The organism is Catelliglobosispora koreensis DSM 44566, from assembly GCF_000379685.1.
Lineage (GTDB): Bacteria > Actinomycetota > Actinomycetes > Mycobacteriales > Micromonosporaceae > Catelliglobosispora > Catelliglobosispora koreensis.
Genome location: NZ_KB903249.1, coordinates 248024 through 303759, shown reverse-complemented (window position 1 = coordinate 303759; position 55736 = coordinate 248024). Strand labels below are relative to the sequence as shown.

Genomic DNA, 55736 nt, shown 5'->3' with positions numbered 1-55736 from the left:
GCCACCGAGACCTTTACCGGGCTTTCCGCCGTCTGCCAGCGGCCGTCGCCCGCTTCACGCAAGGTCGTGCTGATAGGGCGCAATTTCCCATCTGTGCCACGGAAGTTAACCGCGCTCTGGAAGACGCGGTTTGAGATTGATCCATCCGGGTTGCGATACCGGTTGGTGTATTCGGACGATTCATCGGGGAGCCAGACGGATTTTCCTTCTACATACCCGGTTTTGCCTGATGTCTTGGTCTCGGGCTCATCGGCTTTGACCGGCTGGCTCTGCTCTGGGAGCGCGCCCGGGGTCTTCACTTTGGGTTTGCCAGAGGCGTTGGCCTGGGCCACTGTCTCAGCGGCCTGATGCGGCAATCCTTTACCATCGCCAGCTTTGCCCGCTGGCGGGTCGAGGCTGACCGCCCAGCTTGGTCTCGCCGACAGCAGCTCAAACAGGCCAGCGAGCGGGAACTCGCCGCCCCGGAACTGCTGCCCGGAAGGAACCGCAACCGTTAACCCAAAAAGCACAGATGTTGCGATAGCGACGCGGCGCAGCCAAGACATGGCACTCCCCCGTGGTGAATCCCGCCCAATGATCCGCGCAAAGTTTCGGGGGTACCGGGTCTCCTACGCACTCATCCCTTCGGCTGACCTTTCAACCGGGCACGTCAAGGTAGCCTTGCGAGTTTACGCAAGATCAAACCGCTGTTACGCACAAAGATCGTCGCTCGGCCGATGGAAGCGCATCGTTGTCTGGGACACCTAAGATGGGCACGTTCGTTGATTGGTGAGTCCGGATAGGTCGGTCGCGGGAGGGTCGCGGTGCCACAGGTCGCTTCAGACGGCGATGGCCACGTTTTCATCAGCTACAGGCACGGCACTGACGGCGAATACGTGGTCAGACTGGCCGAATACCTTGCGGCGAAAGGTGTTCACGTCTGGTTCGACCGCGAAAATCATCTCCGGCGACCGATGGCACCAGGTCATTCTTGACCGCATCAACGCCGCGGCCGCGGTGATCGTCGTCATGACACCCGAGGCTCATCGGTTCCTCCGACAGCACAGTGTTTCTCTGGTCGGTGGAGGATCCGAACAGTCCCCGCCGGCTGGCCACGATCACGGAACACAACAAGGACATCTTCGGCCTCGCGTTTAGCCCCGATCGCAAGGCGCTCGCCTCAGCCAGCTGGGACAAGTCCGTTCGCTTGTGGGACATCAGCAATCCCGCCGCCCCGGCGAAGCTAGCGGAGTTGGCGGATCACCAGGACGCCGCTCACGATGTCACATTTAGCCGCGACGGCAAGCTCATGGTGAGCACAGACGACAGAAGCAACCTTTACTTCTGGGACGTCACCAATCCAGCGTCCCCGAAGAAGCTCCACGAGGCGCAACGGCCAGATCGCGTGGGGCAGCTGGTGTTCAACCCCGATGGGAAGACCCTGGCGACCGGTGACGGGGCTGGCCGGGTAACGCTGTTTGACATTAGCCATCCGGCCAGTCCTAAAGAAATAGCCGCGCAGCAGAAGCACACTGGCACCGTCTTCGCGATCGTCTTCAGCCCGGATGGCAAGACGATGGTGACCGCCGAAGGGTCAGGCGACAGTTCCGCTCCCACCAACGGTGACATTGTCGTTTGGCGGCTCGACGGCAGCGCTTGATGCGCCAGCCGTGATGACGACCCGGTCGGCGTAGAACCACTGGGCTGCCGCGGCTCCAATGACGACAAGCACGGTCAGCCATAGCGGTGTGAGAAGGCTGTAGGCGACGTCATCGATGCTCGACCGGTAGTTGGAGCCAACGATGCTCGCGGTGAACGCTGCCGGGGCCGCCAGCGCATCTGGACTGGACATGATCAGCGACCACAAGAAGTCTTGGGCCTGAAGGAGCCAGAAGCCAAAGCCGGCGATAACCACCGCTGGGATCACGGGCAGGTATTTACTTAGCACACTTCCGCTCTGCTCGGCTTGGCCACGGAACAGCAAAGTGAACAGGAACAGCGCGGGCGCGAATATCCAAAGTGGAGGAACGAGGCTCCAGAACGAGCCGACCGCGCCGTCGTCGACCGCGCCGGTGAAGCTCTGCACCGTGTGGATGCCGGTCCCGGTGAAAAGCCATGGGGCGAAGGGCAGCAGGAGTAGCTCACTGAACTTTCCTAGTGGGCGCAACGCTCCGATCGCGAACCCGCCCAGCAAAGCCATGCAGATGCCGAAGACGGTGGTGAGCAACGGCGCGATCCAGGTGCCCATCAGGTCGGCTTCCAGCCGGTCATTGGCCTCGTTGCCGAGCCCGCCGAACCACGGCAGCAGAAACCTGACCGCGATGGCAACGAGAACCGCCGCTGCGAGCACGGCACCCACACTGGCAGCCGGCTGTGCCGGGCGGGTCTCAGCCGACCGTGGCAACACACCGATTCGCAGGCGGGTGGCTATCACGATCACGGCGGCCAGCAGTCCGAGAACGGCCAGGAAGACGAATTCGACGGTGCTGATGGCCGCGCCCGCGCCAAACCGCATGGTCTGGAACGCCTGCCTGAAGGCAAGTGAGTCAAGCGTTTGGGCCTCTTTGCGGCTGAAGATGAGGTGGCCTATGCCGAACTGCTGCAAGCCGATGGCTATGCCAGCGAGGAGGGCGATCCCGCTGATGGCGAGCGCGGCGAGCCAGCGCGGCCGTCCGGTGGGGCGGAACACGGCACTGTAGACAGTGACGGAAACTGCGGTGACCAGGCCGAATGTTCCAGCTGCCACCGCCAGCACCTGATAGGTGCCGAGTTCGTCAAGGTCGGGCATGTCGGTGGGCCAGCCACGCATCGCCCAGGCGAACGCCGCCGCGGCGGGCACGAAGGCGGCCAGCGGCAAGACCAGCAGCACACGAGCGATTTTGCGGGTCAGCGTGGAGGCGTGACTGAACGCCCAGCCGAGCAAAGGGCCGGTGAGGAAGAAGACGATCAGCGGCAGGATCGCGAGCGATATGCCGAACAGGATCGCGTCGAATAACGTGTCGCCAACGGCACTGTAGTTCTCAAAGCCCACATATTCTGGCGTCTCGTCCCGGCGAAACGGGCGGCTGTCCTGAAAACTCGTCCGCACGAGCCGGATGGCTGGCAGCACGAGCGCCACCAGCCACACGATGAACACCGGAATGAGCAGCACCGCACCCACAACACGCTTATTCACACGAGCACACTAACCGCCGCGCACCACCCCCGCTATAGCCTCCAATGTGGAGGGTGCGGTGAAGTAGCCGTCGTGACCGGTCACCTCGCCGACGGGAAGCGCTGTGAACGATGGGGCGTCCCCGTGGCCCAGACCCACGATCCTGATCTTCGGCACCCGGTTCACCCAGTCCGACGTCGCCGTCGCCGACCAGGTGCGCACCCCGGCTGGCGGGTCAACGGGAAGTCCGGGGCTGGCCAGGAACACGGCATCGGTGACACGGGCCGCGAGAGAAGGCAACGCCAAGCTCACCACGACCGTGCCATAGCTGTGGCCGATCAGCACCACCTCGGCCGTGGACGGCAGCGTGGACACAAACCGCTCGAGTTCAGCGGCTCCGGCAGCGGCACGGTCCTCGCGTACCGCGGCCAGCCCGAGGCCGTCAGGTGTGTCATAGCCCAGCCAGGCCACTACAGCGACTCGTGCTGACGGGTCTTCGGCCAGGAGTTCTCCATATAGCTGACGGGCTTTGACGGCCAGTCCACGGTCGTAGGTGGACAGGTTGGTGTCCGATCCGGGAACGATCACCGCCACCCGCCGCGCCGACGCGAGTGAGCCGAACACTTCGATGAGCCGCCCGTCGCCGGCGGGGTCGAACGCGATGAACTGGCGGTCCGTGGCGAGCCAGTCATAGCCCGCTGAACGCATCGCCGCACTGGTCGCCGTGGCACCCGCGTCGAGGCGCATCGGTGGCGGGGCCGGCTCCGGAATCGAAATCCACATCGCCGCGAACGCTAGAACAGCTGACACATAACGAATCACGTGCCGAAGAGTTGCCGTCAACCCGTGCTGGAGCGTCAGCCCACGGAGCCAGCTTTCGCGTCATACGAGAGGGTCACGAACGCGGTTTGACTAAACCACTCTCGTATGCGGCGATGACCGCCTGCGCCCGGTCACGCAACTCCAGCTTGGCCAGAATGCGGCTCACGTGTGTCTTCACGGTTTGCTCGGCGACCACTAGGGCGGCGGCAATCTCCTGATTGGACAGTCCCTGCGCGATTAGTGCCAGCACTTCGGTTTCCCGTGACGTGAGCGCGCCTAAGGACGGGACCGCTTGCACGGCAGGGCGTTTGGTGAAGTCTTCGATCAGGCGCCGCGTGACTGATGGTGCGAGCAGAGCCTCACCTGAGGCCACAACCCGAACCGCGTGCACGAGTTCAGCGGCTGGTGCGTCCTTCAGCAAGAACCCGCTAGCTCCCGCCCGCAGTGCGGCATAGACGTATTCGTCGAGGTCGAAGGTCGTCAGCATCAAGACTTTCGTGCCACCGTCAGCCACGATCATGCGGGTCGCTTCAAGGCCATCCATGCGCGGCATGCGCACATCCATGAGTACCACATCGGGTTTTTGCTGGCGGGTGACCTCGACGGCCCGCAGCCCATCGGACGCTTGCCCGACGACCTCTAAATCTGGTTGTGCCGCAAGCAAAGCGGCGAAGCCTTCGCGAACCATATCCTGGTCGTCAGCGATAACGAGCCGGATCACTTGTCCCCCAGCGGAATCCTGGCCGTCACGGCGAATCCTCCTTCGGGCAGCGGCCCAGCCTCAAACGTTCCGCCGAGCAACTCCGCACGCTCGCGCATGCCTGTGATGCCGTGACCGGGACGCGACGATCCAAGAACGAGCCCGGGTGTGTTGCGCACATCGATAACCAACTGGCCATCTTGTTCCTTCAAAACAATTTCCGTTGGTACGCCGTGAGCATGCCGGGCCGAGTTGGAAAGGGCTTCCTGGACGATCCGGTAAGCGGTCAGTCCCAGGGCGTCATCGGCCGACGACACGGAGATGTCTGACCGCACTGTCATGCCAGCGCTGCGCGCCGATGCGATGAGTTCGTCCAGATCGGACAGTCCCGGCTGCGGCGTCAGAGCCGGTTCGTCGCTGTCGGTTCGCAGCACCCCGAGCAGCCGCCTCATCTCGGTTAGCGACTCGCGTGCTGTCTCAGCCAGGGCAAGGAATTCAGCGCGTGCCGCCTCGGGAACATCCGTCAGCCGGTAGGGCGCCGTCTCCGCACGGACCGCCACGAGCGACATCGAGTGCGCGACAACGTCATGCAACTCCCGCGCGATCCTTGTCCTCGCGGCGGCGAGTTCACTGCGCTCACTCTGGACTTCGAGGTCCTGTTCGACCCGGCGCCTGCGCTGAATCTGGTTGCCCAGCACCAGCAAGACGACGATGAGCACCGCCGACCCGGGAAGGTGTTCGGGCTGCATCTCAAAACCCATCGGCACCAGGGTCAGCAGGGCCACCCAGAGCGTGACGATCGCTGATTCCCTGAGCGCGACGACAAACAGCACGATGAGCACCGCGATGATCTGCACCGGGTTCCACGGGATCTCGTTGACCTCGTGGTTCATCGAGCCGAAGAGCAGGCCTATGAACGCCAGGCGCCACGCCCACAGCGGTGACCGGAACATGATGTAGAGCGGCAGCACACTGAGCACCCCGACCAGGGACGCCCATGACGTCCCGATCCCACGGGTGTCGTTCATGTACTGAATCGCCACTGCCCCAAAGCTGGCCAAGGCGATGACCCCGAGCGCGGACAGCCACGGGCGCGGGAACCGCGCTGGCGCGGCGGGCTCCCTGCCGATCAAAGTGGTCTGCAGTCCCTGGAACACGCTGGAGATCATCCGGCCCAGCCTATCGGCCGGCGAGCCCCAGAGCGTCACTCCCCAGTAGCGTCCCCCACGTCATACCGGGGTAGTGCATGATCGTTCGTCATGACCTCGTATACCGCTGAGCCGATCGGGCAGCGCCCCCGGCCCGGCGATCAGATGGAAGCGCTGTTTTCTGACGGGTGGCCAAAGTTCATCTCCGCGGACGAAGAGGTCAAGCTCTACTTCGCCCGGATCAGAGAGCTGTTTGGCGACCTTGAGCTGGTGCTGCTCGACGACAGCGACGTGCTCGTGGCCGCGGGCTGGGCAGTGCCGATCCAGTGGGACGAGACGATCGAGGACTTGCCGACCGGGTACACGAATAGCCTCGCCCGGGCGCTGAAGTGTTATGACGCGGGAGCTGAGCCGGACACCCTGGTCATGTGCGCGGCCCAGATCCACCCCGGCCGGCGCGGCAAGGGCATCGCCAGTGAACTGCTCACCGCGCTGAAGACCGTCGCCGGAGGCAAGAAGGTCATCGCGCCGGTCCGCCCGACACTGAAGTCCAGCTATCCGCTGACGCCGATCGAGCGGTTCGCGAGGTGGACGCGTCCCGATGGCACAGCGATGGACCCGTGGATCCGCACGCACGAGCGCATGGGCGCTCGAATCCTCGCGCCCGCCCCGCGCTCGCAGGTCATGACCGCGACCGTGGCGCAATGGCAGGAGTGGACCGGTCTGGCGTTTCCTGAATCAGGCACCTATGTGATCCCGGACGGACTGTCCACCCTTGCCATCGACATCGACGCCGACCTAGGGACGTATGTGGAGCCCAACGTGTGGATGCGTCACCAGTAGTCTTAAGCGGTGCCGCTGCCGATCATCGACCTCGCCCAGCCGTTACCGGAAGTCGCCCGTGACCTTGAGAAAGCGTGCCGGGACAACGGTTTCTTCTACCTGACGGGGCACGGCGTGCCGCCCACGCTGCTGGCCGAGCTCGACCGCGCGGCCCGTCAATTCTTCGAGCTGCCCGAGCCGGAGAAGATGAAGATCGCGATGGCCAACGGCGGCAAGGCGTGGCGCGGCTTCTTTCCCGTCGGCGATGAGCTGACTTCCGGCAAGCCAGATCGCAAAGAGGGCCTGTATTTCGGCACTGAACTGCCCGCCGGACACCCGCTTCCGCTTCACGGACCTAACCAGTTCCCTTCGCTCGTGCCCGCTCTCAAACCGGCTGTCCTGGCCTACATCGAGGCCCTGACAGGCGTCGCACAGCAGGTCATGCGGGCCGTGGCGGTCAGCCTTGGCCTGGATCAGGAATACTTCGCGTCGGGTTACACGGTCCATCCGACGGTGCTGTTCCGGATCTTCCACTACCCACCGTCGCCTGTGGACGCTGACGACTGGGGCGTGGGCGAGCACACCGACTACGGCTTGCTGACGTTGCTGGCCCAAGACGCCAACGGTGGGCTTCAGGTCCGGTCCCCCGGCGGCTGGATCGACGCCCCGCCCGTGCCCGGAACGTTCGTCTGCAACATCGGCGACATGCTCGACCGCATGACCGGCGGTTATTACCGCTCCACCCCACACCGTGTGCGTAACGTGAGCGGAAACGAACGCCTGTCGTTCCCCTTCTTCTTCGACCCCGACTTCACGGCCGAGGTGCCGCCGCTGCCCGGCGCGGCACGCCGTGGCGACGACGGCCACCCCCGCTGGGACGGCGCCGACCTGCAGGCCTTCACGGGCACCTACGGCGACTACCTCGTGGCGAAGGTGGCGAAAGTGTTTCCCCAACTGATCCAGTTACCCTAAGCACATGCAGGTCGTGCACTGTTTCTGGCGTGACGGCCGGCTGGCACTCTGGGCCGAGGACTCAGAGCTGCCCACGCGACCGTCCGGCAGACAGCACCCGTTCGCGGTGGCCGTGCCCGGCGGCGCGCCTGACACCGTGACGCTGCACCTGCCCACGCGAAACGGCCGTCCCGTGGACTCACCCGAGCTGATCCGTCTCGCCGAACCCGAGTCCGGCAAGCTGACCCTCGAGCCGTGGGAAGTCCCCATCACCTGGCACGCCACGTTCCCCAGCACCCTCCTCGCCCGCGCTCCCGGCTCGCCCGACGACGCCCCTGCCCGAGCCCGCCGCACCTCGGCCTCCGCTACCGGCGACGCCTTTTCCGCCGACTCCACCGCTTTGACGAGCCGCGCCTTCGTGCTCAGCGCCAGCGTGCGTCACCACCTGGCTCTACGCGCCTTCGCCGAAGATCTTGTCTCCCGCGGTCGCGTTCTCCCCACGGTTGTTTCCACTTCGGACATTCCCGAAATGTCAAGCGAAGAGACGGCGCGGACAGAAGCGGGGACGGGCACGGCGCGGAAACGCGCGGCACTCGAAGACGGGAAGCATGAGCCGGCGCAAGAGGTAGTCGCCGTGTGGCGGGGAGTGCTCACGGGAGCTGATGCGGCTTGGGCACAGGCGCTGGCCCGTGCCGAGCCGCCGATCGCGCGCGCTGTCGATGGCGAGCCGACGGTCGAGGAGCAACTGAACGCGCTCGTGGACTTCACCGTCACCGAGAGACTGAAGAAGGCCAAAGTCGACGGCCAAGCGTGGCTGCTCAGGCTGCCGCAGGACGTGAAGCTGCTCCAAGACGAGCTAGCGCACTGGCAGCGCGACGCCCAAGGTTCGCCAGCGCGCGCGTGTTTCCGCCTGGTCGAGCCCGCGGAAGAGACCGAGCAGTGGCACGTGAAGTTCGCGCTGCAAACGCCGACAGAGATGATCCCGGCTTCCCGGGTGTGGAAGGCCGCCAAACTGCCCGCTCACGTGCGCAGTCCGAAGCAGACGCTCCTAGCTGAGCTTGGCCGCGCTTACCGGCTTTGGCCGACGCTGGAAGACTCACTGAGTACCCGCAAACCTATTGAGATGGAGTTGGACGCGGCTGGAGCGCACCACTTCCTCAAGGAAGCGGCTCCTCTGCTGCATAGCGCTGGCTTTGGCGTCTTGCTGCCGAAGTGGTGGGGCAAGCCGCAGTCACGGCTGGGCGTGAAGCTCAAAGCCAAGACCGCCAAGACGGCTCCCGGAACGGTCGCGACCAAGAGCGGCCTCGGCTCGCTCGTGGACTTCAGCTGGGAGGTCAGCCTCGGTGACAAACAGCTCACGCCCGATGAGCTAGAAGCGCTGGCAGACTTGAAGTCTCCGCTCGTCAAGCTGCACGGGCACTGGGTCGAGCTCGACGCCAAGCGCCTGGAGAACGGGCTGCGGCTGCTGCGCGAAGGCGGCCAGATGTCGCTGGCCGAGCTGCTCTACGCGGAACTGTCCACTGAGGACGGACCGCTCGGCCTGCCCGTCACGGAAGTGACCGCTCAGGGTGCGCTTGGCGATCTGTTGAGCGGCAAGGCGGCGCTCAGTCTCAAAGATCCACCGGACGAGTTCGTCGGGCAGCTGCGGCCGTATCAGCAACGCGGTTTGTCGTGGATGACGTTCCTGCAATCCCTTGGGCTGGGCGGGATCCTCGCCGACGACATGGGGCTGGGTAAGACGGTTCAGCTGCTGGCACTCATGGCGAACCCGGAGAACGGCCCGACGTTGCTCGTGTGCCCGACGTCGCTCGTTGGCAACTGGGAGCGCGAGGCGGCGCGGTTCGCGCCGAAACTGAGCGTTCACGTGCACCACGGTGCCAAGCGGAGCTTGAAGAAAGCCGATCTCGTCATCACCACCTATGCCCTGGCGGCCCGTGACCTGGCTTTGCTCAAGAAGACGTCCTGGCAACGGATCGTCCTCGACGAGGCGCAAGCCATCAAGAACGCGGCCACCCGGCAAGCCGTTGCCGTGCGGTCGATCCCGGCCGCGCATCGGCTTGCCGTCACCGGAACACCGGTGGAAAACCGCTTAGCTGATCTGTGGTCACTGATGGAATTCGCCAATCCTGGCTTGCTGGGCCCGGCCGCGAGTTTCAAGAAATCCTATGGCGTACCCATTGAGCGTCACGGCGACGAGCCCACCGCCGAGCGCTTGAAGAAGATCACGGGCCCGTTCATCCTGCGGCGTCTCAAGACAGACAAGACGATCATCTCCGATCTGCCGGACAAGCTGGAGATGGAGATCCTGTGCAATCTCACCGCTGAGCAAGCCTCGCTCTACCAGGCTGTCGTGGATGACATGCTCGAAAAAATCGAGACCAGTGACGGCATGGAAAGGCGCGGTCTTGTCCTCGCGACGATGACCAAGCTGAAGCAGATCTGCAATCATCCGGCGCACTTCTTACGCGACGGTTCTCCGCTCGGGGAACGGTCGGGCAAACTGGCACGGCTATCGTCCATTGTGGAGGAAGTGCTCGCGGCGGGCGAAAAGGCGCTGCTGTTCACGCAATACGCGGAGTTTGGCGGGATGCTGCGCTCACATCTGTCGGCCGAGTTCGGCCGCGAGGTGCTCTACCTGCACGGCGCAGTGTCCCGCGACGAGCGGAGTTCCCTGGTCAGACAGTTCCAGGAGGGCACCGCGCCGCTTTTCGTGCTGTCGCTCAAGGCTGGTGGGACGGGTCTGACACTGACCGAGGCGAATCACGTCATCCATGTCGACCGGTGGTGGAACCCGGCGGTGGAGGATCAGGCGACGGACCGTGCGTTCCGGATTGGGCAAAAGCGCAACGTTCAGGTGCGCAAGTTCGTGTGCGCCGGGACGGTCGAAGAAAAGATCGCCGCCATGATCGCCGACAAACGCGGGCTGGCCGCCCGGATCGTGGGCACGGGCGAGCCCGCGTTTAGCGAACTGTCCAATGACGACCTTCGCTCACTGTTCTCACTAGACCCGGGAGCGGTGGCATGACGAGTCCGGGATCGGGGTTCGAGCGGTTCGGCAAGACGCGCAAAGCCGAAGGCGGACTGAGAGCACGAAGCGAGCGCGGGGCGATTGGTGAATCGTGGTGGTCCCAACGGTTCCTGGCCACACTAGAGTCTTTCGCACTGGGCGGCCGGCTGACGCGAGGCAAGGCCTACGCCCGCAAGGGACAGGTGCTGTCGCTCGACATCGCACCAGGTGTTGTCTCCGCCGTGGTGCAAGGCTCTCGCGAACAGCCTTACCAGCTAACGATCTCGTTAGCGGTCGTCTCCGACTGGACGTTTGTCACCGAAGCGATCTCGTCGCAGGCTCTCCTGAGCGCACAGTTGCTCGCAGGCGAAATGCCGCCTTCGCTAGAGGGTGTGTTCACCAAAGCTGGTGTGCCGCTTTTCCCACGGTCTGTCGGTGACCTGATCATGCAGTGCTCTTGCCCGGATTTTGCCGTGCCGTGCAAGCACATCGCGGCGACTTTCTACTTGCTTGCGGAAGCGTTTGATAACGATCCGTTCCAGTTGCTGCTGTGGCGGGGCCGTTCGCGTTCCGATTTGCTATCGCATTTGGAGACTCCGGAAGCCCTCGTCGACGAGCCTGTGCCAAACGTGTTCGAAGACGTGAAAGTCCCACAGCTTAAAGACATGCTGGATCGTTACTGGGTCATGCCCGTCCCCCTCCCGGACCGCCCTCCAACCGTGGACACGGAGCCTGACCTGCTCCTGCGCCAGCTTCCGACGCCGAGTCCCGCCTTGGGCGGACCGTCTTTAGTGGCTAAACTCCGTCCTCTGTACACCACTTTCGCTAGCGATACAGACAGTTAGAAATCAGCCGAACGGCTTGGATGGTCTTGAAGGACATGGGGTAACCAGGGCGCTTGGGCAAATATCGCGTTCTTCTGGGAAGGTAGATGCTGTGATTTCTCCGGAGCGGACCCAGATCGTCGCTAGCGCAGCGAAGCGCTGGCAAGACGCTCTTGTCGATGATTCTGGGCGAAATCAGCTCGCCTACTACCGCGAGCTCAAAGCTGGCACCCTCAACCTTTCCGACGCCAAAATCGCCGCGTTGCAGCAATTGGCCGCCGGGAACCAGGTGACGCTCAAGCAACTGTTTCCAGACAATGACCAACGTGTTGACGCCGTTCGGCGCACGCGGGCGGTCCGCAAACAGATGCGGTTGTGGGCTGAGGAACGAGGCGTCGATGTTGGCTATCTCACCACGGGCATGGCCACGTGGCATGAGCTAGTGCGTCCGCCGCGGTCGCCGGTTTTGTTGCAGCGCTTGGAGATTCGCCCGACTTCTGCCTCCGAGGCCGACTTCTACCTTAAGGCCGACCCGGAACCGTCGATCAATCCCGTTCTATTGCACAAATTGGAAAAGGATCACGGCGTCCGCGTACCAACTGAAGAACTTCTAGATCTTGAACCGGAGCAACTGTTCGAGCGGCTGGCCAAGCTCGCTCAAGACGTGCCTGACTTTTTGATCGAGCCCGGCCACTTGGTCGGCACTTTTACGTACGCCAAGCTTCCGATGGTCGACGATCTCGGCAATATCGACGTGCTGGCCGCTCACGATGTGATCTCGGCATTGGCCGGTGACCGCCATGCCCTTAGCGCGCTGACGTCTTTGGAAACGGTCGACACCGACGCTCCGGACAAAGTCGCGCCACCCGACGAATACCTCGTGCTCGATGCCGATTCGTCACAAAGCTATGCCGTCAACGCCGTCGTCAGTGGACAGCACCTGGTCATCAAAGGCCCTCCGGGCACGGGCAAGAGCCAGACCATCGCCAACATCATCGCGGCTCTGGCGGCGCGAGGTAAGACGGCGTTGTTCGTCGCCGAAAAGCGGGCCGCTATCGACGCCGTGCTCGACCGGCTGGAGCAAGCCGGCCTGGACGATCTCGTCTACAACCTGCACGGCGAGCAGCAAAGCCGGCGTGAGCTGGCAAGGTCACTGGACTCCCGGCTGCACCGGGCACGCACCGAAGTGCCGCCACGCCTTGAGGAAGCCGACCGCAAACTCCTCGCCACCCGCGGTCCGCTGATCGCGCATCACCACGCGCTGCACGAGCCGCGCAAGCCTTGGGGCATCTCGGTTTTCAACATCCAGTCCCAGTTGCTCGGGCTGCCCGAAGAGGCGCACACTCCCGTGCGCTGGAGCGGTGCCGAGCTGCGCTCACTGCACACGGCGTTCGCCGATCAGATTAGCGCGGCGTTTGTCGAATTGGCTAACCTTCCGCCCGCGGGCGCGTGGAAGCACAGCACCGTGTCCAATCGCGAGACAGCGCAAGAGGCCTACGAGCTTGCCTCACAGGCCGCCTACGCTTGGGCACAAGCCAAACTGGCCGTCAACAAGCTCACCGCTGAGGTCGCGCTGAAGCCGGTCATCACCCCGATTCAGGCCCGCACCACGCTTGAGTTAGCGATGGACGTGCAGTTCACGCTCGAACGCCTTAAGCCAGAATGCTTCACGACCGACCTTGGTGTCTGGGAAGGGTTCTGGAACAAGCGGCGTGCCGTCAAGACCATGAAGTCGCTCTGGATCGGACGCAAGCCTCAGAAAGCCATGCTGCAGAAGGCCGCGGCGGCGGTCACCGCGCAGAAGGAGCGCTGGGCGCAACTGTCAGTCAACGGTTCCCTGCCGAAGACGTCAAGTTTGCTGCCGTCGGTGCAACAGCACGTCTACACCGCTTTGGACGCGCTGGATCAGCTTTACGCTCACATCCCGCTCAACGATTTGGAACTGCACCTCGAAGCGCTCGCGTCGGATCAGGCCGGCCTGCTGATTTCCGTGCGCCGCAACGAACTCAACGACTTCCTCGAACCGTTCGCGGTGCAGCGACTCCTGGACGGGCCACCAGAGCTCGCCGAGCAGCGGTTCCAATTCGCCTGGCTCAGCTCGCTTTTGGACCATCTGCGTTTCGTTGACGACCACCTTGGCCGGTTCCAGGGACTTCAGCTCCACGCCACGGCAGCGCAATTCCGCATGGCTGACAAAGAACACGTGACGAGCAATGCCCAGCGGGTACGCCATCAGGCCGCTCTGCGCATGATTGACGTGCTCGACGCGTACCCGGATCAGCAAAGGCTTGTGCGAAGCGAATCGGCGAAGAAGACACGGCATATGCCCGTGCGCAAGCTGTTCGAAGAGGCGCCTGAAGCCCTTATGGCGCTTAAGCCTTGCTGGGCGATGAGCCCGTTGCTGGCCAGTCAGATCCTGCCCGCGCGCACCCTGTTTGATGTCGTCATCTTTGACGAGGCCAGCCAGGTCGAGCCCGTGGACGCTATCACCGCCATCATGCGCGGCAAGCAGATCGTGGTCGCCGGTGACGAACACCAGCTGCCGCCGACTGCGTTCTTCCAGCGCATCGAGGGCGAAGCCGAATTCGACGAGGACATCGACGGCCTGCTGACCGACGACATCGAGTCGCTGCTGCAGTCGTTCGCCCACACGCTGCCGCTGGCTCAGGTCAAGCACCTGGCCTGGCACTACCGCAGCCGCGACGAGCGCCTGATCGCGTTCTCCAACACGCACATCTACAGCCCCAATGGCAATCCGCTCACGACATTCCCCGGTGCGGACACGGCTGACTGCATTCGCCACGTGCTCGTGGAGTCCGAAGTGGAGCAGGTCGTCAAGCTCATCCTGGAACACGCCACTGAACGGCCCGATGAGTCGCTCGGTGTCATCACGATGGGCATCAAGCACGCGGAGAACATCGACCTCGCCTTGCGGCAAGCGCTCGCGAAACGCTCCGATCTGGCCGACTTCTTCGCCGAGTCCGGCGTGGAGCCGTTCTTCGTCAAGAGCATCGAGCGTGTGCAGGGTGACGAACGCGACGCGATCATCTTGTCCATTGGCTACAGCCGCACCCATGACGGGCGCATGGCGTACCGGTTTGGGCCGCTCAACAACAAGGGCGGCGAGCGAAGGCTCAACGTCGCGATCACGCGCGCCAAGCACCGCATGACGGTCGTGTCCTCGTTCCGCCATTCCGACCTCGACCCGCACCGTCTGCGTTCCCAGGGAGCCAAACTCCTCGGTGGGTACTTGGAATACGCGGCCAGCGGCGGCAAGTCCGTCAGTGCCCGGACCCACAGCACCTTGTCCCTCAACGCCTTTGAGACTGACGTGCGCGACGAGCTAGCCAAGGCCGGCCTGCCCGTGACCGCACAATACGGCGTGGGCGGGCACCGCATCGACCTCGCGGTAGCCCACCCCGACGACCCGGCGCGCATGGTGCTCGCGATCGAAGCCGACGGCGCCTCGTACCACGCGGCGCCGACGGCACGCGACCGCGATCGCTTGCGCCAGCAACACTTGGAGCGCCTCGGCTGGCGATTCCACCGGATCTGGTCCACCGACTGGTTCCAGCACCGCGAACGTGAAGTCGAGCGCGCCCGCTCTGCTTACCAAGAGGCACTCACGACTCCCGTTCCCGTCGCCGTTGCGTCCGTCGCCCCTGCCGAGCCGGTCATCGCCGCTCGGGGACCACGACCTGAGCTGCCCGAATTCGAAGCCATCAGCGATCTGCCGGAGCACGTGCTAGCCGAGTTCGTCGCGTGGATCGAAAGCGACGGCCTCAACCGCACCGAAGCCGAAGTCGTCGAGGAAACCATTGAGGCACTTGGTTTCCAGCGACGTGGCACGCGGATCGTCGAGGCCGTCACCAGAGCCCGCCGGACGATCCGTTCCGGCCAGCAACTCCCGCCCGCGTCACCGTGACCCGGGCCGCGTTAACTATGCGTGGCTAAGGCACTGTTGGACTCGGCTGGGATCAAGAAACTCCGGGCGGCTATGGAAGCGGCGGAGTACACGACGGAAGGGATCGCTCGCCGGTTCGGTTCGGTGGTCGCGGCGGCACTGTCGCAGAACGACACCGCTGCGATGATGCGCGCCACGGTGGATCTGGGCAGGCTGAGCACGCTCATCCGGGTGCTCTGGTTCGGGCGCACGGAACAGGCCGCGCACGTGAGCAAGGCTCTTGCGCCACTCACGCTTGGCGAAGCGATCACGGCTGGATTCTTACGCGAAGACTCCGATGGCGTACGCGCCGAAGTGCAGGTCAGGCCCTATGAGTCCTGGTGGCTGGCCGCTGACTTTCCGCGCGGTCCACAGACGACAGACCGGGTGAGCGGCGTCAACCCGGCCGCCCTGAGCATGGCTAGCGCCGTCACGCGGGCGAGTGTCGGCGACGCCCTCGATCTCGGCTGCGGGTCGGGCGTGCAATCGCTGCACCTGTCCACGCACACGGGACAGGTGACCGCCACCGACCTGTCACACCGGGCGCTGAGGTTCGCCGCGACCACGAGTGCGCTCAACGGGTTCGACTGGGAACTCAAGCACGGCGACCTTGGGACACCCGTCGCGGGGCGCAGGTTTGGGCTCATCGTGTCAGCCAACCTGTACCGCGATTGGGGCCGCCCAGGCGACGGCATGTGCGCGGAACTGGCTCGCGTCGCGGCGGAGTCGCTTGACGATGGCGGCATCATGCAATTCGCCGGCACCTGGGCGCACGTGGCCGGACAGCCCTGGGAGGAGCGCATCGCCAGCTGGGTCCACACGACGGGCTGTGACGTGTGGGCGCTGCAAACGTCGGTGACCGAGCCACTGTCCTATGTAGAGGGCTGGACCGATCAGACCCGTAAAGGAGCCTGGCTCGACTGGTTTGAACTGCATCAGATCAGTGCCGTGGGCACCGGTTTGATCAGCCTGCGCCGGTCCCGGCGCGATGATCCGGTCGTCCACTGCGACACCATGTTCCAGCGCGTCGAAGGTTCGCTCGGGGCACATATCCGGCCCTGGTTCGCCAGGCAAGACTGGTTGCGTGAGCACCGGCACGCGCTGCTGACGCAGCGCTACGCCGCCACCGGTGGGCTACGCCTGCGCCAGGACGCCACGCTAACCGCGCCCGGTGAATGGCACATCTCGCGCCAAGTCTTAGCCCTGCCCGAGGGTTTGCGCTGGGCACAGGAAGTCAGCCCGGTCGTCGCCGCGGCGGTCAGCGCGTGCGACGGCACCGTCCCGTTGCGCGATCAGATCGCCAAGGCCGCCATCGCCCACGAGGCCGACCCTGTCGCGCTGTCTGCCAGCACCGCTTCCCTGGTGCCCCAGCTCGTCTCCCGCGGCTTCCTCGTCCCCGTCGACGCTTAAGCCCGTGCCCGCCCTAGCCGTGTCGCTTTATTGCTTGCCGCTTCGCCGTGTCGCTTCCCCGGGCATCGTTTCCCGCATGGCGTCGCCGCTTCGCCGCGCCGCCTAAGGCAGGGGCATGCCGTCTTCGAGGTAGAGCGTCTCCCCGGTCTTCAGCGCTTCCAGGCATGCTTTGACTCTGCGGGCGAGGATGGGCGCTAGAAGCCTTTCCGCCTCAGCGATCTCTACGAAGCGATAGCTGGCGATCTCGTCTTCCTGGAGCCTGATCCGCCTAAGCTGGTCGTCGCTCAGACGCCCGCCGTCGAACACGATGATCTGGACTTCCTGCTTGCGGCCGTCGCGGGGCGGCGAATAGTCCAGAGCCAGCAGCCGTCCAGGGGTGATGTCTAAACCGAGTTCTTCAAGGACTTCCCGTCGCGCACCCGCGCTCGGAGACTCAAGAGCCTCGACGACACCGCCCGGAATCTCCCACAGCGGTTTGTAGGTCGGCTCGACCAGAAGCGCCCGGCCCCGCTCATCGTGGAACAGCATGCCCGCCGCCACGACTTTCTTCGGCAGTTCAGTGCTCATCGCAGCGATCCTGCCATAGAGATAGTCTCGGAGTATGTTGCGTGCGTTCGGGGCTCGCCCTGGGAGCAAGGTCTACGTGAACACGACTCCCGCGTCGGTGATCCCGCGTGGATCAGGCCCAAAGATCTTCCGCGAGCTCCTGTTCGGCAAGGAGAAGCGCAAGCCCACGGGAGCCGTGCCGATCGTGACGCCCACATGGGGTGACGCTCAGGGGCTCAACGTCGTTTGGCTCGGCCACGCGACCGCGCTCGTGGAGATCGAAGGCAAGCGTGTGCTCATCGATCCGGTGTGGAGCCTGCGGTGTTCGCCATTCTCGTGGGCAGGGCCACGGCGGCTGCACCCGATGCCCACCGCTATAGAACAGCTCCCGGAACTCGACGCGATCCTCATCTCGCACGACCACTACGACCATCTGGACATGCCGACGGTGGTTCGCCTAACGAGTACCAGCAAAGCGGTCTTCTTGGTCCCGCGCGGCGTGGGTGCGCATCTGAGGGTGTGGGGAGTCCCGGCTGACCGCGTTGTTGAATTCGATTGGAACCAAAGCTATTCGCTAGGCGGCGTGGAGCTGATTCTCACCGAGGCACGCCACTTCTCTGGACGCGGCTTCAAACGCGACCGCACGCTTTGGGGCTCATGGGTTATCGCGGGACAGCGGCACAAGGTGTTCTACACGGGCGACACCGGCTACTTCCCCGGGTTCGCCGAAATCGGTTCGCAGCACGGGCCTTTCGACATCACGCTGATTCAGATCGGCGCCTACAGTCCCTACTGGCCCGACATTCACATGATGCCCGATGAGGCGATCGCGACACACCTCGATGTCCAAGGTGGACTGCTGATTCCCGTGCACTGGGCCACTTTCAACCTCGCGCTGCACTCATGGAGCGAACCAGTGGACAAAATCTGGTCCGCCGCAAAGGAACGTGAGATCACGCTCGCGGTGCCACGACCCGGCGAACGCGTGATCGCCAACGATCCGGTGGAAGTCGACGGCTGGTGGCAGGCGCTCGCCTAGCCTTCCATCAACACTTTGATTCCAGCGAAGAACGTTTCTTTATCGGGGTACCCGGTGAGCAGTCGCTGGACACCAAACGCCGGGATGAGTCCAAAGAGGACAGTCCCGGCGGCTTCGGGATTGCTTACGCCAGCCCGTTTCGCGGCGAGGATGAAATGACCGCGCATCTTGGAGAACTTGCCGTTGACGAACTCTCCGAGCACGGGATCGCGCAGCGCCTCAGCCCAGACCGGCAGCGCCATGCGGAAAGCGCCCTGCGGGCCTGACTGCGCGTCGATGAACGAGATCGCGTGCTCGGCGAATTCCAGCACCGACATCGCGGGCTCACGCTGGGACGCGGCACCCATTCTCTTATCGATTTCGATGAACGCTTCCTCGGCGATGGCTTTGACGATCTCGTTCTTGCTTTTGAAGTACCGGTAGACGGCGCCCACGGACAGACCGGCTTCAGCTATCACGTGGTGCATCGTCGTGGCGTGGAAGCCCTCGCGCAGAAAGCACGTTCGAGCCGCGTCCAGGATTTGGCGGCGACGGGCGGCTAGGTGCTCTTCGGATACGCGTGGCATGGGTCTCAGTGTAAAACGAATGCTCGTTCTTGACGAATGAGCGCGGTTCATGCTTTGCTCTTGGTTATTAGAGAACGAACATTCGTTTTAGGGAGTCCTGATGGCTCGCAAGACCCTGCTCATGGCACTCGGAGTCGCCGCTGGCCTCGTGGCCTTGCAGGCGCTGCTCGTTCCCCTGTTCGCGGGACCCGCGGCTAACACCGCACCCCGTGACCTGCCCGTGGCCGTGGTTGGCCAGGTCAAACTGCCGTCCACCGGTCAGTTCTCGGTGGTTTCCGTTGCCTCCGCCGAGGAGGCCGATGAAGCGATCCGCTCACGTGAGGTTTATGCCGCCTTCATTGGCGGTCCTAATGGCCTCCAGCTGCACGTGGCGTCTGCTGCCAGCCCGGCCGTGTCGTCACTGCTCGTCCAGTCGGCAGCCCAGCTCGGCGGTGGCAAGCCAGTTCCCGTGACCGACATCGTCCCGTTGACGTCCGGCGACCCGCGCGGAAGCGGATTCGCTGGCGGCTTCTTCCCCCTTGCGCTGACCAGCATGGCGATCGGGGTACTGCTGATCTTCCTCATCCGGACACGGGCTGCCCGGCTGGCAGGAGTGCTGACCTTCTCCGTCCTAACCGGACTCGTGTCCGCTGCCGTCATGCAAGGCTGGCTGTCGGTACTGCCGTCGGCCTACCTCTCCAGCGCGGCCGCTATCTCCTTGCTGGCGTTGGCAATCAGCTCGGCCATCGCCGGACTTGGAGCCGTGGCCGGCCCACGCGGCATCGGCATCGGAGCCTTGACCGTCTTCCTGATCGGCAACGCGTTAGGTGCCGTGGCCACAGCTCCCGAGCTACTCCCCCAGCCGTGGGGTTCCTTTGGCCAGTGGCTGCCCATTGGCGCAGGCTCAACCTTGCTCCGCTCGGCCGCCTACTTCGGCTGGGCCGGATCGGCAGGACCGCTTCTGGCGCTTGGCCTCTGGAGCGTGCTTGGCCTGGCATTGGTCGCGGTTGGACGCTGGACCCCCAGCCCCGCCACCGCCGCACCTTCCGCTTCCGCCACTTCCCCTTCTCCCGCTTCCCCTTCGGCGGCTTCTTCCACACCGGCCACCTTGGCCAGCTCGACCGCCGCATAACCCGTCGACCGGCTCGGTCGTTTCCGACCGAGTCACGGTCTCGGCCCCCGAATCACCGCCTCAACCAGGAAGCCCGGCACGTGCCCGCCTGCACGCGCCGGGCCTCCGCCTTTCCGAATGCCGCCCTCTTCCACGCTTGCCCACCGTCTACTTTCCGCGCCCACCCTGCCCACCGTGCTTGCCCTCGCTTTCCGCACCGGCCCTGCCAACCGGGCTTGCCCCGGCTTTCGCCTCCCGTCCGGCTCTGGCAATGCACATTCGACCCAGCCTTGCACCCGATTGCGTGGACCGCGGCGGCGGCGACCCGGCGACGCAGTGACCCAACTGGCCTAGCCCCGCCGAACCTTGCCTTGCGCCTCCTGTCTTTAGACCCTTCTCTGTTGACTCAGTCTTGATCGGCATCCCGAAACGTGATCCACAGCCTTTGGGACGTGATCCAAAGCCGCGTTGATCACGTCACAAAGGCTGTGGATCTGTCTTTGGGCTGTGGATCTCGATGAAGCGAGCACCCACCGAGCCACCAAGCCGCAGAGTCGATCACTCACGTTGATCCACAGCCCAATAGGAGTGATCAAATGACCTGTTGATCACCCTTATCCGGCTGTGGATCACGCCTCAAGATCGGCAGTCCCAAAAGGCAGCAAAGGGGTGGGGTGCCGCAGGCGTTTGCGAAGCAGGCCATCGAACAAAGCGGGAGACGCAGGGAAGCGAGGCCGGGAGCAGGCATTGAAGCGTGGTCAGCGTTACCGGCGCGGAAGCGGGAGGCCGAGGGAACGGGGAGGCCCGGGGGGGAAGTGGCGAGAGCGTGAGGGCGCGGGAGGGGGAATAGTAGGGTGCGGGGATGCGGACGTATGCCAGCACGAACCCGGCCCGGTTGAGTGAAGTTGTTACTGAGGTTGGGTTGGGGGACGTCGACGCGATCGTGGCGGTGTGCCAGACGGCCAGTGAGAAGCAGCGCGCGTGGGCGGATGTTCCGGCGCCGGTGCGGGGGCAGATCATCGCCAACATCGGCACGCTGGTGGAGGCGAACTTCGAGACGCTCGCCGCTCTGGTCACTACGGAGATTGGCAAGCCGCTCACGGAAGCCCGCGGCGAAGTGCAGGAGATCGTTGACACGTGCCGGTTCTTCCTCGGCGAGGGCAGAAGGCTTTACGGCCAAACCGTGCCGTCGGAGATGCCGTCGAAGCAACTGTTCACGTTCCGGGAACCTGTTGGCACAGCGTTCATTATCACCGCCGGCAACTTCCCCGTCGCGGTGCCAAGCTGGTACCTCATCCCCGCGCTCCTGTGTGGAAACACCGTCGTCTGGAAACCGGCGCTCTACGCCGCAGCGTGCGCCGAAGCGCTCACCAAACTTTTCGTCAAAGCTGGTCTGCCAGAAGGCGTCTTGAATCTCGTGCACGCCGACGGGCCGGAAACGTTCGCGGGACTGTCGCAGGCGCTCGACAAAGGGCTCGTGCAAAAGGTGGGCTTCACCGGCTCTACCGAAGTCGGCCGGAAGATCGGTGAGTTGTGCGGACGGCATCTGCAAACGCCGTGTCTGGAACTGGGCGGCAAGAACCCCATGGTGGTAACGGAATCGGCCGACCTGGACTTGGCGGTCGAGGGCGCGTTGTTCGCCGGCTTCGGCACGGCTGGCCAGCGCTGCACGTCGCTGGGCACCGTCATCGTGCACGAGAGTGTCAAAGACGTGTTCACGCAACGGTTTGAAGCCGCGGTGGCCAATGCTGTGATCGGTGACCCGACACAGGCTGTCCTTTATGGACCGTTGCTCGACCAGAAGTTCGCTGACTCCCACGAGTCGCACCTGGGCTGGATAAAGGACCACCACCGGCCCAGCCACAAGATAGGGAGGATCGTCAGCGACCGCAACGGTTTCGTGGGCGACCCGCAACAGGGGCTCTACTACCACCCGGTGATCGTTGACGGGGTCAGGCCGGGCGACGCGCTTTTCGACAACGAGACTTTCGGGCCTTTGGTCGGGCTCACGGCGTACACCCGGTTGCAAGAGGCTCTTGAATTGGCGAACGCGCCAGGTTATGGGCTATCGAGCGCCATCTACACCCGTGATCCGCAGGAGGTTTTCGCGTTCCGTAAAGGGATTGGCGCTGGGATGGTCAGTGTGAACAATTCCACCTCGGGCGCGGAGGCGCATCTTCCCTTTGGTGGCAACGGAAAATCGGGCAACGGCAGCAGGCAGTCGGGCATGTGGGTGCTGGACCAGTTCACGCGGTGGCAAGCGGTGAACTGGGACTACTCCGGACGGCTGCAGAAAGCACAGATGGAGGTCGCCGTGGTCGACGCCGACCTGGGCTTCCGGATCTAGAGCTTCTCCAAAGCGGTGCGGGTAAAGGTTAAGTGCTCGAAGGTGACGTCGCAGCCGTCGCCCGCCGGCGATTGCACTTCGATGCCGGCGAGAACGGGGCCTTCGCCTTCGAGCGTGAACTGGCGCACCAATTGCCATGAGAGCCCATCGGAACACACGTGGAAAACGAAGGCACCGCTGACAAAACTGATGCGCAGCCACAGCCATTCGCTCGCGATCGCCCACCCGACAGCGTCATCGGACGTGCCGCGCGTGACGACGGAGAAAACCGTGGGCACACCGTCGGTGGACCGCTCGAAATTCAGCTTCGCCCAATGACTTTCATTGATCCAGATGAACAGCGCGCCCGCGTCCCACGAGTCTTTGAAGCCGACCTTAACGCGGGCCTTGAGCTGCCAATCGCCCGCCGGAACGGGCGCTAGCGCACGGGCGGCGTCGGTTTTGGACACGACGCCCATGGGGCTGATGAAGATGTCGGATCCGCCGGCCGCCGTCACCCGGACACCGTTTGGTACGGCAACACATGCCGTGGGCTCGATGGCCCAGGCCAGCTCCAACTCCCCCGCGGTGATCGTTTCCACGTCGCGGATCCTAACGGAGGGTGCGCCTGCCCGCACCCCCCATCACCTAGTGCGCCTTGAAGAATTCCCACATCAGGTCGGTCGCGTCGATGCCCGCGTTGGGATCGCTCAGTCCGCCGCTCTTGGCCCCGGGCCAGCTATGACCCATTTTGGGTACGCGGTAAACGACCACTTCGCTGCCATCGCCACATTTATGCACGGTTCTGGTCACATCGCCCGTGATTGTCGTCTGACCTGCTGGCATGCACTTGAGCCGGGTCTGCCAGGTTTCCAAGCCGGCGTTAATCCTGGCGTAGAAACGGTCCAGCCCACCGGCGAACTGAATCACCGAGACGGGCCGTTTGGGCATGTAGGCCGCGTCGGTAGTGAGCTGTCCACTGTAGGCACCGCTCACGGGAGCGATCGCGGCGAAGAGGTCGGTTTCGACGGCAAGCCGGTAGGACATGTCCGCACCGTTGGAGATGCCCGTGGCGTAGACCTTCTTAGGGTCGGCCTTCCAGTCCTTCACCATTTTGCCCACTATGGACTTGATGAAGCCGACGTCATCTTCACTGCCGCAGCACACGAGGGCGTTCATTCCGGCGGCGAAACCGTCTGGGTACACGACGAGGAAGTTTTCCTTGTCCGCCTTGGCACTCATGGCACTGGTAACGGCGACTTCTGGTCCCGTGCCGGGATAGAAGTGCATCACCACCACGACGGGCAAACTTTTGCTGCCGTCGTAGTTCGCCGGAGCATGCACGTGATAGGTCCGCTCTTTGCCGTTCCAGGTCATGCTGAACTTCGTGTCACCCGGTTTCGGCGTGGGCTCGGGAGCCGAAGAAACGGCGGGGGCAGGAGGGCTGGATTGACAGCCGGCGACGATTAGCAGGGCCGCCGCCAAGATACGCATTCGCATACTGTGTTCGACGCTGACGCCCCGCCGTGACGTTGTCCCTAATCGGTGACGAGCCCGTGGCGGACCGCGTAGAGAGCGGCTTGGGTGCGGTCCTCGACGGATAGTTTCATCAAGATGCTCGAGACATGAGTCTTCACGGTCTTCTCTGCTAACACGAGAATCCGGGCGATCTCGCGATTGGAGCGGCCGCGGGCGATCTCGGCCAGCACATCGCGCTCGCGGGCGGTGAGGCTGCCGAGGCGGTTGGTGAACGGTTCGGTCATCGCGGCGGCGAGTGACGGTGGCAGCAGCACGTGGCCACTGTGGACGGTGCGGATCGCGTTAGCCAGCGCGGACGGGTCGATGTTCTTGAACACGACTCCGGCGACACCTTCGCGCACGACGGGCAGCAGCTGGGACACCTCGGTGAAGCTCGTGACGATGAGCACCTTGGTGCCGTTCAGCTCGCGGACAGTGTGCACGGGATCTTCGCCCGGCATCTTGAGGTCGAGCAGGACGACGTCGGGCTTCTGCTCAGACGCCAGCGAGATGGCCGCGGCGCCCGTGGAGACTTCACCGATGACTTCCATATCCGCGTGCAGGGAAAGGAAAGTGCTCAGTCCCCGGCGGACCATCTCGTGGTCGTCGGCGATGAGAACCCGGATTTTAGTCAAGGGGCACCGCCAGTTTCAGGATCGTGCCGGGGTTGGCTTGCGTGACGGTCAGCGTGCCGTGCACACGTTCCGCCCGCTCGCGCATCGACGCCAGGCCAAGGCCTTTGACGTCTTCGGGGTCGATGCCCACTCCGTCATCGCGGATCTCGCAGCCGAGCACACCGTCGGCAATGGACAGCTCGAGGGTGATGTTTTTCGCCCCGGAGTGCCGCAAAGCGTTGTGCAGAGCCTCTTCCGCCACGCGCAGCATTGCCTCCTCGATTTTCGCCGGGAACCGTTGCTTCACCGTGGACACGAAACGCAGCTCGGGGAGGTGAATCCGGTCGAGCAACGCCACTCTGCGCCTTAGCGTTTCTGCCAGTCCCGCGTCGGCCAGCTCCCGTGGGCGCATCTCGGCCACGACCTCGGTCAGCTCTGAGGCGGCCAAGGCGGCCAGCTGCTTGATTTCGGCGAGTTCGCGCTCGGCCCGGTCAGGATCGCGGCGCACCATGCAGGCGGCCGATTCCGTGATGAGCCGCAGGCTGAACAGCTTTTGCGCCACCGCGTCGTGCAGTTCCCGCGCGACGCGCTGCCGCTCTTCCAGCAGCGCGAGCTCGCGCGACTGCTCAAACAAGCGGGCGTTGGTCAGCGCGATCGCGGCATGGGCGGCGAGCACCGCGAGCAGCCGCTCATCGTCGTCGGTGAACTTGCCACGTTTGCTGTTGGCCAGATATAGAGCACCTAAAATCTCACGACCATCATTGATGGGTACTCCGATGAAGTCCTTCAAAACCGGATGCGCCTGCGGCCACCAGCCAAACCGCGGATCCCTGCGCACATCATCGAGGCGCTGTGGCTTGGGGTCGGTCAGCATCGCCGCCAGCAGCCCGTGCTGGCGCGGCATCGGCCCGATCGCGGCACGCTGCTCGTCAGGCACCCCGTCCACGACGAATTCGGCGAAGCCGCCCTGGTCATCGGGCACGCCCAGCGCCGCGTACTGACAGTCGAGCAACCCGCGCGCCGCGGTGACGATCGTTTGCAGCACCTCCCGCACCGAAAGCTGGCGGCTCACGGCGAGGACCGCGGCACTAACCTCTTCCAGCGGCGTGGGCATGTCTCGACGGTATCCTGCCGCGCTGGAGCACGCATGAGGTATTGGTCCTAGGTCTAATGGCGTAGGCACATGGCGGCCGTGGACCGATTCCGCGCGCTCAATCCGTGCCTAGCGTCGATGACATGCCTAACGCCATCGTTACCGGAGCTTCCAGGGGCCTCGGCCGGGAACTTAGCCGCGTCCTCGTTCAGCACGGCTGGACCGTCATCGCCGATGCCCGCACGCCGTTTGAGGAGGAGGGCGTCACCGTGGTCACGGGTGATGTCACCGATCCCGCTCACCGCAAGGCGCTGGTGTCGCAGCTCGATCACATCGACTTGCTGATTAACAACGCTGGAGCACTCGGCCCGTCCCCCTTACCACCGTTGCGCACCGCTCCGCTGGACGCGTTCCGGGATGTCTTCGAAACGAATGTGTTCGCACCCCTGGCCCTCATTCAGGAAGCATTGCCCAAGCTGCGTAACGCGATCGTCGTCAACGTGACGTCGGACGCGGCTCCCGAACCTTATGCGGGCTGGGGTGTTTACGGATCGTCGAAGGCGGCTTTGGAAGCGGCGAGCCGTGTGCTGGCCGTCGAAGAACCAACGCTGACCGTCTGGCAGGTCGATCCGGGTGACCTGCGCACCCAAATGCACCAGGACGCCTATCCGGGCGAAGACATCTCGGACCGTCCGCTGCCCTCGGCGGTGGCACCGCGGCTGATCGAGTTGCTCGGCAAGCGCCCTCCGTCGGGGCGGTATCAACTATGAGCGAGGGCTTGCCCGAGCGAATCGGGATAACAGCGAGGTTAATGCCTCATGGCCCCGGCGACCGAAGGGAGCCGGCGTCATGAGGTTGTGGGCACCGCTGGAAGTGCGATCGCTCGACGCGTCTCGGATCTTTTACGAAAAGCTGCTGCCTGTCGTCGACTCGTTTGACGACGGTCTTGTTTTCGGTGTCGGCGACGGGCGGATCGAGATCGTCCAAACGCGACATCCCGCCTATCCCCCGCCGATCGCGATCGAAGTCCCGACGTGGGAGGAGGCCGGGCCGGACGGGACTGTTTTCCCCCGCGGTCATTACGGCCGCTTCCTCACCGACCCCGATGGCCACCGTCTGCTGATCTGGAGCGAACGCCGATGACAGTCACCTATCTGGAAGCCCACGAGCCGCCGGAGGCTCGCGGGCTGGCCCGTGACCACGTGGCTTTGCTAGCCGCGACCCCGCACGGGCTGACCCATCACCGGTTCACTGAGTTGCCGTCGCTGTTGCTGCCCGGCGATGTGCTGCTCATCAACACCTCGGCGACATTGCCAGCGGCAGTCTCCACCGTGGACGGCATGGCTGTTCACTTCTCCACCGAACTGCCAGACGGGTCGTGGGTGGTGGAGCCACGGCACTATCAAGGCGGCGCAGGCGTTCTGCATCTCAAGGGCGACGTCAGCGTTCTGTTGAAGGAGCCGTACTCAGAAGGCCGCCTGTGGGTCGCGACCGTCAGCACGGCCGATGTCCCGGGATACCTGATGCGGCACGGAAAACCCATCAGATACTCCTATGTGGACGCTGACTGGCCGCTGAGCTATTACCAGACGGTCTTCGGGCAGGTGCCGGGCAGCGCGGAGATGCCCAGCGCCAGCAGGCCGTTCACGGCGGATCTGGTGACACAGCTAGTGAGCATGGGCATCGTGCTGGCTCCCCTGACCCTGCACACCGGCGTCGCCTCAGCGGAAGCTCACGAAAGGCCGTACCCGGAACGCTTCGACATCCCAGACGCGACTGTCCGTCTCGTCAACGAGGCGCGTGCGGCGGGCCAGCGGATCATCGCGGTCGGCACGACGGCCGTTCGTGCGATCGAAACCGTGGCGCAGAAAGGTCTCAGGCGCGGCTGGACCTCACTTGTCGTCACGCCCGAGACAGGAGTGCGGCTCGTGGACGGGCTCATCACCGGCTTCCACGAGCCGAAGGCGTCACATTTGCTGATGCTCGAAGCGATCGCCGGTAAACCGCTTCTCGACGAGATCTACCGGGAGGCGGTGCAGGAAGGTTACCTGTTCCACGAGTTCGGTGACCTAAACCTCATCCTGCGCCGCTAGCCGGTAGCGCTCACGGGTCGTCTCATCGAAATCAGCCTCGTAAGTGCGTGTTTCGGACAGTTGCCAAGACGGAGGTTCGGCGGCCTCAGACAGCACCCAGGCCGCTTGACGAGCGGCACCATCGGCCACGTATTCACCTGGCTCCGGCACCAGCACCGGGCAGCCGAAGATAGCCGGGGCGATTTCCCGCACCGCCTGGGCCTGCGCACCACCACCGATGAGGATGACCCGGTTGGCGATGACGCCAAGGGCTTTGAGCGCGTCGAGACCGTCGGCCAGCCCGCACAGCATTCCCTCCACCGCCGCTCGCGCGAGGTGGGCCGGGGTGCTGTTGCGGTGCGTCAGGCCACTGATCGCGCCAGTGGCGTTGGGCCTGTTGGGCGTTCTTTCACCGTCCAAATAGGGCAGTAGCGTCAGTCCTTCGCTCGCCGTGCTCAGCGCCAGCCGGGAAAGCTCCGTCAAGTCAACGCTGAGAATCTTCGCGGCCGCGTCAAGCACCCGTGCGGCGTTGAGCGTGCAGACCAGCGGCAAGAACCGGCCGGTGGCGTCGGCGAAGCCAGCCACCGTGCCGGTGTTGTCGGCCGAGGGGATCGCGCTAACCGAGAAGATGGTGCCCGAAGTGCCCACGGAGACAACGACATCGCCCAGGCTCGCTCCGGCACCCAGTGCTCCGGCGGCGTTATCGCCGGTGCCCGGCCCGATCACGACCCCGCCGAGTGTTTGACCCGCGGCCTCCGCAGGACCCAAAACCTTTGGCACCGCTGGTACTCGGCCGAACGCCGCCTGGATCAAATCCTCCCGGTAACGGTGGTGCGCGGGCGACCAGTAGCCGGTGCCGCTCGCGTCGCCCCGGTCGGTGGTCAGCTCGCCCAAATCGGCGCTGCCGCGCAGTTTCCACGTCAGCCAGTCATGCGGAAGGCACACGGCCTCGGTGCGTGCCGCGACGGCGGGCTCGTGACGGGCGAACCAGCGCAGTTTCGTGACCGTGAACGAAGCCACGGGTACGCTCCCGACGGCTTGTGCCCACGTGTCGGCGCCTAGCTCGGCGACCAGATCGGCCGCCGCGCCCGCGGAGCGCAAGTCGTTCCATAGCAGGGCGGGCCGCACGACGGCACCCGCCCGGTCCAGGCAGACCATGCCGTGCTGTTGTGCCGCGACGGAAAGGGCCGCCACGTCGGACAGCCCTCCCGCCTCGGCGATCGCCTCGTGCAAGGCGGTCCACCACGCGTCGGGGTGAACCTCGGTGCCCTCGGGATGCGCGGCCCTGCCGGAGCGCACCAGAGCACCGGTCTCCGCGTCACGGATGACCACCTTGCAGGACTGGGTCGAGGAGTCGACCCCGGCGACCAGTGTCATTTCCCCGCTCCCAGTAAGTGCTCTACCGCGAGCTGGTTCAGGGCCACGACAGCGGCACCGCGTGCGGCGATAGCGTCCACATCGGACGGTTCGCTGCGCAGCGCGTCATAGGACTCGCCCGGGTTCAGCGTCGGAAGCGACAGCTCGCCAACCTTGCTCGCCGCCAGCGCCTCGGCCACGCGCGGATCCGCGCGCCACGCCTTGGCCCGCTCCTTGAGCAGCAGGTAGGTCGTCATGTTCGCGGCAGCGGAAGCCCAAACACCGTCGGTGTCTTCGGTCCGCAGCGGTTTGTAGTCAAAGTGCCTGGGGCCGCTGTAGGTCTCGGTGCCGTCTGGGCCACCGAACTCCAGCAGGTCGACGAGGAAGAACGAGTTGAGCAGATCGCCGTGACCGAACACGAGATCCTGGTCGTATTTCACGCCCCGCTGGCCGTTGAGGTCGATGTGGAACAGCTTGCCGTGCCACAGCGCCTGAGCGATGCCGTGCACGAAGTTCAGGCCAGCCATCTGCTCGTGCCCGACCTCGGGGTTGAGGCCGACCATCTCGTGATGCTCCAAGGTGGAGATGAACGCCAGCGCGTGCCCTACCGTGGGCAGCAGGATGTCGCCACGCGGCTCGTTTGGCTTGGGCTCCAGGGCGAAGCGGATGTCGTAACCCTGGTCCTTCGTGTACTGAGCGAGGAAGTCAAGCGCCTCACGGAACCGGTCGAGCGCGGCCCGCACGTCTTTAGCCGCATCACTTTCAGAGCCCTCGCGCCCGCCCCAGAACACATAGGTCTTGGCGCCCAGCTCGGCTGCCAGGTCGAGGTTGCGCATGACCTTCTTGAGAGCGAACCGCCGGACGTCACGGTCGTTGGCCGTGAACGCGCCCTCCTTGAAAACGGGGTGCGTGAACAGGTTTGTCGTCGCCGTCGTGACCACGACACCGGTCTCGTCGAGCGCTTTGCGGAACCGGTCGACGATGAGGCCACGGTCGGCGTCTGACGAACCGAAGGGGATCAGGTCGTCGTCGTGGAACGTCACGCCATAGGCACCGAGCTCGGCCAGGCGGTGCACGATCTCGACCGGGTCGAGCCAGTCGCGGGTCGCGTCGCCGAACGGGTCTCGGGCCTGCCAGCCCACGGTCCACAAACCGAAGGCGAAACGATCGGACTTTTGTGGCGTCATAACTTCGGCCTCCAGGGACGGCTGCGGTATTTGTTTAGCCATTGAACTAATATGGTGTAGCCTTGTCAAGCTATGGATCTTCCCGCGCGGCAACGCAGTCTTCGTGAGCACAATCTGGCTGTCGTCATGCGCCTTGTCGCCCGGAATGCGCCCTTGTCACGGGCGGCCATCGCGGCACAGAGCGGGCTGACCCGGGCCACCGTTTCGGCGATCGTTGACGAACTCATCGCCGGCGGACTCGTCACCGAGGTCTCGCCGCCACCGCCCAACGGCGCCGGCCGCCCAGCGACGGGAGTCGTGCTCAGTGGCGCGACGCCGGCCGGGCTAGGGATGGAAATCAACGTCGACTATCTGGCGGTCTGCGTGCTCGACCTCGCGGGCAACGTCAGGCACCGAGCGCACTTGACGGCCGATCAAAGAGGACGGACCCCGTCGCAGACGTGGTCCGGCCTTGGCGCCCTCGCCCGCGCCGCGCACAAAGCCGCTGTCGCGCAAGGTTTGTCGATCGCCGGTGCCACGGTGGCCCTGCCCGGCCTCGTCAGCGAGCAAACCGTTCGCATCGCCCCGAACCTTGGCTGGACGGAAACACCGATCCCCGCCCACATCGACGGCGTGCCCCTAAGCGGTGGCAACGAAGCCAACCTCGCGGCCCTTGGCGAGCTACACGCCCTTCCCGGGAGCGAGCCGTCCAGCTTCGTCTACGTCTCGGGTGAGATCGGCATCGGCGCCGGCCTTGTCGTCAATGGACAATTATTCACCGGTACGCAGGGCTGGGCCGGCGAACTCGGCCACGTGACCGTGGATCCCGCTGGGCCTGACTGCACTTGTGGTTCGCGAGGCTGCCTGGAGCAATATGCCGGTGAGGACGCGATCCGGTCACTTTCTGGTTTGCCGTCCGCCGACTTGCCGCGCGCCGCCGCCGAGGGCTCACCGCCTGTCCTTGCCGCGCTAGCTCAGGCTGGCACCGCCTTGGGTGTCGCGCTGTCCAGCGCCGTGAACTTGCTCGACCTCCCGTGCGTGGTCCTCGGCAGCCACCTCGCACCGCTGGCCCCATGGCTATCCCCCGCGATCGAACACGAACTCCAGCAACGTGTTCTGACGTCACGGTGGTCCACATTGGAGGTTCGGCCATCCGCGCTAGGAGCCGACGCGGCCATCATCGGCGCGGCCCGCACCGTCACCAGCGCCATCATCACCTCCCCCGCGCCTTACCTCGCCTCCCGCTAGTCCTGCGTCGCTGGCCCTTTCCGTCCGCACGCTTAGTCGTGATCCACATCCCCATACGTGATCGACATCCGTTGAGACGTGATCAAATGCCCAGTCGATCACGTCCGAAGGGATGTGGATCACCTTGGGGGATGTGGATCACGACTAGGTCGGCTGGCGCACGGCCACAACGGCAGGCGCACGGCCACAACGGCAGGCAGACAAAGGGGGGCAGGGCGCCTGGGGGTTGGGGGGCGCCCTGCCGGAGGGAGAGGAGCTTCTAGAAGACGCTCACGTGGTATTTGCTGAGCGCCTCGGTTACCGGCTGGAAGAAGGTCGTGCCGCCGCTGCTGCAGTTGCCGCTTCCGCCTGACGTCAAGCCGAGGGCGATGCTGCCGTCATAGAGCGGTCCGCCGGAGTCGCCCGGCTCGGCGCAGACGTTGGTGCGGATCATGCCCTTGACGGTGCCGCCGCTGGAGTAGTGGACTGTCGCGTTTAGACCGGTGACGGTGCCGGAACGGGTGCCGGTGGTGGACCCGCGACGGCGCACTGATTCGCCCACATAAGCATCCGCGGCTGACGCGATGTCTTGCCCGCCAACGCCACCGTCGATCGTGATCGACGTGTTGGTGTAGCGCACCAGCGCGTAATCGTTGCCCGGGAAGCTGGCGTTGGTCGTGTCACCGAGCTTCGTCGTTTGGTTAGCCGACGTGTACCAGGCCGGCGCGACCTTGCCACAGTGTCCCGCGGTCAGGAAGTAGTACGTGCTGCCACTGCGCACGTTGAAGCCCAGTGAACACCGGTAGCCGCCGCCGTAGATGGCATCGCCTCCGGTGATCGTGGGCTGCAGCGTGCCTGACAGTCGCTCCAGCCGGGCAGCGCCGCTAGCGGACACGGCCGTTGCCAAGCGCCCCAGATCAGCGGCCGACACGGTGGAATCCGCCTCGACCACGATCTCGTTGGTGGCGACGTCGATCGACCAGGCGGTGCCGCGTACGCCCGGATCGTGTTTGTCTTTCAAGGAGTTTAGAGCGCGCAGACTGTGCCGCACGAGCTTGGCGCTGAGGCCAGCGGCGCGAGCGGACTCAAGCCCGGCGGCGTCGGTGACGTTGACGATGAGCGCGCCGTTGCCGTCGCGGTAGAAGCCGCCGGAACGGTCCGCCCCGAGGCCATGGGCGAAGGCGATGGGAGAGGGTGCGGCGTGTGCTGGGGTGAGCACGCCGGTGAGGAGTGTGACGGCTGCCGCGAGCAGCAGCGCGCGTTTCGTGGTTCGCACGGATCCTCCACATGGGTCAGGGACTGACCACCCGCACCCAGTGGTATTGGAGGATCAATATAGATGAATCTCAGTCGGCCGACAACTTGTTGATGAACTCGACACTGCCGTCGAAGATGCGTTGTGCGTCATGGTCCATCGTGGCCACGTGATAGCTGTCCTGCAAAACGATCTCGGTCTTGCTGGCCGACCCGATCTGCTGCAGGATGATCTCGCTGTTGACCGGCTCGACCACGTGGTCGTTGAGGGAGTGGTAGAGCAGCACCGGCTGGGTGATAGCGGGCAACTCCTTGCGTACCAACGTTTGGAACTGGCGCAGCGAGGCGGCGGCCCGCACCGGTGTGCGGTCGTAGGCTCCCTCGTCGACACCTTGCAGCGCGATGTCGTTGCCCAGCGCGGGCGCGGAGCGCAGCACCTTTCCCAGCACCGGCAGCAGCTTGGTGTCCCAGCGGATCATGATGACGGCCGGGTTGACGAGCACGAGGCCGGACACGAGCGGGCCCTGCGTCTCGGCAAGGCGCAGCGCCAGCGTGCCGCCCATGGACAGGCCGACCACGAAAACCTTGTCGCACTTGGCTTTTAGGTCGGTGAAGGCGGCTTCGATCGTGCCATACCAGTCGCGCCACGTGGTCTTATTGGCGTCGCTCCAGTGCGTTCCGTGCCCCGGCAGGAGCGGCAAACTGACCGTCCAGCCTTGCGCCGCAAGGTGTTTCGCCCAGGGCCGCATGCTGTGTGGCGACCCGGTGAACCCGTGGCACACCAGCACCCCGACGCTGCTGGAGCCGTCATGCGAGAACGGCGAAACATCCACACCCTGCCTCATGCGGTCATGATGACACGGTTACCCGCCAGAAACATAGAGGCGTCAGCGACGGCCTGGTAGCGGCACGATAAGGTCTCCCGGTGAACAAAGTCGAGGTCCGGGCCGGTGGAGAGCCTTGTCCCCGGTGCTCGGGCAAGCCACGGCTGACCGCCACTATCGGCGAGCGAAGCGTGCCGCTGTGCCCCGAGTGCGATGCGGCATCCCCGGCCGCGGGGAAATTGCTGGCCTATTTCAGCGCTCACACGTCGGTGCTCCCGCAGGACGCGGCCTATGTGTCTGACCTGTTAGGACAGTGGCTCGCGTCCATGAGCCGGGTCCCGGCCGAGCCTAAGTCCGACCTTGCAGCGGAGGCGGAAGCCTGGTGGGCACGCTACAAATAGCGGATGGCGAACGCTCGCAAGATCAGCAGGGGCGAGACCGCCGTCTGCCCGGTGCAACGGGACGCTGACGGGGTTTGGCACGTCAAGGATTACGACGCCGCGCGCGCGGTGCTGCGCAGCACGGACACGCGCCAGGCGGGGCTAGGGATCGAGTCGGTCGAGAAGCTTCCCGCGAAGATCCGCCGCCCGGTGCTCTACCGCGATGGGCCGGAGCACCGTGAGCACCGCAAACAGACGGCACGCTATTTCACGCCGCGGCGAGTGGACGAACATTACCGGGCCTTGATGCACAGCATCACCGATCGCGAGATCGCCAGCCTGATCCGCGATGGCCAAGCACACCTTTCCGAACTCAGCTTCCGTGTCGCCGTTGACGTGGCTAAGGCGGTCATCGGTCTCACGGATAGCAAGCCTGGCACCGACAAGCGGCTGGAGCGCTTCTTCCCGGAGAAGTTCGGCAAGCCCGGATTCATCAGCCCCAGCGGCTTGTACTGGTTCTTCCGCCAGAACTTCTCGTGGTTGTCTGTCTACTTAGGAGACGTCCGCCCGGCTGTGCGCACGAGACGGCGTGAGCGGCGTGACGATCTGATCTCACACCTGATCAATGAAGGCTGCACGAACAGTGAGATCCTCGGCGAGTGCCTGACTTTCGCCGCTGCCGGCATGATCACGACGCGGGAGTTCATCAACGTGGTGGCCTGGCACCTGTTCACCGACGGCGAGCTGCGTGAGCGCTACACCAAAGCCGAAGAGGCGGACCGTTTCGCCATCTTGCACGAGCTGCTGCGCCTCGAACCGGTCGTCGGCAATCTCAAGCGCCGCACCACAGCCGACTTGACAGTCGGTGAGGTGAGGATCCCGGCTGGGGAACTGGTTGACATCGCGGTCAGTGTCGCCAACGTCGATCCCGCCGCCGCCGGGGACGATCCGCTGACCGTCTGCCCGGCCCGCCCGGTGAACGAAGGACTCTCCTTTGGCGACGGCCCGCACAAGTGCCCCGGTGCCCACATCGCGATCCGCGAGGCGGACATCTTCCTCACCAAGCTCTTCGCGCTGGACGGGCTCCGGATGGTAAGCGAGCCAAGGGTTTCCATCAAAGAAGAGATCTCCGGCTATGAACTGCGGGGCCTCATCGTTGCCGTTGGCTAGCCTGCGCTGACCGCAGCACCCGCAGCCACTCGCCGGGTGGGTGATCGTCAGCGGCGAGCCACAGCAGCGGCTGGCTTTCCCGGAAGCACTCGTCGAAACCCCTGTCCCACGGGAAGCGGCCATCCTGGTCGGGCCACACCAGCTGGACGACAGGGACCGGGCTGGCGGAATAGAACTCCGCCAGCCCTGGAAACAGCTCACTCCAGGCCGGATCGGCTAATCGCAGACTCATTGGGTAACCAATAAGGACCTCAGAAAGCACCCCACCGGGCGTGAGCTGGCGTCCCTCACGGACCACCTCGGCGGCCACGTTGACCAGCCCGTTGCGTCCCGGCGGCAATCCAAAGATCGCGACTTCCGGGTGGCGGAACGTGTGCCAGAGGCCCACCGAGTAAGCCCAGCCAGGCCGGCCGTTGCTGGGCAGCACGGCCGTCAGGTGCCACCCATGCTCGGCGACCTGTCCGGCGATCTCGTCGCGTGAGCCACCCGTGCACAACGGGCAGGAAAAGAACATGGGTACAAAATAGAGACCCGGTGTGACAGAGCGTCAAACCGCAGCACAATGGTCTGGTGGATGAGATCACCCGCCGGCTTTACGGCGTCGACCCGGCCCAGTTCACCGAGGCCCGGACAGCCGCCGTGGCCGAGGCGAAGGCCCGCGGTGACGTCAAAGCAGCCGCTGACCTCGGCAAACTACGCAAGCCAACGATGGGAGCCTGGGCGGTCAACCTGCTCGCCATCAACAAGCCCGCCCTGATCAAGCAGCTGGCCGACCTGTCCCGCAAGCTGCGTGACGCCCAGCGTGAGCTGCAAGGTGCGGAGTTACGCAAACTTGCCCAGGAGCGCCGCACACTCGTCTCATCCCTGGTCAGCGAGGCGCAGAAGCTCGCGGGCAAGGCCAGCCTGCCGCTGTTCGAGATCGAGGCGACGCTGAACGCCGCGCTCGCCGACGAGGATGTCGCCAAGACCGTCCAGTCAGGACGTCTAACCAAGACGGTCGCCTACGACGGCTTCGGCCTGGCGGCAGGGCCCGACGAGGACGACAGCGCTGACCGTGAACCGCGGACGAAGCCCAAGGCGGCCGACAGCGCCCGGCGCGAACATGAAGCGGAGCTAGCCGAAGCCAAGCAGTCCCAGGACGCGGCTCAAGCCGAGCTGCGGCGTGCGGAAGACGCTGAGGTGCAGGCAACGCAGGCACTGTCTGAAGCAGACGATGAACTCCATGAGCTTCGGCAACGCCGGGCCGCCCTCGCTGAGGAGCTCAACCAGGCACGGCACGCGCTTCGTTTCGCTCAGCGCGCCCTGACCGCAGCGACGCGCCGGGTGTACGAACTGGACCCTGGCGCCTAGCGGCGCATGTTTCGCTAACAGGTGCTGGGGTAGCTGTCTATCTATGCGAAAAACGATTGTGGCACCCCTCATAGCGGCGTTGCTCGCCGGCTGCGGGCCGAACGCCGGCACGTCGCCCAGCGCGAGTCCCAGTGTGAGCCCCAGCAACACGGTTGGCATCGGCGGGCCCATGGCGGCCTGCGCGGTCGGCAGCTGGGTTTCTCAATCGGCGTCGGGCAAAGCGAGCACGACGGCCAGCGGCACTCCCTCGGCTAGCGCGAGCCTGTCCGGCGGAAGCGGCGTGCTCGTCATCATCGGCCCCAACGGCATCGTGGAAGTGGACTTCTCCGCGATGCAGGCCACGACCTTCACGGCGTCGGCAGCCGGGGCCAACGTCGCGGGTTCGTTCGTCTACTTCGGAACGACCAGCGGGCAGGTTCGCACGGCTGACACCACGTCCCTGGAAGGACCGTGGGAGCCGGTGGGCAAAATCGACTACAGCAAGGTCAAGCTGACCGTGGACATCACGGCTCCGCTCAAGACCCGTGTGTTCGACAAGGTCCCGCTTACTGACTACATGGGCCCGGGGGCCGCTCAGACCGGCGGCGCGATCGACGTTGACCCTCTGTTCGGCAAGGGCAAATACAAGTGCGGTGGTTCGACCCTGACCATCACCCGCACCGACGGCTCCGGCCTGTCCTGGGTGCTGACCAAGAAGTGAGGTGTAGCGGGCGCCCAAGTGGGGAATGTAGGGACAATGCTGTCGGAGTCCTACTGGATGCACACGGCGCCCGCTCGCTCCTTTCCTACCCTGGAACGCGATCTGAGTACTGATGTCGCGATCATCGGCGGCGGGATCGCGGGCTTGTGCACCGCTTGGGAGCTGGCCCGCGCCGGAGTTCAGGTGACGGTCCTCGAAGCGGACCGCATCGCCGCCGGGGTCACCGGTTACACCACCGCTAAACTGACCGCTCTGCATAGCCTGCTGTATTCAGGACTCGGCCCGGCAGACGCCAGACTGCACGCCACCGCGCAGTGGGACGCGATCGAACACGTTGCCACGACAGCACTTCAGCTCGGCATCGACTGCGATTTCGAGCGCGTGCCCGCGTTCACCTACACCGAGACCGGCGAACATCTCGACGCCGTGCGCAAGGAGGCCGAAGCGGCCGCCGCGGCGGGACTGGACGCGCAATTCGTTACCACCACAGGATTACCGTTCCCGGTCGCCGGAGCGGTCAGAGTCGACAACCAGGCGCAGTTTCACCCGCGGCGCTATCTGCTCGGCCTCGCCGACGCGATTGTCAAAGCCGGTGGCACCATTTACGAAAACACGCGCATGGAGAGCATTTCCAAAACCATCAGTGGGTACTCAGTGAGCGCTGGCGAGGTCGTGATCGCCACCAACTACCCCATTGTCAACCGCCCCAATCTTTTCCCGCGGCTCGTCCCGCACCGCGAGTTCGTCGTCGCCGGTGTGATCGCCAATGCGGACGATCCACAGGGCATGTACATCACTCCCGAAAACAACACCCGTTCCGTGCGCACCGCTCCTTATGACGCTGACCATCGCCTCCTCATCGTCACGGGTGAGCACTTCGCGCCGGGCACTGCCGGAACGCGAGAGCGCCTCGACGCGCTCACGACATGGGCCCAGGATCGCTTCCGGGTCAAGGACATCGCGTTCCGCTGGGCGGCGCAGGATCCTCAAACCACCGACCGGCTTCCGTTCACGGGAAGGCTGTCTGACCATCTTTGGGTGGCAACGGGATTCGGCGGCTGGGGCATGACCAACGGTGTCATGTCTGGAAAACTGCTCGCTGGCGCGATCACCGGCGAACCGCAGCCGTGGGCGAGTCTGTATGACCCGCAACGGTTCCACCCAACCCGGGAAGTCGGCCGCCTCCTCAAAACCACTGCGGCGGTGGCTGGGCATTACGTCGGCGACCGGTTGCACTCTTCCCCGGTGCCTGCCGTTTCGGAGCTGGCTCCCGGCACCGCGGCCATCTTGCGGCACAACGGCACCAAGTGTGCCGCCTTCCGCGACGACGACGGAACGGTCCATCTTGTCTCCGCGACGTGCACCCACATGGGCTGTGTCGTGGGCTTCAACGATGTCGAGCGCACGTGGGAGTGCCCTTGCCATGGCTCGCGCTTTGGCATCGATGGCGAAGTCTTGCAGGGACCCGCGCTTCACCCTCTCAAGCAGGTAGATCAAACTGAGTAACGCGAACGCTGTTGAGTCGTTCTACATTGATGGCCGCATTAACGTGATCGAGACCAGGGGGAGGCGAGCATGAGCCTGTCGTGCGCCATAGATTTCCGGCAAGAGCTCGCCTTGGTGAAGCCAAGCGGTGAGGTTGATCTGAACACAGCCCCGCTCTTGCGTGACGCTGTTGACGCCGCTATCAGCCAGCCGGGCCTGACGTGGATCGACATCGACCTGGCCGACGTCACGTTCCTCGACTCGACCGGCATCGCCGTGCTCGTCGCCTCACACAACGCGGCCTCGGCCAAGGGCATCACGATGCGCGTGCTGCGGCCACATCCGGTCGTGCGCACGCTCCTTGAGGTCGTCGGCCTGCTGGACCTGATGATCGCCAAAGCCAACGATCCCGCCGCTGAACCCCAGACGGCAGCCAAAGCGATCGCGGAGCTGCGCATCCTGCCGCGAGGCTGGGCTGACCGTGAAGTTCCCGGTCAGCGCACGGAACTGGCTGACCCCATCGGCTCGCCGTCCTAACCGGACACCCGTGTCCGGCCTGCTCGCACGGTCACGTGGGCTTCGAAGGCCGGGCTGCAAGGGATCAGCAGGTTTCGAGCGTGAGCGCCGGAAGGCTCGCGGCACCAAGGAGATTGAGGTAGTTGGCGATCGCTCCGGGGACACGCAGCGTCGTGGGCTGGCGGGAGCTGAGCGCTAGCAGGCGTCCCATCGCGTGGGCGTCAGCGAACTCAAGCTGACTGCCGTCGACCACGAGCGATTGCCGCTGTGGCACCGCCCGCAGCAGGCTGGCGAAGGCCGCCGCGTTGGCGAGGTCAGCCGTGCCGGTCAGCGTGAGCACTCCCGGGTCGCGCCAGATCGCCCGGATTCCCGTGAGCGCGCCACCATCCGGATAGTGCCCCGGGTGCGCCGACTCGATCCGCGCCCAGTGGCCCGCCTCGAACACACTCGGGTTGTAGTGGCACATGCCGAGCACCGGCATCGTGAGCACGGGCATGTTGCCGCCCAGCTCATATTCGCTCAAAGCGCCGATGTCTGGGCCCGTCCCGTCAAGCCAGGTGAGGTCGCCGTCGATGCGCAGGCCTTGGTAGCCATCGGCGACGGCGCCCTCGATCGCCGCGATCAGGGTGTCAAGTGTCGCTTGTGGATCGAAGCCCGCGCCCTGCCGCAAATAGACATCGCGCGCCGCCTGAATGACTATTTGCCCTTGGCTGATAGCCTTCTCCGCCGCGGGCACCGCGACAATGAGCAACTCGCGTAAGGCGCTGGGACCCGGGTCGTCGGTGAGAAACAGGATCCGGTCATTGGCCCAGAGTCCTTGCTGTGCGAAGTCGACAGCCATGACACGGCGAAGGCCGGAATCGCTGACAGGCCGGCAAACGTGGTCGCCGTGCATGAGCGCATGGTATGCCCGCGGCGCGGCCATCCATCCTCCTGTCATCGGCGGTCCGGCGAGCACAGCGTACCGCGGGTATGGCTACCATGGCGGCGTGCGGCTGACGGTTCTCGGCGCCTGCGGGGCGTGGCCAGAGGCAGGCTCCGCCTGCAGCGGGTTTCTGCTTGAGCACCAAGGGTTTCAGCTCGCCATCGACTTAGGCTATGCGACCGTTCCACGGCTGTTCGAGCTAACGACAGCTGACCGTCTCGACGCAGTCTTCATCAGCCACGGCCACCCCGACCACTGCGCTGACTTGAACCCCCTGCTCAGGGCGCGGTTCTTGGGTTCGCAGCAGCCCACTGCCCTGCCGGTTTACGCCCTTCCAGGCGCTCTGAACGCGGTGCTCTCCCTGGACGGGCAGCGGATGCTGGACGCCGCCCTTGATCTGCGGGAAGTCCCCGGCAACGGAAAGTTCGAGATCGGCCCCTTCAAGGCGGAGACGGCGTTGCTGCCACATTGGGGTACCAAATGCGGGTTTGCGTCTCACCGCTGGTAACGCGGTCCTTGCCTATACCGGCGACAGTGGGCCCTCTCCCGAAGTCGCCCGGCTGGCATGTGACGCGGATCTCCTCATCGCTGAGGCGACTTACGCGCGCGACGTGCCGGAAGATTCGCGCGCTTATCTCACCGACGCGTACACAGCGGGCCGCCAGGCCACGGCAGCGCGGGCGAGAAGCCTTATGCTGACCCACTTTTGGCCCGGCACCGACCCGGCGCTGCCTCTCGCGGCGGCAGCCGAGGCTTTCGACGGCCCCCTGAGCGCGGCTAAAGCTGGGCTTTCACTCGAACTTTAGTCTTGACTTATATAGGTTGTGACTGAAATAGTGGGCATATGCACGCCTTTGATGTGCTCGGCGACCCTGTCCGGCGCAGAATCCTCGAGCTGCTCGCTGGTGGCGAGCTCAGTTCAGGTGCTGTCTCAGAGGTCGTCCAACAGGAGTTCGGCATCTCGCAGCCTGCCGTGTCACAGCATCTGAAAGTGTTGCGCGACAACGGCTTCGCGAGTGTCCGTGCGCAAGGCACCCGCCGGCTTTACGCGGTGCGCGCTGACGCACTGGAGGAAATCGACGCCTGGCTAAACCAGTTCCGGCGGTTCTGGAACCAGCGCTTCGACGCGCTGAGCACAGAGATCGCCCGGGGCAAGCGCGAACGCCGGCTTAGAGAGGAAGAGAAGCCCCAAAATGATTGACCTCATCAACGAAATCAACGCTATCCACCGCGACGTCCGCCGTCACGGCGAAGGCGACAGCGAGAGCGTCACCGTCGTGGTGCGACGGTCCTATCCCGCCACCGCCGAAGACGTCTGGGACGCCATCACCACGCCGGAGCGCATCAAGCGCTGGTTCGCCCCAGTGTCCGGCGACCTGCGCGAAGGCGGGTCGTTCCAAGTCGAAGGCAACGCCAGCGGCGACATCCTCAAGTGCGGCAAGCCACATCTGCTGAAGATGACCTACGGCGGCGAGACAAGCATCGTCGAAGTGCGGCTGACGGAAACCTCCGCCGAGGAGACGCTGCTCGAAATCGAGCACACCGTGCCGATCAGCATCGCCCAGAGCGGTGCCGGTGCCCTGTGGGTCGGCCCGGGCTGGGACGGCGGGCTCCTCGCGCTGGGGCAGTTTCTCCGGGGGCAAAGCCCCGAAGACCCGGTCGCCGCAGAACTCACCCAGGAACGGCAAGAGTTCTCAGCCGGCTCCGTGCGGGCCTGGGGTGAGGCGGTCGCTGCCTCGGGCACCGCGGCGCCCGAGGAGGTCGCAGGAGGCGTCGAAGTGGCGCTGAAGCACTTCGCGCCCGGCGTCTAGGTCAGACGCCGTGCCCGGAGATCCGGCGCACGCTGCCTTCGGCGAGGCGATAGGACAGCCCGACCACACCAACCCTGCCTTCGGCGAGACGGTCCGCGATGAGCGCGGACCGCTCGACGAGCAGCTCAGTGGTGTAGCGAATGTGCTCCATCACGGCGACCTCGGGATCGGCTAACGCCTCGTCGCGCACGGCCAGCACGCTGAGCATGACCCGCTCGACGATGTCGCGAATGTAGCCGCTCGGGGCATGGCCCGGCTCCAGTGCCTCGAGCGTGGCGTTAATCGCGCCACACGAGTCGTGCCCCAGCACCGCGATCAGCGGCGTGTCCAGAACCGAGATGGCGTATTCGATGCTGCCCAGGATTTCCGCCCCGACCACGTGACCAGCGGTTCGTACCACGAAAAGGTCACCCAGACCCCGGTCAAAGATGATTTCGGCGGCCAGGCGGGAGTCAGCGCACCCGAAAAGCACCGCGAACGGCTTCTGCTCCGGTGCTATGGAGGCGCGATAGTCGGCGTCCTGGTTGGGGTGCAGGCGCTCGCCCGCTACGAATCGCTTGTTCCCGTCCAGCAGCAGCGTCAATGCTGCGGCCGGGCTGCTGGGCCAGTCGTGTGCTTGCGTCATGCCTCATCCCCACCTAGTTGCGCCCAACCTTAACCCGCGCCGCTTACAGCCAGGTAAACGAACGCCCCATCCGCCCCACCGCCCCGCGTGAGCTAGCGTGCCGGTATGCGTGAGGTCCAAGTGGTATACCGCAAGTTCGATGGCGCTCTGCACTGGCACCTCCCCATGCGCTACCTCGGCGAGGATGAGCACGGCATCTGGACCGGCATGCCCGCCGGGGGAATCATGCAGCGTGGCAGCGAACCCCCGATCGAGCTGGCCTACAGCCACGTTGGCCTGTTTCCCCACGATGCCTGGTGGACGGCCTGGTTCAACGGTGAACCCCGCCGCTCGGAAATCTACTGCGACGTCACGACCCCACCGCAGTGGCCCGCCCCGACCGAGGTCACGATGATCGACCTAGATCTCGATGTGATCCGGGACCGGGCCAGCGGGACGGTCCGGCTCATGGACGAAGACGAGTTCGCTGAACACACCGTCCGCTACGGCTACCCAGAGAACATCGTCGCTCAGGCGACCTCCACGGCTAAGTGGCTGACTGAGGCCATCACCAGCGGCCTGGAGCCGTTCGCGTCGGTCTATCGCTCCTGGCTCGCCAAAGTGTCCTAGACGGGGAACCCGGTGCCCGCCTGAGGACTCGTCGCTGGCATGACGGGTAGAAGGCAATTTCTCATGTGGTCGGCGGCCGCGGGTGTCCTTGCCGCGTGCGACGCCAAGACGGCTCCGCCACAGGCCAAAGTGGACGGTGTGTTAGCCCTTGCGCTGCATAAAGAAGGCCTGGGGGTACTTGACACCGCGACCGGTGCGTGGAAAGTCCCGCCCGCTCCCGCCGCCGTTGGCCCCGAGCTCACCAGGCTCGCCGCGGTTCAAGGCGAGCAGCTGGCCATCTGGAGCCTTCCCGTGATGCGGCAGGCGGCGGGCCGCACGCTGCCGGGCACCTGGACTCCACGTGCTGTCAGCGGCAGCGATCAGGTGGCTCTGGTCGAAGGGCCCTCGGGCGAAGGCATCTACCGCCCCGCCAGCCGCGTGATGACAAAGATCCGCATCGCTGGCAGCGGAAAAGACTTCAGCCTGCCCGGCAACTTCGAGCCCGAGGCGTTCTCTCCCGACGGTGGGCGGCTTTACCTGCTCGACTACATCCCGCCGCGTCAGCCCGAGCTATACCGCGTGCGGGTGCTCGACCTCGCGACCGGTGCCGTACACCCGTTGAGTACCAAGGACAAGCAGCCCGTGCCGCCCGGCGCGGAGGAGACGATGCGCGGCAGCGGCCGCAAAGCCGTCTACGACCCGGTCAACGGCGTCCTGTTCACGCTCTATACGCACCAGCAAGGACACCAGCACACGGGCGAATTGCTAGGCGTGCGGCCGGGTTCTCCCGACGTTCACGCCTTCATTCACGCCCTGCATCTGGACTTCGGCTGGGCGGTCTGCATCGATCTGCCCAAACCATTTGGCGAGTCGGCCCCGGAAGGGCACACCCTCGCCCTGGCACCGGATAGCAGCCTGCTCTATGCGGTCAGTGCCGCGCACGGAACCGTCGCCCGGATCAATCCGGAGTCGCTCAATGTGTTGTCGGTCAAGACTTTCGCACCACTGACCGGCGAAGCGTCCGCCGCCGCGACGGCAGGCGGGCGGATCTACGTCGCCGCTGGCAACACCCTGTCCGACACCGCATCCGCGTTCGACGCGGGAGGACCGTTACATGGGCTAGCCGCCACCCGCGGCGGGCAGTTGTGGAGCGCCAGAGCGGGGCGGGCGGTCAGCCTTGACTTCCCGGCCAAGCGGGTGCTTGACGGTGCCGAGGTGGCTGGGCTGCAAGCCATTCATGCCATAGTGGGGCAATGACTGAACTCACCACCCCCAGGCTGTTGCTGCGCCGCTGGCGAGACACCGACCGTGAGCCCTATGCGGCGCTCAACGCCGATCCTGAAGTCATGGTTAACTTTCCGTCGCTGCTGACCCGCGAGCAGAGCGACGCGATGATCGACCGGTTCGAAAGCGGATTCGAGCAATACGGTTTCGGGTTGTGGGCGGTGGAGGTGCGTGAGACCGGGCAGTTCATCGGGTTCACGGGAATCCAGTGGGTGCCGTTTGACGCGCCGTTCGCCCCGGCCGTCGAGATTGGCTGGCGCATGGCCCGCGCGGCCTGGGGTCACGGCTACGCGACCGAAGCCGCCCGCGCCAGCGCCACTCATGGTTTCGCGACCGGGCTAACGGAAATCGTGGCCATGGTCGTGCCGCAAAACCTGCGCTCCCAGGCGGTCATGCACCGCCTCGGCATGACCCGCGATCCAGAAGCTGACTTCGAGCACCCACGCATCGAGCCCGGGCACCCGCTGGCAAAGCACTACCTTTTCCGTCTGCGCGCCGAGGACTTTTCCGGCTAGCGTTGAGCGCGTGAGCGAGGCACTGATGGATGCCGCTCTGGGCTACGCCCGGCGCGGCATCGCCGTCATGCCACTGCACACACCGGTCAACGGCGGCTGCTCCTGTTCAGCGGAGCACTGCGATAACCCGGGCAAACATCCGCGCCTGCGCCACGGCGTGCACGAGGCGAGCCGCGATCCGGTACAGGTGCGCCGCTGGTGGAAACGCTGGCCGCAAGCCAACATCGGCCTGCGGACCGGCGAGGTGATGGATGTGTGCGATGTGGACGGTCCGCTCGGGCTCAAAGCCTTGCGCGACCTGCTGGGCGATCTGCCCACGGGACCTGTCGTGCGCACCGGGGCGGGCTGGCACCTGTGGTTTCAGCCCAGCGGGTTCGGCAACCGGGTGGGCATGCTGGCGCAGGTCGACTGGCGGGGCGCGGGCGGTTCCATCATCGCGCCGCCGTCGTTGCACCCCACGGGCCGCCGCTATCACTGGGCGCGTTACTCACGCGGCTATCTCCCGCCGTGCCCTGCCCCGCTACTTGAACTGTTACGGCCACCGCCGCCGCGCGAACCGCGGGAAATCATCGATCCGGGACCGTACGCCGAACGTGCCGTCGAGCGGGCTGTTCGCAGCATTCTCGACGCCCCGGTGCCCAAAGTCGTTGCGGGGCAATATCAGCCGGGCGGCCGCAACGACGCGCTCAACCGGGCCGCCTATTCGCTCGGCAAGCTCGCCGCCCAGGGATACCTAGACGAGCGTCGCATTTGGACAGATCTGACCACGGCGGCCCGTCAGGCCGGCTTGAGTGACACGGAGATCCGCCGGACCATCGCCTCAGGCCTTCGTGCCGGACTGGGTGTCTGATCGTCGTCTTTGGACGGCGTAAGCGGGTAGCGAACGACGGATAGCGATGGCACGATGCCATCATGCCCGAGACCGACCTGCCGTCGAAGCGTAATGAATTCGCCAAACTGCTGTTCGCGATGTTCGCGCTGCCCCTGCCGTTTGAGGCCGCTATCGCCTTCGTCAAGCGCGAGCCCTATGATCCGCGGCGGGCGGCGATCCTGCTCGGGACGATCGGGGTCATGCTGATCTTTGGGCTCCTGATGCGCCAGCGGGCCAAGGATTGGTATGTCCAGAGCATCATTGGTTATTACGCGATCCTGATCGGCTTCGTGCTCGCCGCAGCGGGTTTGGCCGCCGTATTCGCCGAAGACAATCTCACCAGCCTGATCTGGCCCGATGGCACCGCCTCGATCCTGACCGCCTTGGCGTCCACTTTGGGCTTCCTGCTCATCGGCGCTGGGCTTTACCTGGTCCGGGAAAGGCGTCGCCGGGCCGAAGCCGAAGTTGACATGAAGGTGCCGCGCGACATCAGTGCCGTGCGCATCGTCGAGCACAACAAGCTCGCCGTCGCGCTGTGGCAGGAGACGGCCGATCACGAGACGACCGTCATGCGCCAGCCCATCATCGAGCTGGCCCGCAACGCCCTCGCCGTCGAAGACTTGCACTACCTGGCGATGTTCGATGAGAACGCGGAATGCCAGTTCTACGTTGACCTTTTCGACGACCCCAAGGTGGCCTCATTCGCCCGTGGACCGAAGGCGGCCCGGCGCGAAACCTACATCCGGATGGGGCACTACCTGCGTTTTATCACCAAGCACCACGACATCGCCTACCCCGGACTGCACACCGGCTCGCTGGTGCGCATCGTTTATGACGTGGAGCAGGGCGCGGCGTACTACTACGGCTTGAGCACCGAGGGCTTCCTCGTCGGCGTGACCCTGAACCAGACACGGGTTGACCCCACCGACTGGAAGCTGTCGGAACTAGCCAACGCGATCCGCGTGCGGCTCGGCATGACCGAGGCCGAAGACTTCTACCGCCTGTGCCCCAAGTGCAACAAGAGCAACCGTGGCCGGCACCCCGATCACACACCGGGTGAAGGCGGCGGGTCCAATGTGCACGAGTTAAGACCCCGCGACGCCAGCTAGCTTGCGCTCGTTCAGGTCGATCACCTTGTTCACCACGAAGTGCAGCACGTTGGCGGTAATGATGGCTGGCGCGACGACCGCGACGACGCCGTCAAACTGAATCTCCAGCGCCAGCGCCAAAATGATGGCCGTGATGCCGTTCTGCTGTGCCGCAGCCAGATGCCACCGGTCAAGCGGGGGAAACTTGCGCGCTAGCGGAACGGCCACGATCGCCTGAGCGAGATAAGCCATGGCGCCCAAGGCTATGCCCTTGCCAAACTCGATGCCATCGATGAGCAGGAACCCGAGCACGATGGCGGCCAGAAACATCGCAGCGGTGGTGATGCGCGGGATCAGCGGCTCCAGCTTTTGCGGCCGGGCGAACAGCCCGATGATGGCGATGCCCAGCATCAGTCCAAACACGACACTGACCGCCAGGAAAGCCAGCAGCAGAAGGTATTGCAGCCAAGCACGATCCTGCACGGCCTCTAGGCGCCAGATCAGCCACGCTACGAGTGCCAGCGCTATGTTGCCAGCGAGATCCCACGCGTAAAGCAGGGCCGGGCTGGTTCCGGTCGGCACGCCGCTGCCGAGACCGAACGTGTTGACGGCCACCGCCGCGGCGTAGATCGACAACACGACGGTGAACGGATCGTCGAATGACGACCAAGCCGCCAGCACGGTCCGCGCACGGGTGCTGAGCCGTCCGTCGCCCATCAGCGCCGCCACCGATAGCGGATCGATTTGCGCGACAGCGACACCGAGGATCAGAAACAGCGGATCGTCCCAGAACAACGCCAGCGAGCCGCCGATGATCAGCGCCTTGAGCACGACGCCGACCGTGACGGCCAGCACGATGATCTTCTTGTCCTGCTTGGCTTGCCGCAGGTCGATGCCGTTGGTCGCACCGTAGAGACCGATCCCGAGCAGCAGGAACGCTCCGTACTGGTACCACGGCGAGTGCGAAACCGCCGTCACGTCAACGGATAGCAACCGGGCCAGCCCGAGTCCTAACAGGATGAAGACCAACAGCTGCCCGATGCGCCACATGGTCATGGTTGTACCAGGGCGGCGCTACGCCACGCCAGTCGTCAGCTCCTGCGTTCGATCTGCTCGCGGATCAACGGGAACTCCTTCAGCGCTTGATCCAAAGTGGAGTTTTGGAACAAGACCATCCCGAGCGATTCGGAGTCGCCCCACGCACAGATCACAGCTGTCTCTACCTGCCCGCATTTGGCTTCGCCGCCGTAGGTGCCCGTCGATGCCGGCTCTTGTGCCAGCCACTTGGCTTCAGGGCGCAACTCGGCATAGCGGCCGAGGAGCTGGCTCACCGTCGCCGGTGACTCATGCCCCTTGGGCCAGTAGGGACTCATCGCGATGTCGACCAGATGGCCGCCCGGGGCTTTGTCATAGGACGCGAGCATCGCCGCGGTTGTGTGAAAGCGCGGCTCGCGGTCGAAGACACGGCGAAGGTCTTCGCGCCCTTGGCTGAACTCGCCATGGGAAAAGATCGTTCGTTCGCCCAAAGTGGCCGGCACGACGAGAAACACCTGCGGCGAGCGCTGCGCCTGCGGCGGCGGGTAAGCCGACGAAGGCCCGCTGTCGTCAATGGTCCCCAAATAGGCGATGCCCGCCAGACCAGCGAAGCAGGCGAAGCAGCTGGCGATAACGGTGACCAGCACCACCTTCAGCCAGTGAACCGGTGGCTTTGTCCGCGGCGGCAGTGGTGGGGCCGCGTAGGGGTTACGGGCTGGCATGGCGTGACGCTACCAAATCCGGTTGCGCGGGCCGTCCCGTCCTGTTTACGGTGCACGCCATGTCCTTCACGGCTGGCTTGCTCGCACCAGCAGGTGTTTTCCTGCCCGGTGCCGCCGCCGTGTGCCCTGCGCAGACCCGGCTGGATAGCTGACCCTGCTCCCGTTCGCCCTTATCCGCAGAACGTGGGAGCTGGGTGTCGTTGCATGAGTTCTGCCCTTCCATCGGCAATTGAGGACTTCACCATGGCTAAGAGCCAGTTTTTGCGTACCAAGCCACATCTGAACATCGGGACCATGGGTCACGTCGACCACGGCAAGACCACGCTCACCGCGGCGATCACGAAGGTGCTCGCGGAGCGCCTTCCGGCCGTCAACCAGTTCGTCGCCTTCGATGGCATCGACCGGGCGCCGGAGGAGATCAAGCGCGGCATCACCATCAACATCGCGCACGTGGAGTACGAGACGGACAGCAGGCACTACGCGCACGTCGACATGCCCGGTCACGCCGACTACATCAAGAACATGATCACCGGCGCGGCGCAGGTCGACGGGGCGATCCTCGTGGTGTCCGCCATGGACGGATCGATGCCGCAAACGCGCGAGCACGTGCTGCTCGCCCGCCGCGTGGGCGTGCCCTACCTGGTCGTCGCGATGAACAAGGCCGACACGGCTGCCGACCCCGAGCTCCTCGACCTCGTCGAGCTTGAGGTGCGGGAGCTGTTGACCGAGTACGGCTTCCCCGGAGCGGACGTTCCGGTGATCCGGGTCTCGGCGCTCAAGGCGCTCGAGGGCGACCCAGTGTGGGAGCAGTCCATTGTGGACCTTCTGGACGCGGTGGACCGCTACCTTCCAGTGCCGCATCGCGACGTAGACTCTCCGTTCCTGATGCCGGTCGAGAACGTCCTCACGATCTCGGGCCGCGGCACCGTGGTCACGGGAGCGATTGAGCGCGGGGTGCTCACGCTCGGCCAGACGGTCGAGATCGTGGGCCTGGGCGAGACGCTGTCGACGGTGGTCACCGGGCTGGAGACGTTTGGCAAGGCGATGGAGCAGGCGCAGGCCGGCGACAACGCCGCGATTCTGCTCCGTGGGATCAAGCGGGGCCAGGTCCGCCGGGGCCAGGTCATCGCCGCGCCCGGGACGGTCCGTCCACATCGGCGGTTCCGTGCTCAGCTTTACGCCCTGACCGCGCAAGAAGGCGGGCGCCGGTCGCCGTTCTTCGACCGGTACCGGCCGCAGTTCTACTTCCGGACCACCGACGTTCCGGGATCGCTGCGGCTCGGTGACCTGCCGAAGGTCAACCCGGGTGACACCGCCGAACTGACCGTCGAGCTAGGGGCGGCCGTGGCCATGCATCAAGGGCTCGGCTTCGCGGTGCGCGAGGGCGGCCGGACGGTGGCTGCGGGAACGGTGACCGAGATGCTCGAATGAGCAACGGGAGACCAGAGGCGAAGGTGCGTCTCCGCAGGCTGGTCTCCCTAGGAACACAGCATGCCCATCCGGTGGCGGCCGGGGGCAGCCCATGATGGGGGTCCACTATGGACCCCCATCACCATAGATGCGAGTTTATCTCAATAACGTCCGCCGCGAACTCTGGAAGTTCAGTGACTGAGACGCCAGAGTCGGTCAGCATTTCCGCTCCTTCACCGGTCACGAAAAGCGAAGGCTCCCGGTAGGCGAACACCACCCGCGGAATCTTCGCCTCGATGATCAGCTGAGCGCACGGTTTAGGCCGCGAGGTGCGGTGTGAGCACGGTTCCAAAGTGGAGTAGAGCACGGCGTGCGAAAGATCCACGTCGCCCAGCTTCGACAGCGCGGATTCCTCGGCGTGCACCTTGTCGTCGGCTTCACGGGAGAACCCGTAAGCCAGCTCCTGACCGTCAGCCACGATCACCGCCCCGACGCTGAAGGCGGTAGGAGAAGGGGGGCACAGGTGCGAATAGTCCAGCGCCCGGCGCATCCAGAAGTGATCGTCGGTCATGGCAGTAGGTAACGTAGCAGCGCACAGTCACCGTGCTGCGCCACTTCCGCGAGGACCATGCGCCGTGAAACGTTGAACGGGAAGTGTCCATCCCCGACGAACCGCACCGCCCGGCTGTCGCCGACAAAGAACGGCGCGACCGACAGCTGTAGTTCGTCAGCCAGTCCCGCGGTGAGGAACTGTGTGTGCACGGTGGCCCCGCCTTCCACCATCAGCCGCCTGATCCCCCGGCTGAACAGGTCTTCCAGCAGGACGCTCAGGTCAACCGGGTCGCCGCACGAGACAACGTCGGCGACCTTGCCCAGCCGCTGCTGAGCCAGGCCGAGCCCGCTATCGGTGGTGTAGACGATCTTTTGAGCATCGCCGGTGGTGAAGAACGGCAGCGCTGGGTCGAGGTTGCCGCTAGCGGTCAGGGTGACCTTGACCGGTGTCTCGGGCAGCCCGCGCTCCATTCGCTCTTGCCGCAACTGATCTGACCGCACCATCAGGCGCGGATTGTCTTTGCGGATGGTCGTGGCGCCGACCAGGATCGCGTCCATCTCGGCACGTTCCAAGTCGACCCGGGCGAAGTCTTCCGGGCCCGAAAGCAGCAGCCGGTCCGGCGAGGCGTCATCGAGATAGCCATCCACCGACATCGCACATTTCAGCAGCACATAAGGCCTCACCAGGAAGCCTCGTATCCCTTTGCGACGCTGGCGCTTCGGGCGGGTCCGCTTTTCGCGGCCACCCCATCGCCGGGGTAATTGAGCATCGGCTTCACGGCGGGCACATGTTGACCCACAGCGTGACCCACGGCGGTCGCGATCGATGCCGCTTCACAGCAGGTCCGCAGCGCCTGCAACGCCGTGGTGTCGATCCCCCGGCGCGCTTGAGGATCGGCTTGCATCAGGGTGTAGGCGCGGGCCGCAGCCCCGCCCGACGCAGCGACCGGGATGAGGGGGATGCCGTCGCGGACCGCCGCGTCGACCTCGTCGTGCGTGCCTTGCCCGCCGCCGACGATGATCGCCGCGGCCACGTCACGGACCACGTTCGCGTGCCCGAATATCCCCACGGCCTGCCTTAAGTGAACGGGACGAAAGTGATTGCCAATGTAGGTTACGACCTCGATACCGATCCCGCGGGGCCCGTGACGGACCGCACAGGTGCCCTCCCGGAACAACGTGGCGAGCGCGACCACCGCATTGTCAATAACTTGCTCGTCAGTGCCCGGCTGACGGCTGCCGCACACGGCGACGGCCCACGGCGGGTCAGCAGAAGGAGCCGATTGGCCTAGCCCCATCAGGTCACGCGGAATGCAAAGACCCTCGCATATTCGCTCCAGCACCGCGTAAGCCTCGACCCGCTGACGTCCCTTGGCGATAGCGCTCACCCGGTGCTCACCGAGGCCGGTCTGCCCCGCGATCATCGACCGGGAATAGCCATGGGCGCTCAGGAACTGGAAGAGCGTCCCGATGTCGCGGTCGGCCAAGATCTGCCAGAGTGGGCGCCCATGCCAGGAGGCGGCTGTCCAGTCAGGAACGCCAGCACGTTTCATAGTCACCCCCATCAATTACCGGTGACTATTCAACCCCTTAAGCGACCTAGACGCTAGTAAGTGTGGTGACCGTATGTGCCTCGGTGAGATCGGGCGCCTCCCATTTGGCCGCTAGGCGCGCGATGACCGGGGCGGGAACTGGCGCCAGCCGGGACCCGTTGCGGGAAAGAAGCGCGCCGTAAGGCGCTTCCAGCGAAACGATATTCACCCGTGCGTGATAGGCGGCCGCGAGCCCGGTGCACACGTCACGCTGCTGCCGCGTCACGTTCGTCGCGTTCCACATGAACGACTGGCCACGGCGCAAATGCTCCTTGGCTTCCTCGTGCGCGGCCGCGGCCACAGCGCGCTGATCACCGGCCGGGCTGACCTTGAGCCGCGCCCGGATCGCGTCGAGGCTGATGACCGGCTGATCCCCCGCGTTGGCCGCCACCCACGTGTCTTTGCCAGCGCCCGGGAGTCCAGATAGGACGGTCATCGTGCCACGCGTGTCGTCGAAGGCCGCATAACGCGGATCCCTGCCGGGCGTGCGGAAGTACATGAACCGCGCGTGGTCGCTGGCGAACGGCCACGGCTCGTCAAGCACGCCGAGATCGGCACAATATTCGCGGTACAGCTCGATGTTCTCCAGCACCATGTCGCGGTCAGCGCAAACGCGCCCGATGATGTCGGCCTTCGCCAGCAGCACCAGGTCCATATTGGACGCCATGAGGCTCACCCGCAGCGCGATCCGCTCTAGATCGGGCCGTTCCAGCGCCCAAAACGGCACCTGATGATGGCGCACCAGCGCTGCCACATGTTCGCGCCAGGCGATGGGAACGCCTATCTCCCAAAGGATCTGGCGCGCGAGCAGATCGCCTTTGCGCGAGTGCCCGTGCGCCGTGATCCGTCCCTCGGGCGTGTGCTGCGTGCAGTCGGGCTTGGCGACATCATGCAGCAGCACCGTCGCGAACAACCGCACCCGCCGCCGTGGCGGCAGCGCACGCCACTCTTGCAGTTCAGTCAGGGCAACCGCGGCCATCATGGTGTGCGTCGCGACATCGCCTTCGGCGTGATGAACAGCATCCTGTGGTACTCCGGTGAGCCGTCGCACCCACGCGAAAGCGCCCTGAATAGCCGTCCAGTCGACCGTCCACGGTGGACCCGAAGGGCACAGTGCCTCAAACTCCCGCACTCTGCTCACCTCCGGGCGACTGTCCTTGCGTTGCCTGGCGAAGCCGGCAACGCTGTGCCGACTGCCCGGTATAGCACCCCCGGATCGGCGAGCCTGTTGGCGATGATCGGGCGGTCCGCCCAGTGCGACCCGGAGTCCAGCAACGCTTGCAGGAAGCCAGCCCGCACCCACTTGTACCGCTCGACGACGTGACCGTCTTCTTCCACCTTGAGGTAGAGGCCTTCCATGTCGTCTGCTTGGTCAGTCTGCGCCGACGCCTCGTGAACCGCTACGCCGGCCTCGGCTGCCGCCTCGGCGAGCACGGACCGCCACGAAGGTGTCCGGCACACCGATGGCCCCACCAGCGACGTGAGTTCTTTCAGCGTGTCAAAGCTGCCCGCCTTGAGCACCGGCACACTAACGACAGGCGTCCCCGCGAGCATCTCGTGCCGCCGAACTGTCGCCAAGAAGCGGCCGGTCTCTTGATCGAGAATGTCAAATTCGCAGAAGTAATGCGGCAAAGCGTCGTAGAAGACCGTGTGCTTGGCGTAAAGCCATTCGCCATACATCACGTAACGGCTGCCGAGCACGGGCCACAGCACGGGTGCGATCGTGGCCGCCCACGATTTGAGCAACGTGAACTGGCGTTCCCTCGGGCCGCCCGTCAGGTAGTGCCCACGTGACTGCAACCTGAGCTGACCGTCAGGCGTAAAGCTGATCCCGCAGTTTGCCCCGTCCAGCTTTTCTTCGGCCACGACGTGCTTACCTCGTACCCCCGAAAAGGGTTTCTGGGTCAGGTCTTCGTCGCCTGCTTGCAGGCGCGACCCTTCCAGGTGTGGTGTGCGGGGGTACTTGAGCATGCTGCCCAGTGTGCCTGGGCCCACACAAATCCCGCACCGCAATTAGTGTGTGCTGACGTGACGATCGATGTGATCTACACCGAGTTCGCCGAAACCGAGGCTGGTGGAGTTTCACCGCTCTATCAGCGCCTCGGGTTAGCCGTCAGCCGCGACGATGACGTCCTGGCCCTCCTTGGCACGCTCGCCCCGCAGAAGTGGCAGCCGCAATTGTTCTTTGGCGTGGTCCGGTTGCTTGGCGGGCCTGTCGATGACCCGGTGCTGTTCCGGGAGTTCGTCCTCGCACACTGGCCGGCGATCGCCGCCGAAATGCTCGTGCGCGCAACGCAGACTAACGAACCCGGCCGGTGCGCGGTGCTGCTTCCGGTCCTTGCCAGCCTGCCACAACCGTTGGCATTGCTAGAAGTCGGCACCTCCGCTGGGTTATGCCTCTACCCCGATCGGTACTCCTATCGTTACGGGGCAACGGTTTTAGGTGCTGGCGATCCTGTCATCGATTGCTCGCTGGCGGGTGTGGCCGCACCTTCGCGTTTGCCAGAAGTGGTGTGGCGGGCGGGCATCGATCTCAATCCACTCGATGTGCGTGACCCGTTAGATGTGGCTTGGCTCGACGCGCTGATCTGGCCGGAGCACGAGCACCGGCGGGCGCGGTTGCGTGCGGCGGCAGCGATCGCGGCGGCTGATCCGCCCCTGCTGTGGCGCGGCGACCTGGCCGATGATCTGCTCGCCCTTGCCGCGAAGGCGCCCGCGGAGGCGACTTTGGTCGTCTTCCACACGTCGGTCCTGTATCAGGTCAGTGCCGAGCAGCAGCAGCGGTTCACGGCACTTGTGCGAACGTTGCCGGGTCACTGGCTGTCCAACGACACCGCCGACGTCATTCCTGGCGCGCCACCCGCGCCCACGGCCGCGCATAATCTGCTGGCGTTGGACGGGCAGCCGCTGGCCTGGACCCGCTCGCACGGCCAGGCGATGACCTGGATCGCCCCCGAGTAGAGGTTGCGCTTGGCGCACGATCGTGCTTATTGTGGTCCCATGGCGGGGAAAGGTGAGGCGACCAAACTGGCCGTCCTCGAGCAGGCGGTCGAAGTGGCGAGCCAGATCGGGCTGGCCGGCTTGACCATCGGCACCCTCGCGACCAAGGCCGAGCTGTCCAAGAGCGGGCTGTTCGGCCACTTCCGGTCCAAGGAAGCCCTTCAGCTGCAAGTGCTCGCCTATGCCAGGGACACGTTCACCCGTGATGTGGTGCACGTGGCCCTGACGAAGCCGCGCGGTGAGCCCCGGCTGCGGGAGCTTTTCGAGTTGTGGATGTATACCAGCCGGGAGTCCGCGCCCGGCTGTCTATTCGTTTCCGCCGCAACGGAATTCGACGATCAGCCAGGGCCAGTTCGCGACCAGCTCGTGCGCGATCACCGGGATCTGCTTGAGGCCATCGCGCACATCTTCCGCACCGGGATCAGCGAGGGGCACTGGCGCGCTGACGCTGATCCCGAGCAGTTCGCCCACGAGATGTTCAGCCTGATGCTGGGGCATTTCCATGCCCTTCGCCTGATGGCTGACCCGCGCGCCGGGGAACGCACCCGCCGCGCTTTCGAACGTCTCATCACCGATAGCCGCAGCTAACTTTTTCTTCTCAGGGGAGCATGCCGTTATGGCTACTCAAAAAAGCACGATCGTTCGTTCTATTCAGGTTGGCTTCCG

59 protein-coding genes (2 of these 59 running past the window's edge) are annotated in these 55736 nt (G+C 64.9%); 34 read left to right on the top strand and 25 right to left on the bottom strand.

The genetic code is table 11. The features are described 5' to 3' along the window. Window positions 1–509, bottom strand: partial view of a LamG-like jellyroll fold domain-containing protein gene (locus A3E1_RS0101535; protein ID WP_169454351.1) — the beginning only. The gene continues 11101 nt to the left of window position 1, outside the view; 509 of the gene's 11610 nt are visible here — the first part of the coding sequence; its start codon is at window positions 507–509; its stop codon lies beyond the left edge, outside the window. A 294-nt stretch (window positions 510–803) separates the two neighbouring features. Here A3E1_RS0101535 and A3E1_RS49000 point away from each other — a divergent pair, with 294 nt between their 5' ends. Both A3E1_RS49000 and A3E1_RS0101525 read left to right on the top strand, forming a co-directional pair. Further along, the gene (locus tag A3E1_RS49000; protein ID WP_169454350.1) at window positions 804–974 is read left to right on the top strand and encodes a TIR domain-containing protein; all 171 of its coding nucleotides are present in this window, start codon (window positions 804–806) and stop codon (window positions 972–974) included. Between the two features lie 86 nt (window positions 975–1060). Continuing rightward, complete coding sequence (locus tag A3E1_RS0101525; protein ID WP_157631246.1) at window positions 1061–1639, top strand: WD40 repeat domain-containing protein; 579 nt, start codon at window positions 1061–1063, stop codon at window positions 1637–1639. Here the strand turns inward: A3E1_RS0101525 and A3E1_RS0101520 are convergent. The 4 genes from A3E1_RS0101520 to A3E1_RS0101505 form a co-directional block, all read right to left on the bottom strand. After that, window positions 1574–3154 (bottom strand): hypothetical protein, encoded by a 1581-nt coding sequence (locus A3E1_RS0101520; RefSeq protein WP_157631245.1) that lies wholly within the window; start codon window positions 3152–3154, stop codon window positions 1574–1576. The two genes, A3E1_RS0101525 and A3E1_RS0101520, sit on opposite strands and share 66 nt — an antisense overlap. Before the next feature lie 9 nt (window positions 3155–3163). Continuing rightward, complete coding sequence (locus tag A3E1_RS0101515) at window positions 3164–3955, bottom strand: alpha/beta fold hydrolase (protein ID WP_020518980.1); 792 nt, start codon at window positions 3953–3955, stop codon at window positions 3164–3166. 73 nt (window positions 3956–4028) lie between these two features. Beyond that, entirely contained in the window at window positions 4029–4676 is a 648-nt protein-coding gene (locus tag A3E1_RS0101510) for a response regulator transcription factor (protein ID WP_020518979.1), read from the bottom strand. Next, window positions 4673–5824 carry a sensor histidine kinase gene (locus tag A3E1_RS0101505; protein WP_020518978.1) on the bottom strand — a complete coding sequence of 384 codons (1152 nt, stop codon included), beginning with the start codon at window positions 5822–5824 and terminating at the stop codon, window positions 4673–4675. Before A3E1_RS0101505 ends, A3E1_RS0101510 begins: the two co-directional genes overlap by 4 nt. A 90-nt stretch (window positions 5825–5914) precedes the next feature. Here A3E1_RS0101505 and A3E1_RS0101500 point away from each other — a divergent pair, with 90 nt between their 5' ends. From A3E1_RS0101500 to A3E1_RS0101475, 6 genes are all read left to right on the top strand, one after another. Then, complete coding sequence (locus tag A3E1_RS0101500; RefSeq protein WP_020518977.1) at window positions 5915–6646, top strand: hypothetical protein; 732 nt, start codon at window positions 5915–5917, stop codon at window positions 6644–6646. Window positions 6647–6655: 9 nt separating this feature from the next. Further along, complete coding sequence (locus tag A3E1_RS0101495; protein ID WP_020518976.1) at window positions 6656–7597, top strand: isopenicillin N synthase family dioxygenase; 942 nt, start codon at window positions 6656–6658, stop codon at window positions 7595–7597. Between the two features lie 4 nt (window positions 7598–7601). Further along, a complete protein-coding gene (locus A3E1_RS0101490) occupies window positions 7602–10601 on the top strand; it encodes a DEAD/DEAH box helicase (protein WP_020518975.1) in 3000 nt (999 codons plus the stop codon). Further along, on the top strand, window positions 10598–11428 hold the full coding sequence (locus A3E1_RS38315; RefSeq protein ID WP_020518974.1) for an SWIM zinc finger family protein: 831 nt from the start codon (window positions 10598–10600) through the stop codon (window positions 11426–11428). The genes A3E1_RS0101490 and A3E1_RS38315 overlap by 4 nt, the downstream gene beginning before the upstream one ends. Window positions 11429–11519: 91 nt before the next feature. Next, entirely contained in the window at window positions 11520–15332 is a 3813-nt protein-coding gene (locus tag A3E1_RS0101480) for an AAA domain-containing protein (RefSeq protein ID WP_020518973.1), read from the top strand. 21 nt (window positions 15333–15353) lie between these two features. Then, complete coding sequence (locus A3E1_RS0101475) at window positions 15354–16760, top strand: class I SAM-dependent methyltransferase (RefSeq protein ID WP_026207971.1); 1407 nt, start codon at window positions 15354–15356, stop codon at window positions 16758–16760. A gap of 102 nt (window positions 16761–16862) precedes the next feature. On the opposite strand, the gene A3E1_RS0101470 is transcribed toward A3E1_RS0101475, so the two are convergent. Continuing rightward, window positions 16863–17327: an NUDIX domain-containing protein gene (locus tag A3E1_RS0101470; protein ID WP_020518971.1), complete on the bottom strand. Its 465-nt coding sequence runs from the start codon at window positions 17325–17327 to the stop codon at window positions 16863–16865. Window positions 17328–17361: 34 nt separating this feature from the next. On the opposite strand from A3E1_RS0101470, the gene A3E1_RS0101465 reads away from it, so the two are divergent. After that, window positions 17362–18345: an MBL fold metallo-hydrolase gene (locus A3E1_RS0101465; RefSeq protein ID WP_020518970.1), complete on the top strand. Its 984-nt coding sequence runs from the start codon at window positions 17362–17364 to the stop codon at window positions 18343–18345. On the opposite strand, the gene A3E1_RS0101460 is transcribed toward A3E1_RS0101465, so the two are convergent. Then, on the bottom strand, window positions 18342–18911 hold the full coding sequence (locus A3E1_RS0101460) for a TetR/AcrR family transcriptional regulator (RefSeq protein ID WP_020518969.1): 570 nt from the start codon (window positions 18909–18911) through the stop codon (window positions 18342–18344). The two genes, A3E1_RS0101465 and A3E1_RS0101460, sit on opposite strands and share 4 nt — an antisense overlap. A 100-nt stretch (window positions 18912–19011) precedes the next feature. On the opposite strand from A3E1_RS0101460, the gene A3E1_RS0101455 reads away from it, so the two are divergent. Next, window positions 19012–20022, top strand: coding sequence for a hypothetical protein (locus tag A3E1_RS0101455; RefSeq protein ID WP_020518968.1), 1011 nt, complete (start codon window positions 19012–19014; stop codon window positions 20020–20022). A gap of 841 nt (window positions 20023–20863) precedes the next feature. Beyond that, window positions 20864–22348: an aldehyde dehydrogenase family protein gene (locus A3E1_RS0101450; protein ID WP_020518967.1), complete on the top strand. Its 1485-nt coding sequence runs from the start codon at window positions 20864–20866 to the stop codon at window positions 22346–22348. Here the strand turns inward: A3E1_RS0101450 and A3E1_RS0101445 are convergent. Genes A3E1_RS0101445 through A3E1_RS0101430 form a run of 4 tightly spaced genes read right to left on the bottom strand, consistent with a single transcriptional unit; the run spans window position 22345 to window position 25573 of the window. Next, window positions 22345–22929, bottom strand: a complete 585-nt coding sequence (locus tag A3E1_RS0101445) for a DUF1349 domain-containing protein (protein ID WP_020518966.1) — start codon at window positions 22927–22929, stop codon at window positions 22345–22347. The genes A3E1_RS0101450 and A3E1_RS0101445 overlap by 4 nt on opposite strands. 46 nt (window positions 22930–22975) lie before the next feature. Beyond that, window positions 22976–23821, bottom strand: a complete 846-nt coding sequence (locus A3E1_RS0101440; RefSeq protein ID WP_020518965.1) for an alpha/beta hydrolase family esterase — start codon at window positions 23819–23821, stop codon at window positions 22976–22978. Window positions 23822–23865: 44 nt separating this feature from the next. Further along, the gene (locus A3E1_RS0101435) at window positions 23866–24480 is read right to left on the bottom strand and encodes a response regulator transcription factor (RefSeq protein ID WP_020518964.1); all 615 of its coding nucleotides are present in this window, start codon (window positions 24478–24480) and stop codon (window positions 23866–23868) included. Next, the gene (locus A3E1_RS0101430; RefSeq protein ID WP_020518963.1) at window positions 24473–25573 is read right to left on the bottom strand and encodes a GAF domain-containing sensor histidine kinase; all 1101 of its coding nucleotides are present in this window, start codon (window positions 25571–25573) and stop codon (window positions 24473–24475) included. Before A3E1_RS0101430 ends, A3E1_RS0101435 begins: the two co-directional genes overlap by 8 nt. Before the next feature lie 122 nt (window positions 25574–25695). On the opposite strand from A3E1_RS0101430, the gene A3E1_RS0101425 reads away from it, so the two are divergent. The 3 genes from A3E1_RS0101425 to A3E1_RS0101415 all read left to right on the top strand — a co-directional run bounded on the left by A3E1_RS0101425 (window position 25696) and on the right by A3E1_RS0101415 (window position 27645). Further along, on the top strand, window positions 25696–26322 hold the full coding sequence (locus A3E1_RS0101425; RefSeq protein ID WP_026207970.1) for an SDR family NAD(P)-dependent oxidoreductase: 627 nt from the start codon (window positions 25696–25698) through the stop codon (window positions 26320–26322). Between the two features lie 79 nt (window positions 26323–26401). Next, window positions 26402–26695, top strand: a complete 294-nt coding sequence (locus tag A3E1_RS0101420; RefSeq protein WP_020518961.1) for a VOC family protein — start codon at window positions 26402–26404, stop codon at window positions 26693–26695. Beyond that, a complete protein-coding gene (locus A3E1_RS0101415; RefSeq protein WP_020518960.1) occupies window positions 26692–27645 on the top strand; it encodes an S-adenosylmethionine:tRNA ribosyltransferase-isomerase in 954 nt (317 codons plus the stop codon). The genes A3E1_RS0101420 and A3E1_RS0101415 overlap by 4 nt, the downstream gene beginning before the upstream one ends. On the opposite strand, the gene xylB is transcribed toward A3E1_RS0101415, so the two are convergent. Together xylB and xylA are read right to left on the bottom strand one after the other, a co-directional pair. Beyond that, window positions 27622–29001 (bottom strand): xylulokinase, encoded by a 1380-nt coding sequence (xylB, locus tag A3E1_RS0101410; RefSeq protein ID WP_020518959.1) that lies wholly within the window; start codon window positions 28999–29001, stop codon window positions 27622–27624. The genes A3E1_RS0101415 and xylB overlap by 24 nt on opposite strands. Continuing rightward, entirely contained in the window at window positions 28998–30167 is a 1170-nt protein-coding gene (xylA, locus tag A3E1_RS0101405; protein WP_020518958.1) for a xylose isomerase, read from the bottom strand. Before xylA ends, xylB begins: the two co-directional genes overlap by 4 nt. 72 nt (window positions 30168–30239) lie before the next feature. On the opposite strand from xylA, the gene A3E1_RS0101400 reads away from it, so the two are divergent. Continuing rightward, on the top strand, window positions 30240–31394 hold the full coding sequence (locus A3E1_RS0101400; protein ID WP_020518957.1) for an ROK family transcriptional regulator: 1155 nt from the start codon (window positions 30240–30242) through the stop codon (window positions 31392–31394). Between the two features lie 259 nt (window positions 31395–31653). Here A3E1_RS0101400 and A3E1_RS0101395 read toward each other — a convergent pair whose 3' ends face one another. After that, on the bottom strand, window positions 31654–32649 hold the full coding sequence (locus A3E1_RS0101395) for a S1 family peptidase (protein ID WP_020518956.1): 996 nt from the start codon (window positions 32647–32649) through the stop codon (window positions 31654–31656). A 70-nt stretch (window positions 32650–32719) separates the two neighbouring features. After that, window positions 32720–33472 (bottom strand): alpha/beta hydrolase, encoded by a 753-nt coding sequence (locus tag A3E1_RS0101390; RefSeq protein WP_040390310.1) that lies wholly within the window; start codon window positions 33470–33472, stop codon window positions 32720–32722. 80 nt (window positions 33473–33552) lie between these two features. Between A3E1_RS0101390 and A3E1_RS0101385 the strand changes: the two genes are divergently transcribed. After that, window positions 33553–33852 (top strand): DUF6300 family protein, encoded by a 300-nt coding sequence (locus A3E1_RS0101385; protein ID WP_020518954.1) that lies wholly within the window; start codon window positions 33553–33555, stop codon window positions 33850–33852. A 3-nt stretch (window positions 33853–33855) separates the two neighbouring features. After that, window positions 33856–35001 carry a cytochrome P450 gene (locus A3E1_RS0101380; protein WP_020518953.1) on the top strand — a complete coding sequence of 382 codons (1146 nt, stop codon included), beginning with the start codon at window positions 33856–33858 and terminating at the stop codon, window positions 34999–35001. On the opposite strand, the gene A3E1_RS38310 is transcribed toward A3E1_RS0101380, so the two are convergent. Beyond that, entirely contained in the window at window positions 34982–35515 is a 534-nt protein-coding gene (locus A3E1_RS38310; RefSeq protein ID WP_020518952.1) for a DUF4262 domain-containing protein, read from the bottom strand. The genes A3E1_RS0101380 and A3E1_RS38310 overlap by 20 nt on opposite strands. 56 nt (window positions 35516–35571) lie before the next feature. On the opposite strand from A3E1_RS38310, the gene A3E1_RS38305 reads away from it, so the two are divergent. From A3E1_RS38305 to A3E1_RS44285, 4 genes are all read left to right on the top strand, one after another. Further along, on the top strand, window positions 35572–36351 hold the full coding sequence (locus A3E1_RS38305; protein ID WP_020518951.1) for a hypothetical protein: 780 nt from the start codon (window positions 35572–35574) through the stop codon (window positions 36349–36351). A 43-nt stretch (window positions 36352–36394) separates the two neighbouring features. Then, window positions 36395–37051, top strand: coding sequence for a hypothetical protein (locus A3E1_RS0101365; protein ID WP_020518950.1), 657 nt, complete (start codon window positions 36395–36397; stop codon window positions 37049–37051). Between the two features lie 36 nt (window positions 37052–37087). Next, on the top strand, window positions 37088–38557 hold the full coding sequence (locus A3E1_RS0101360; RefSeq protein WP_020518949.1) for an FAD-dependent oxidoreductase: 1470 nt from the start codon (window positions 37088–37090) through the stop codon (window positions 38555–38557). 69 nt (window positions 38558–38626) lie between these two features. After that, window positions 38627–39073: an STAS domain-containing protein gene (locus tag A3E1_RS44285; protein WP_020518948.1), complete on the top strand. Its 447-nt coding sequence runs from the start codon at window positions 38627–38629 to the stop codon at window positions 39071–39073. Between the two features lie 64 nt (window positions 39074–39137). On the opposite strand, the gene A3E1_RS0101350 is transcribed toward A3E1_RS44285, so the two are convergent. Continuing rightward, window positions 39138–39947 carry an MEDS domain-containing protein gene (locus A3E1_RS0101350; protein ID WP_020518947.1) on the bottom strand — a complete coding sequence of 270 codons (810 nt, stop codon included), beginning with the start codon at window positions 39945–39947 and terminating at the stop codon, window positions 39138–39140. Between the two features lie 94 nt (window positions 39948–40041). Here A3E1_RS0101350 and A3E1_RS48995 point away from each other — a divergent pair, with 94 nt between their 5' ends. Genes A3E1_RS48995 through A3E1_RS0101335 form a run of 4 tightly spaced genes read left to right on the top strand, consistent with a single transcriptional unit; the run spans window position 40042 to window position 41788 of the window. Continuing rightward, entirely contained in the window at window positions 40042–40485 is a 444-nt protein-coding gene (locus A3E1_RS48995) for an MBL fold metallo-hydrolase (protein ID WP_211215837.1), read from the top strand. Continuing rightward, window positions 40466–40783, top strand: a complete 318-nt coding sequence (locus A3E1_RS48990; RefSeq protein WP_211215836.1) for an MBL fold metallo-hydrolase — start codon at window positions 40466–40468, stop codon at window positions 40781–40783. The genes A3E1_RS48995 and A3E1_RS48990 overlap by 20 nt, the downstream gene beginning before the upstream one ends. Before the next feature lie 38 nt (window positions 40784–40821). Next, the gene (locus A3E1_RS0101340; RefSeq protein WP_020518946.1) at window positions 40822–41178 is read left to right on the top strand and encodes an ArsR/SmtB family transcription factor; all 357 of its coding nucleotides are present in this window, start codon (window positions 40822–40824) and stop codon (window positions 41176–41178) included. Beyond that, complete coding sequence (locus A3E1_RS0101335; protein WP_020518945.1) at window positions 41171–41788, top strand: SRPBCC family protein; 618 nt, start codon at window positions 41171–41173, stop codon at window positions 41786–41788. Before A3E1_RS0101340 ends, A3E1_RS0101335 begins: the two co-directional genes overlap by 8 nt. 1 nt (window position 41789) lies before the next feature. On the opposite strand, the gene A3E1_RS0101330 is transcribed toward A3E1_RS0101335, so the two are convergent. After that, window positions 41790–42413 (bottom strand): carbonic anhydrase, encoded by a 624-nt coding sequence (locus tag A3E1_RS0101330; RefSeq protein ID WP_020518944.1) that lies wholly within the window; start codon window positions 42411–42413, stop codon window positions 41790–41792. Between the two features lie 105 nt (window positions 42414–42518). Between A3E1_RS0101330 and A3E1_RS0101325 the strand changes: the two genes are divergently transcribed. The 5 genes from A3E1_RS0101325 (at window position 42519) to A3E1_RS0101305 (ending at window position 46780) form a co-directional block, all read left to right on the top strand. After that, window positions 42519–43022, top strand: coding sequence for a DUF402 domain-containing protein (locus A3E1_RS0101325; protein WP_026207969.1), 504 nt, complete (start codon window positions 42519–42521; stop codon window positions 43020–43022). Window positions 43023–43061: 39 nt separating this feature from the next. After that, complete coding sequence (locus tag A3E1_RS38290) at window positions 43062–44258, top strand: NHL repeat-containing protein (protein WP_157631244.1); 1197 nt, start codon at window positions 43062–43064, stop codon at window positions 44256–44258. Beyond that, window positions 44255–44800, top strand: coding sequence for a GNAT family N-acetyltransferase (locus A3E1_RS0101315; RefSeq protein ID WP_020518941.1), 546 nt, complete (start codon window positions 44255–44257; stop codon window positions 44798–44800). The genes A3E1_RS38290 and A3E1_RS0101315 overlap by 4 nt, the downstream gene beginning before the upstream one ends. A gap of 10 nt (window positions 44801–44810) precedes the next feature. Beyond that, on the top strand, window positions 44811–45650 hold the full coding sequence (locus A3E1_RS0101310; protein WP_020518940.1) for a bifunctional DNA primase/polymerase: 840 nt from the start codon (window positions 44811–44813) through the stop codon (window positions 45648–45650). Between the two features lie 62 nt (window positions 45651–45712). Beyond that, window positions 45713–46780: a hypothetical protein gene (locus tag A3E1_RS0101305; protein ID WP_020518939.1), complete on the top strand. Its 1068-nt coding sequence runs from the start codon at window positions 45713–45715 to the stop codon at window positions 46778–46780. Here the strand turns inward: A3E1_RS0101305 and A3E1_RS38285 are convergent. Both A3E1_RS38285 and A3E1_RS0101295 read right to left on the bottom strand, forming a co-directional pair. Beyond that, entirely contained in the window at window positions 46757–47815 is a 1059-nt protein-coding gene (locus A3E1_RS38285) for a cation:proton antiporter domain-containing protein (protein ID WP_020518938.1), read from the bottom strand. The genes A3E1_RS0101305 and A3E1_RS38285 overlap by 24 nt on opposite strands. Before the next feature lie 35 nt (window positions 47816–47850). Beyond that, entirely contained in the window at window positions 47851–48516 is a 666-nt protein-coding gene (locus A3E1_RS0101295; protein WP_020518937.1) for a hypothetical protein, read from the bottom strand. Window positions 48517–48759: 243 nt separating this feature from the next. Between A3E1_RS0101295 and tuf the strand changes: the two genes are divergently transcribed. Continuing rightward, window positions 48760–49947 (top strand): elongation factor Tu, encoded by a 1188-nt coding sequence (tuf, locus tag A3E1_RS0101290; protein WP_020518936.1) that lies wholly within the window; start codon window positions 48760–48762, stop codon window positions 49945–49947. 118 nt (window positions 49948–50065) lie between these two features. On the opposite strand, the gene A3E1_RS0101285 is transcribed toward tuf, so the two are convergent. The 5 genes from A3E1_RS0101285 to A3E1_RS0101265 are packed head-to-tail and all read right to left on the bottom strand — an operon-like array spanning window position 50066 to window position 54041. After that, window positions 50066–50497: a deaminase gene (locus A3E1_RS0101285; protein ID WP_020518935.1), complete on the bottom strand. Its 432-nt coding sequence runs from the start codon at window positions 50495–50497 to the stop codon at window positions 50066–50068. Continuing rightward, a complete protein-coding gene (locus A3E1_RS0101280) occupies window positions 50494–51162 on the bottom strand; it encodes a RibD family protein (RefSeq protein ID WP_281167348.1) in 669 nt (222 codons plus the stop codon). Before A3E1_RS0101280 ends, A3E1_RS0101285 begins: the two co-directional genes overlap by 4 nt. Next, window positions 51159–52031 (bottom strand): helix-turn-helix domain-containing protein, encoded by an 873-nt coding sequence (locus tag A3E1_RS44280; RefSeq protein ID WP_020518933.1) that lies wholly within the window; start codon window positions 52029–52031, stop codon window positions 51159–51161. Before A3E1_RS44280 ends, A3E1_RS0101280 begins: the two co-directional genes overlap by 4 nt. Window positions 52032–52077: 46 nt before the next feature. Beyond that, a complete protein-coding gene (locus A3E1_RS0101270; RefSeq protein WP_020518932.1) occupies window positions 52078–53202 on the bottom strand; it encodes an AAA family ATPase in 1125 nt (374 codons plus the stop codon). A gap of 5 nt (window positions 53203–53207) precedes the next feature. Further along, window positions 53208–54041: an RNA ligase family protein gene (locus A3E1_RS0101265; RefSeq protein ID WP_040390389.1), complete on the bottom strand. Its 834-nt coding sequence runs from the start codon at window positions 54039–54041 to the stop codon at window positions 53208–53210. 57 nt (window positions 54042–54098) lie between these two features. Between A3E1_RS0101265 and A3E1_RS0101260 the strand changes: the two genes are divergently transcribed. The 3 genes in view from A3E1_RS0101260 to A3E1_RS0101250 are tightly spaced (at most 39 nt apart) and all read left to right on the top strand, a layout consistent with a single transcriptional unit that may run on beyond the window. Continuing rightward, window positions 54099–55031, top strand: a complete 933-nt coding sequence (locus A3E1_RS0101260) for a DUF2332 domain-containing protein (RefSeq protein ID WP_020518930.1) — start codon at window positions 54099–54101, stop codon at window positions 55029–55031. 39 nt (window positions 55032–55070) lie between these two features. Continuing rightward, window positions 55071–55658, top strand: a complete 588-nt coding sequence (locus A3E1_RS0101255; protein WP_020518929.1) for a TetR/AcrR family transcriptional regulator — start codon at window positions 55071–55073, stop codon at window positions 55656–55658. Between the two features lie 28 nt (window positions 55659–55686). Beyond that, window positions 55687–55736: the start of an alpha/beta fold hydrolase gene (locus A3E1_RS0101250; RefSeq protein ID WP_020518928.1), read on the top strand. Its footprint extends 829 nt past the window's final position; the window shows 50 of its 879 coding nt (coding positions 1–50); its start codon is at window positions 55687–55689; its stop codon lies off the right edge, out of view.

What these genes read in the sequence shown, in the direction of transcription:
- A3E1_RS0101305 (WP_020518939.1), top strand. Translation starts at nt 45,713, where the DNA reads ATGCCCGAGACCGACCTGCCGTCGAAGCGTAATGAATTCGCCAAACTG.
- A3E1_RS0101330 (WP_020518944.1), bottom strand. Translation starts at nt 42,413, where the DNA reads ATGACGCAAGCACACGACTGGCCCAGCAGCCCGGCCGCAGCATTGACG.
- A3E1_RS38290 (WP_157631244.1), top strand. Translation starts at nt 43,062, where the DNA reads ATGACGGGTAGAAGGCAATTTCTCATGTGGTCGGCGGCCGCGGGTGTC.
- A3E1_RS0101400 (WP_020518957.1), top strand. Translation starts at nt 30,240, where the DNA reads ATGGATCTTCCCGCGCGGCAACGCAGTCTTCGTGAGCACAATCTGGCT.
- A3E1_RS0101490 (WP_020518975.1), top strand. Translation starts at nt 7,602, where the DNA reads ATGCAGGTCGTGCACTGTTTCTGGCGTGACGGCCGGCTGGCACTCTGG.
- A3E1_RS0101420 (WP_020518961.1), top strand. Translation starts at nt 26,402, where the DNA reads ATGAGGTTGTGGGCACCGCTGGAAGTGCGATCGCTCGACGCGTCTCGG.
- A3E1_RS0101295 (WP_020518937.1), bottom strand. Translation starts at nt 48,516, where the DNA reads ATGCCAGCCCGTAACCCCTACGCGGCCCCACCACTGCCGCCGCGGACA.
- A3E1_RS0101460 (WP_020518969.1), bottom strand. Translation starts at nt 18,911, where the DNA reads ATGCCACGCGTATCCGAAGAGCACCTAGCCGCCCGTCGCCGCCAAATC.
- A3E1_RS0101335 (WP_020518945.1), top strand. Translation starts at nt 41,171, where the DNA reads ATGATTGACCTCATCAACGAAATCAACGCTATCCACCGCGACGTCCGC.
- A3E1_RS38315 (WP_020518974.1), top strand. Translation starts at nt 10,598, where the DNA reads ATGACGAGTCCGGGATCGGGGTTCGAGCGGTTCGGCAAGACGCGCAAA.
- A3E1_RS0101350 (WP_020518947.1), bottom strand. Translation starts at nt 39,947, where the DNA reads ATGCACGGCGACCACGTTTGCCGGCCTGTCAGCGATTCCGGCCTTCGC.
- A3E1_RS0101390 (WP_040390310.1), bottom strand. Translation starts at nt 33,472, where the DNA reads ATGAGGCAGGGTGTGGATGTTTCGCCGTTCTCGCATGACGGCTCCAGC.
- A3E1_RS0101285 (WP_020518935.1), bottom strand. Translation starts at nt 50,497, where the DNA reads ATGACCGACGATCACTTCTGGATGCGCCGGGCGCTGGACTATTCGCAC.
- A3E1_RS0101380 (WP_020518953.1), top strand. Translation starts at nt 33,856, where the DNA reads ATGGCGAACGCTCGCAAGATCAGCAGGGGCGAGACCGCCGTCTGCCCG.
- A3E1_RS44285 (WP_020518948.1), top strand. Translation starts at nt 38,627, where the DNA reads ATGAGCCTGTCGTGCGCCATAGATTTCCGGCAAGAGCTCGCCTTGGTG.
- A3E1_RS0101455 (WP_020518968.1), top strand. Translation starts at nt 19,012, where the DNA reads ATGGCTCGCAAGACCCTGCTCATGGCACTCGGAGTCGCCGCTGGCCTC.
- A3E1_RS38285 (WP_020518938.1), bottom strand. Translation starts at nt 47,815, where the DNA reads ATGACCATGTGGCGCATCGGGCAGCTGTTGGTCTTCATCCTGTTAGGA.
- A3E1_RS0101265 (WP_040390389.1), bottom strand. Translation starts at nt 54,041, where the DNA reads ATGCTCAAGTACCCCCGCACACCACACCTGGAAGGGTCGCGCCTGCAA.
- A3E1_RS0101415 (WP_020518960.1), top strand. Translation starts at nt 26,692, where the DNA reads ATGACAGTCACCTATCTGGAAGCCCACGAGCCGCCGGAGGCTCGCGGG.
- A3E1_RS0101440 (WP_020518965.1), bottom strand. Translation starts at nt 23,821, where the DNA reads ATGCGTATCTTGGCGGCGGCCCTGCTAATCGTCGCCGGCTGTCAATCC.
- A3E1_RS0101340 (WP_020518946.1), top strand. Translation starts at nt 40,822, where the DNA reads ATGCACGCCTTTGATGTGCTCGGCGACCCTGTCCGGCGCAGAATCCTC.
- A3E1_RS44280 (WP_020518933.1), bottom strand. Translation starts at nt 52,031, where the DNA reads ATGAAACGTGCTGGCGTTCCTGACTGGACAGCCGCCTCCTGGCATGGG.
- A3E1_RS0101500 (WP_020518977.1), top strand. Translation starts at nt 5,915, where the DNA reads ATGACCTCGTATACCGCTGAGCCGATCGGGCAGCGCCCCCGGCCCGGC.
- A3E1_RS0101325 (WP_026207969.1), top strand. Translation starts at nt 42,519, where the DNA reads ATGCGTGAGGTCCAAGTGGTATACCGCAAGTTCGATGGCGCTCTGCAC.
- A3E1_RS0101360 (WP_020518949.1), top strand. Translation starts at nt 37,088, where the DNA reads ATGCTGTCGGAGTCCTACTGGATGCACACGGCGCCCGCTCGCTCCTTT.
- A3E1_RS0101430 (WP_020518963.1), bottom strand. Translation starts at nt 25,573, where the DNA reads ATGCCCACGCCGCTGGAAGAGGTTAGTGCCGCGGTCCTCGCCGTGAGC.
- xylB (WP_020518959.1), bottom strand. Translation starts at nt 29,001, where the DNA reads ATGACACTGGTCGCCGGGGTCGACTCCTCGACCCAGTCCTGCAAGGTG.
- xylA (WP_020518958.1), bottom strand. Translation starts at nt 30,167, where the DNA reads ATGACGCCACAAAAGTCCGATCGTTTCGCCTTCGGTTTGTGGACCGTG.
- A3E1_RS0101315 (WP_020518941.1), top strand. Translation starts at nt 44,255, where the DNA reads ATGACTGAACTCACCACCCCCAGGCTGTTGCTGCGCCGCTGGCGAGAC.
- A3E1_RS0101505 (WP_020518978.1), bottom strand. Translation starts at nt 5,824, where the DNA reads ATGATCTCCAGCGTGTTCCAGGGACTGCAGACCACTTTGATCGGCAGG.
- tuf (WP_020518936.1), top strand. Translation starts at nt 48,760, where the DNA reads ATGGCTAAGAGCCAGTTTTTGCGTACCAAGCCACATCTGAACATCGGG.
- A3E1_RS0101255 (WP_020518929.1), top strand. Translation starts at nt 55,071, where the DNA reads ATGGCGGGGAAAGGTGAGGCGACCAAACTGGCCGTCCTCGAGCAGGCG.
- A3E1_RS0101365 (WP_020518950.1), top strand. Translation starts at nt 36,395, where the DNA reads ATGCGAAAAACGATTGTGGCACCCCTCATAGCGGCGTTGCTCGCCGGC.
- A3E1_RS38310 (WP_020518952.1), bottom strand. Translation starts at nt 35,515, where the DNA reads ATGTTCTTTTCCTGCCCGTTGTGCACGGGTGGCTCACGCGACGAGATC.
- A3E1_RS0101450 (WP_020518967.1), top strand. Translation starts at nt 20,864, where the DNA reads ATGCGGACGTATGCCAGCACGAACCCGGCCCGGTTGAGTGAAGTTGTT.
- A3E1_RS0101425 (WP_026207970.1), top strand. Translation starts at nt 25,696, where the DNA reads ATGCCTAACGCCATCGTTACCGGAGCTTCCAGGGGCCTCGGCCGGGAA.
- A3E1_RS0101465 (WP_020518970.1), top strand. Translation starts at nt 17,362, where the DNA reads ATGTTGCGTGCGTTCGGGGCTCGCCCTGGGAGCAAGGTCTACGTGAAC.
- A3E1_RS0101470 (WP_020518971.1), bottom strand. Translation starts at nt 17,327, where the DNA reads ATGAGCACTGAACTGCCGAAGAAAGTCGTGGCGGCGGGCATGCTGTTC.